The organism is Bradyrhizobium sp. Y36, assembly GCF_002531575.1.
Lineage (GTDB): Bacteria > Pseudomonadota > Alphaproteobacteria > Rhizobiales > Xanthobacteraceae > Bradyrhizobium.
Genome location: NZ_NWTI01000006.1, coordinates 1 through 55688, shown reverse-complemented (window position 1 = coordinate 55688; position 55688 = coordinate 1). Strand labels below are relative to the sequence as shown.

At 65.3% G+C, this 55688-nt stretch carries 55 protein-coding genes (1 of these 55 running past the window's edge); 29 read left to right on the top strand and 26 right to left on the bottom strand.

All coding sequences use genetic code 11. The features are described from left to right. The 5 genes in view from napH to CO669_RS12690 are tightly spaced (at most 26 nt apart) and all read right to left on the bottom strand, a layout consistent with a single transcriptional unit that may run on beyond the window. Positions 1-448, bottom strand: the beginning of a protein-coding gene (gene napH, locus CO669_RS12710) for a quinol dehydrogenase ferredoxin subunit NapH (RefSeq protein ID WP_097660149.1). 497 nt of this gene lie to the left of the window's left edge; only the first 448 of its 945 coding nucleotides appear in the window; its start codon is at positions 446-448; the stop codon falls past the left edge of the window. After that, positions 445-1209 carry a ferredoxin-type protein NapG gene (napG, locus tag CO669_RS12705; protein ID WP_097660148.1) on the bottom strand — a complete coding sequence of 255 codons (765 nt, stop codon included), beginning with the start codon at positions 1207-1209 and terminating at the stop codon, positions 445-447. Before napG ends, napH begins: the two co-directional genes overlap by 4 nt. A gap of 18 nt (positions 1210-1227) precedes the next feature. Next, on the bottom strand, positions 1228-3777 hold the full coding sequence (napA, locus tag CO669_RS12700; RefSeq protein ID WP_097660147.1) for a nitrate reductase catalytic subunit NapA: 2550 nt from the start codon (positions 3775-3777) through the stop codon (positions 1228-1230). A gap of 26 nt (positions 3778-3803) precedes the next feature. Then, positions 3804-4139, bottom strand: coding sequence for a chaperone NapD (locus CO669_RS12695; RefSeq protein ID WP_097660146.1), 336 nt, complete (start codon positions 4137-4139; stop codon positions 3804-3806). After that, complete coding sequence (locus CO669_RS12690) at positions 4132-4479, bottom strand: 4Fe-4S dicluster domain-containing protein (RefSeq protein ID WP_158228764.1); 348 nt, start codon at positions 4477-4479, stop codon at positions 4132-4134. Before CO669_RS12690 ends, CO669_RS12695 begins: the two co-directional genes overlap by 8 nt. Before the next feature lie 460 nt (positions 4480-4939). On the opposite strand from CO669_RS12690, the gene CO669_RS12685 reads away from it, so the two are divergent. Next, positions 4940-6055, top strand: a complete 1116-nt coding sequence (locus CO669_RS12685) for an ATP-dependent DNA helicase (RefSeq protein WP_198963983.1) — start codon at positions 4940-4942, stop codon at positions 6053-6055. Positions 6056-6293: 238 nt separating this feature from the next. Here CO669_RS12685 and CO669_RS12680 read toward each other — a convergent pair whose 3' ends face one another. Next, positions 6294-7976: a caspase family protein gene (locus tag CO669_RS12680; protein ID WP_097660143.1), complete on the bottom strand. Its 1683-nt coding sequence runs from the start codon at positions 7974-7976 to the stop codon at positions 6294-6296. Positions 7977-8234: 258 nt separating this feature from the next. Between CO669_RS12680 and msrA the strand changes: the two genes are divergently transcribed. From msrA to CO669_RS12660, 4 genes are all read left to right on the top strand, one after another. After that, the gene (gene msrA / locus CO669_RS12675) at positions 8235-8939 is read left to right on the top strand and encodes a peptide-methionine (S)-S-oxide reductase MsrA (RefSeq protein WP_097660142.1); all 705 of its coding nucleotides are present in this window, start codon (positions 8235-8237) and stop codon (positions 8937-8939) included. Positions 8940-8978: 39 nt separating this feature from the next. Then, a complete protein-coding gene (msrB, locus tag CO669_RS12670; RefSeq protein ID WP_097660141.1) occupies positions 8979-9398 on the top strand; it encodes a peptide-methionine (R)-S-oxide reductase MsrB in 420 nt (139 codons plus the stop codon). A gap of 108 nt (positions 9399-9506) precedes the next feature. After that, positions 9507-9671, top strand: coding sequence for a DUF3309 family protein (locus CO669_RS12665; RefSeq protein ID WP_100176436.1), 165 nt, complete (start codon positions 9507-9509; stop codon positions 9669-9671). 213 nt (positions 9672-9884) lie between these two features. Continuing rightward, positions 9885-10178 (top strand): hypothetical protein, encoded by a 294-nt coding sequence (locus CO669_RS12660; protein WP_018318374.1) that lies wholly within the window; start codon positions 9885-9887, stop codon positions 10176-10178. 148 nt (positions 10179-10326) lie between these two features. Here the strand turns inward: CO669_RS12660 and CO669_RS12655 are convergent, their stop codons facing one another. Together CO669_RS12655 and CO669_RS12650 are read right to left on the bottom strand one after the other, a co-directional pair. Then, the gene (locus CO669_RS12655; RefSeq protein ID WP_097660139.1) at positions 10327-10875 is read right to left on the bottom strand and encodes a DUF4112 domain-containing protein; all 549 of its coding nucleotides are present in this window, start codon (positions 10873-10875) and stop codon (positions 10327-10329) included. 61 nt (positions 10876-10936) lie between these two features. Further along, entirely contained in the window at positions 10937-11362 is a 426-nt protein-coding gene (locus tag CO669_RS12650; protein ID WP_097660138.1) for a DUF5413 family protein, read from the bottom strand. 140 nt (positions 11363-11502) lie between these two features. Between CO669_RS12650 and CO669_RS12645 the strand changes: the two genes are divergently transcribed. The 3 genes from CO669_RS12645 (at position 11503) to CO669_RS12635 (ending at position 12529) form a co-directional block, all read left to right on the top strand. Further along, the gene (locus CO669_RS12645) at positions 11503-11745 is read left to right on the top strand and encodes a hypothetical protein (RefSeq protein WP_097660137.1); all 243 of its coding nucleotides are present in this window, start codon (positions 11503-11505) and stop codon (positions 11743-11745) included. 33 nt (positions 11746-11778) lie between these two features. Next, a complete protein-coding gene (locus tag CO669_RS12640; protein ID WP_097660136.1) occupies positions 11779-11997 on the top strand; it encodes a hypothetical protein in 219 nt (72 codons plus the stop codon). A gap of 259 nt (positions 11998-12256) precedes the next feature. Further along, positions 12257-12529 (top strand): hypothetical protein, encoded by a 273-nt coding sequence (locus CO669_RS12635; RefSeq protein WP_502694469.1) that lies wholly within the window; start codon positions 12257-12259, stop codon positions 12527-12529. Between the two features lie 131 nt (positions 12530-12660). Here the strand turns inward: CO669_RS12635 and CO669_RS12630 are convergent, their stop codons facing one another. Continuing rightward, complete coding sequence (locus CO669_RS12630; RefSeq protein WP_097660134.1) at positions 12661-14277, bottom strand: hypothetical protein; 1617 nt, start codon at positions 14275-14277, stop codon at positions 12661-12663. A gap of 37 nt (positions 14278-14314) precedes the next feature. Continuing rightward, positions 14315-15607, bottom strand: a complete 1293-nt coding sequence (locus CO669_RS12625) for an adenylosuccinate synthase (RefSeq protein WP_097660133.1) — start codon at positions 15605-15607, stop codon at positions 14315-14317. A 368-nt stretch (positions 15608-15975) separates the two neighbouring features. Between CO669_RS12625 and CO669_RS12620 the strand changes: the two genes are divergently transcribed. Then, a complete protein-coding gene (locus CO669_RS12620) occupies positions 15976-16908 on the top strand; it encodes a DMT family transporter (protein ID WP_097660132.1) in 933 nt (310 codons plus the stop codon). 120 nt (positions 16909-17028) lie between these two features. Here CO669_RS12620 and CO669_RS12615 read toward each other — a convergent pair whose 3' ends face one another. Further along, complete coding sequence (locus tag CO669_RS12615; protein WP_198963982.1) at positions 17029-17433, bottom strand: DUF1330 domain-containing protein; 405 nt, start codon at positions 17431-17433, stop codon at positions 17029-17031. A gap of 105 nt (positions 17434-17538) precedes the next feature. Here CO669_RS12615 and CO669_RS12610 point away from each other — a divergent pair, with 105 nt between their 5' ends. From CO669_RS12610 to CO669_RS12600, 3 genes are all read left to right on the top strand, one after another. Next, entirely contained in the window at positions 17539-18474 is a 936-nt protein-coding gene (locus tag CO669_RS12610; protein WP_198963981.1) for a DMT family transporter, read from the top strand. Positions 18475-18612: 138 nt separating this feature from the next. Further along, positions 18613-19587: a Bug family tripartite tricarboxylate transporter substrate binding protein gene (locus CO669_RS12605; protein WP_097660130.1), complete on the top strand. Its 975-nt coding sequence runs from the start codon at positions 18613-18615 to the stop codon at positions 19585-19587. Positions 19588-19880: 293 nt separating this feature from the next. Further along, the gene (locus tag CO669_RS12600) at positions 19881-22307 is read left to right on the top strand and encodes an autotransporter outer membrane beta-barrel domain-containing protein (protein WP_245444297.1); all 2427 of its coding nucleotides are present in this window, start codon (positions 19881-19883) and stop codon (positions 22305-22307) included. Positions 22308-22405: 98 nt separating this feature from the next. Here CO669_RS12600 and CO669_RS12595 read toward each other — a convergent pair whose 3' ends face one another. Then, a complete protein-coding gene (locus CO669_RS12595) occupies positions 22406-24091 on the bottom strand; it encodes a methyl-accepting chemotaxis protein (RefSeq protein ID WP_097660128.1) in 1686 nt (561 codons plus the stop codon). A gap of 259 nt (positions 24092-24350) precedes the next feature. On the opposite strand from CO669_RS12595, the gene CO669_RS12590 reads away from it, so the two are divergent. From CO669_RS12590 to CO669_RS12565, 6 genes are all read left to right on the top strand, one after another. Further along, positions 24351-25394 (top strand): C-terminal binding protein, encoded by a 1044-nt coding sequence (locus CO669_RS12590; RefSeq protein ID WP_198963980.1) that lies wholly within the window; start codon positions 24351-24353, stop codon positions 25392-25394. A gap of 83 nt (positions 25395-25477) precedes the next feature. Continuing rightward, positions 25478-26827, top strand: a complete 1350-nt coding sequence (locus CO669_RS12585; RefSeq protein WP_097660126.1) for an ABC transporter substrate-binding protein — start codon at positions 25478-25480, stop codon at positions 26825-26827. A 170-nt stretch (positions 26828-26997) separates the two neighbouring features. Further along, positions 26998-27954 carry a carbohydrate ABC transporter permease gene (locus CO669_RS12580; RefSeq protein WP_097660125.1) on the top strand — a complete coding sequence of 319 codons (957 nt, stop codon included), beginning with the start codon at positions 26998-27000 and terminating at the stop codon, positions 27952-27954. Continuing rightward, entirely contained in the window at positions 27947-28846 is a 900-nt protein-coding gene (locus CO669_RS12575) for a carbohydrate ABC transporter permease (RefSeq protein WP_097660124.1), read from the top strand. Before CO669_RS12580 ends, CO669_RS12575 begins: the two co-directional genes overlap by 8 nt. 171 nt (positions 28847-29017) lie before the next feature. Continuing rightward, on the top strand, positions 29018-29965 hold the full coding sequence (locus CO669_RS12570; protein WP_245444295.1) for an MBL fold metallo-hydrolase: 948 nt from the start codon (positions 29018-29020) through the stop codon (positions 29963-29965). Between the two features lie 109 nt (positions 29966-30074). Beyond that, complete coding sequence (locus tag CO669_RS12565; RefSeq protein WP_097660123.1) at positions 30075-31430, top strand: esterase-like activity of phytase family protein; 1356 nt, start codon at positions 30075-30077, stop codon at positions 31428-31430. Between the two features lie 45 nt (positions 31431-31475). On the opposite strand, the gene CO669_RS12560 is transcribed toward CO669_RS12565, so the two are convergent. From CO669_RS12560 to CO669_RS12535, 6 genes are all read right to left on the bottom strand, one after another. After that, on the bottom strand, positions 31476-32303 hold the full coding sequence (locus CO669_RS12560; RefSeq protein ID WP_097660122.1) for a TonB family protein: 828 nt from the start codon (positions 32301-32303) through the stop codon (positions 31476-31478). After that, positions 32303-32743 carry a TonB system transport protein ExbD gene (exbD, locus tag CO669_RS12555; protein ID WP_097660121.1) on the bottom strand — a complete coding sequence of 147 codons (441 nt, stop codon included), beginning with the start codon at positions 32741-32743 and terminating at the stop codon, positions 32303-32305. The genes CO669_RS12560 and exbD overlap by 1 nt, the downstream gene beginning before the upstream one ends. Before the next feature lie 3 nt (positions 32744-32746). Further along, entirely contained in the window at positions 32747-33523 is a 777-nt protein-coding gene (gene exbB / locus CO669_RS12550; RefSeq protein ID WP_097660120.1) for a tonB-system energizer ExbB, read from the bottom strand. A gap of 27 nt (positions 33524-33550) precedes the next feature. Next, on the bottom strand, positions 33551-34060 hold the full coding sequence (hutX, locus tag CO669_RS12545) for a heme utilization cystosolic carrier protein HutX (protein WP_097660119.1): 510 nt from the start codon (positions 34058-34060) through the stop codon (positions 33551-33553). A gap of 27 nt (positions 34061-34087) precedes the next feature. Beyond that, the gene (gene hmuQ, locus CO669_RS12540) at positions 34088-34420 is read right to left on the bottom strand and encodes a heme-degrading protein HmuQ (RefSeq protein WP_097660118.1); all 333 of its coding nucleotides are present in this window, start codon (positions 34418-34420) and stop codon (positions 34088-34090) included. A 93-nt stretch (positions 34421-34513) separates the two neighbouring features. Beyond that, the gene (locus CO669_RS12535; protein ID WP_198963979.1) at positions 34514-36865 is read right to left on the bottom strand and encodes a TonB-dependent hemoglobin/transferrin/lactoferrin family receptor; all 2352 of its coding nucleotides are present in this window, start codon (positions 36863-36865) and stop codon (positions 34514-34516) included. Between the two features lie 261 nt (positions 36866-37126). On the opposite strand from CO669_RS12535, the gene CO669_RS36330 reads away from it, so the two are divergent. From CO669_RS36330 to CO669_RS12515, 4 genes are read left to right on the top strand one after another with little or no spacing between them, the layout of a single operon-like run. Beyond that, on the top strand, positions 37127-37333 hold the full coding sequence (locus CO669_RS36330) for a hemin uptake protein HemP (protein WP_097660116.1): 207 nt from the start codon (positions 37127-37129) through the stop codon (positions 37331-37333). A gap of 6 nt (positions 37334-37339) precedes the next feature. Continuing rightward, the gene (locus CO669_RS12525) at positions 37340-38293 is read left to right on the top strand and encodes a heme/hemin ABC transporter substrate-binding protein (protein WP_097660115.1); all 954 of its coding nucleotides are present in this window, start codon (positions 37340-37342) and stop codon (positions 38291-38293) included. After that, complete coding sequence (locus CO669_RS12520; protein ID WP_097660114.1) at positions 38290-39381, top strand: FecCD family ABC transporter permease; 1092 nt, start codon at positions 38290-38292, stop codon at positions 39379-39381. Before CO669_RS12525 ends, CO669_RS12520 begins: the two co-directional genes overlap by 4 nt. Further along, complete coding sequence (locus CO669_RS12515; protein ID WP_097660113.1) at positions 39378-40181, top strand: heme ABC transporter ATP-binding protein; 804 nt, start codon at positions 39378-39380, stop codon at positions 40179-40181. The genes CO669_RS12520 and CO669_RS12515 overlap by 4 nt, the downstream gene beginning before the upstream one ends. Before the next feature lie 14 nt (positions 40182-40195). On the opposite strand, the gene CO669_RS12510 is transcribed toward CO669_RS12515, so the two are convergent. Then, positions 40196-41875 carry a mucoidy inhibitor MuiA family protein gene (locus CO669_RS12510; RefSeq protein WP_097660112.1) on the bottom strand — a complete coding sequence of 560 codons (1680 nt, stop codon included), beginning with the start codon at positions 41873-41875 and terminating at the stop codon, positions 40196-40198. A 169-nt stretch (positions 41876-42044) separates the two neighbouring features. Then, positions 42045-42665 carry a response regulator transcription factor gene (locus CO669_RS12505; protein WP_097660111.1) on the bottom strand — a complete coding sequence of 207 codons (621 nt, stop codon included), beginning with the start codon at positions 42663-42665 and terminating at the stop codon, positions 42045-42047. A 200-nt stretch (positions 42666-42865) separates the two neighbouring features. Here CO669_RS12505 and CO669_RS12500 point away from each other — a divergent pair, with 200 nt between their 5' ends. After that, positions 42866-43903: an AraC family transcriptional regulator gene (locus tag CO669_RS12500; RefSeq protein ID WP_097660110.1), complete on the top strand. Its 1038-nt coding sequence runs from the start codon at positions 42866-42868 to the stop codon at positions 43901-43903. Between the two features lie 2 nt (positions 43904-43905). Here the strand turns inward: CO669_RS12500 and CO669_RS12495 are convergent, their stop codons facing one another. Continuing rightward, complete coding sequence (locus CO669_RS12495) at positions 43906-45117, bottom strand: NnrS family protein (RefSeq protein ID WP_097660109.1); 1212 nt, start codon at positions 45115-45117, stop codon at positions 43906-43908. 130 nt (positions 45118-45247) lie between these two features. Here CO669_RS12495 and CO669_RS12490 point away from each other — a divergent pair, with 130 nt between their 5' ends. Then, positions 45248-45958, top strand: a complete 711-nt coding sequence (locus CO669_RS12490) for a Crp/Fnr family transcriptional regulator (RefSeq protein ID WP_097660108.1) — start codon at positions 45248-45250, stop codon at positions 45956-45958. A gap of 114 nt (positions 45959-46072) precedes the next feature. Here CO669_RS12490 and CO669_RS12485 read toward each other — a convergent pair whose 3' ends face one another. Together CO669_RS12485 and hemN are read right to left on the bottom strand one after the other, a co-directional pair. Then, complete coding sequence (locus CO669_RS12485; protein WP_028138343.1) at positions 46073-46270, bottom strand: DUF1858 domain-containing protein; 198 nt, start codon at positions 46268-46270, stop codon at positions 46073-46075. A gap of 108 nt (positions 46271-46378) precedes the next feature. Then, positions 46379-47731: an oxygen-independent coproporphyrinogen III oxidase gene (gene hemN, locus CO669_RS12480; RefSeq protein ID WP_097660107.1), complete on the bottom strand. Its 1353-nt coding sequence runs from the start codon at positions 47729-47731 to the stop codon at positions 46379-46381. A gap of 200 nt (positions 47732-47931) precedes the next feature. Here hemN and CO669_RS12475 point away from each other — a divergent pair, with 200 nt between their 5' ends. From CO669_RS12475 to CO669_RS12460, 4 genes are all read left to right on the top strand, one after another. Beyond that, on the top strand, positions 47932-48132 hold the full coding sequence (locus CO669_RS12475; RefSeq protein ID WP_097660106.1) for a hypothetical protein: 201 nt from the start codon (positions 47932-47934) through the stop codon (positions 48130-48132). 37 nt (positions 48133-48169) lie between these two features. Then, on the top strand, positions 48170-49045 hold the full coding sequence (locus CO669_RS36640; RefSeq protein ID WP_097660105.1) for a copper chaperone PCu(A)C: 876 nt from the start codon (positions 48170-48172) through the stop codon (positions 49043-49045). Positions 49046-49169: 124 nt separating this feature from the next. Next, a complete protein-coding gene (gene nirK / locus CO669_RS12465) occupies positions 49170-50267 on the top strand; it encodes a copper-containing nitrite reductase (RefSeq protein ID WP_198963977.1) in 1098 nt (365 codons plus the stop codon). A 52-nt stretch (positions 50268-50319) separates the two neighbouring features. Beyond that, on the top strand, positions 50320-51198 hold the full coding sequence (locus CO669_RS12460) for an SUMF1/EgtB/PvdO family nonheme iron enzyme (protein WP_097660414.1): 879 nt from the start codon (positions 50320-50322) through the stop codon (positions 51196-51198). Between the two features lie 58 nt (positions 51199-51256). Here CO669_RS12460 and CO669_RS12455 read toward each other — a convergent pair whose 3' ends face one another. From CO669_RS12455 to CO669_RS12445, 3 genes are read right to left on the bottom strand one after another with little or no spacing between them, the layout of a single operon-like run. After that, positions 51257-51910: a GNAT family N-acetyltransferase gene (locus tag CO669_RS12455; RefSeq protein ID WP_097660103.1), complete on the bottom strand. Its 654-nt coding sequence runs from the start codon at positions 51908-51910 to the stop codon at positions 51257-51259. Positions 51911-51932: 22 nt separating this feature from the next. Next, positions 51933-52583, bottom strand: coding sequence for a CoA transferase subunit B (locus tag CO669_RS12450; protein WP_097660102.1), 651 nt, complete (start codon positions 52581-52583; stop codon positions 51933-51935). After that, complete coding sequence (locus CO669_RS12445) at positions 52583-53320, bottom strand: CoA transferase subunit A (RefSeq protein ID WP_097660101.1); 738 nt, start codon at positions 53318-53320, stop codon at positions 52583-52585. Before CO669_RS12445 ends, CO669_RS12450 begins: the two co-directional genes overlap by 1 nt. Positions 53321-53595: 275 nt before the next feature. Between CO669_RS12445 and CO669_RS12440 the strand changes: the two genes are divergently transcribed. Beyond that, positions 53596-55524, top strand: a complete 1929-nt coding sequence (locus CO669_RS12440; RefSeq protein WP_198964007.1) for an AsmA family protein — start codon at positions 53596-53598, stop codon at positions 55522-55524. Positions 55525-55688 lie beyond the last annotated feature (164 nt).

The window sequence follows — 55688 nt, the reverse complement described above, 5'->3', positions numbered from 1 at the left end:
GCGCTGATGCCGCGAGCACCGCGCCGACGAAATAGAGCCTGAGGTCGGGGCGGATCTTCGCCGTGAAGGTGATGTTGAGCCGCCGCCTCAACCAGGCCGCCAGATCGGTCGCCGGGTTGATCGGGCAGACCCAGGAGCAATAGGTCCGGCCGCCGAACAGGAGGTAGACCGCGAGCACGATGGCCGCGCCGATCGCCGAGAGGCCCTCGGGCCAATGGCGCGCCGCGAGCGACTGCAGGAAGACGAAGGGATCGGTCAGCGGCAGCGTGCCGAGCGTCATCGACGAGGCCAGCGTGCCCTTGGCGATCCAGACGCCCAGGAGCGGTCCCGACAGGAACAACGCGAGGAAGACCAGCTGGCTGGCCCGGCGCAGCACGAGAAACCGTGAGGCGGCCCAGAGCCCCTTCTGCGCGCGCGCCTCGACATACGGTCGGACATTCGCCGTCATGGCGTGCCTCCCTCGGGTCTGCGCACCGGCAGCTTGAGCGGCGCATCGACGAGGGCTCCGCCCGCCTTGGTCTTCTCTTCCCAACCGCGCCTGTAGTGCTCGTCCTGCTTCAGCGCGGCGACCTCGATCGGCAGCACCTTGATCGCGGAATCGGTCAGCACGCAGGACTTCTCGCACTTGCCGCAGCCGGTGCAATACTCGGCGTGAACGACGGGTTCGAAGATCGCGTGCTTGGTCGTGCGCGCGTTGTGCGAGACCTCGAGCGTGATGGCCTTGTCGATGGCCGGGCACACCCGATAGCACACGTCGCAGCGCAAGCCCTGCAGATTGAGACAGGTCTCGCGGCTGGTGATCACCGCGACGCCCATCTTGGCCTTCGCGATATCGGTCAATGCATGCTGAAGCGCGCCGGTCGGGCAGGCCTTGACGCAAGGAATGGTGTCGCACATCTCGCACGGCACGTTGCGAGCGACGTAGAACGGCGTTCCCACGGCGGGCCCGTCTGCCCAATCCGCAAGCTTCAACGTGTCGTAAGGACAGTCGCGCACGCAAAGGCCGCAACGGACGCAGGCCGCCAGGAAGTCCTTCTCGGGCAATGCGCCCGGAGGCCGCAGCGTCTGCGCGGGCCTGGCCCGCGAGGACACGCCGAATCCCGTCAGCATCGTCGCGGCGACGGCTGCGCCGCCGCCGAAACGCGTCATATCCTGCATCGCCTTGCGGCGGCGCGGATCGCGCGGGATGCCTGAGCTGGAGTCCGACATGGCTCGTCCATCGAGGGTTTAGGCCGACGTCACGCGGCAGGCGCACTTCTTGAAGTCGGTCTCCTTCGAGATCGGACAGGTCGCATCCAGCGTGAGCTGATTGGCGAGCTGGCTTTCGTCGAAGAAGGGGAAGTAGACGAGGCCGCGCGGCGGCTTGTTGCGTCCCTTGGTCTCGACCCGCGTGACCACTTCGCCGCGGCGCGTCTGGATCTTGACCGGCTGTCCGCGCAGCAGCTTGCGCTCGGCCGCGTCATCCGGATGCATGAACAGCGTCGCCGCCGGCACGGCACGGTGCAGCTCGGGGACGCGGCGCGTCATCGAGCCGGAATGCCAATGCTCCAGCACGCGGCCGGTGCACAGCCACAGATCGAACTCCTTGTCGGGCGTTTCGGCCGCCGGCTCGAACGGACAGAAGATGATGCGCGCCTTCTTGTCCGGCTTGCCGTAGAACGACACGCCTTCACCCGGCTTGACGTAGGGATCGTAGCCCTCGCGGAAACGCCAGAGCGTCTCCTTGTTGTTGACGACCGGCCAGCGCAGGCCGCGCGCCTGGTGATATTGCTCGAAGTCCGCCAGATCGTGGCCGTGGCCGCGACCGAACTTCGCATATTCCTCGAACAGGCCCTTCTGCACGTAGAAGCCGAACGCCGCGCTCTCGGAATTGTCAAAACCCTTCTGGCATTCGGTGACCGCGAACTTGTTCACCTCGCCGTTGGCATAGAGCACGTCGAACAGGGTCTTGCCGCGCACCTCGGGCTTCTTGGCGATCAGCTCCTCGGGCCAGACCTCCTCGATCTTGAAGTACTTGGAGAACTCCATCAGTTGCCAGAGATCCGAGCGCGCCTCGCCCGGCGCCTTCACCTGCTGGCGCCAGAACTGGGTGCGCCGCTCGGCATTGCCGTAGGCGCCTTCCTTCTCCATCCACATCGCCGTGGGCAGGATGAGGTCCGCGGCCAGCGTGGTCACGGTCGGATAGGGATCTGAGACGACGACGAAGGCGGCCGGATTGCGATAGCCGGGATAGCCCTCCTCGTTCATGTTCGGGGCCGTCTGCATGTTGTTGTTGCACTGGACCCAATAGACGTTGAGCTTGCCGTCCTTCAGCATCCGGTTCTGCAGCACGGCGTGGTAGCCGATGTTGCCCGGGATGGTGCCTTCGGGAACCTGCCACAGCTTCTCGGTCGCCTCGCGATGCTTCGGGTTGGTGACGACCATGTCGGCCGGCAGGCGATGCGAGAACGTGCCGACCTCGCGGGCGGTGCCGCAGGCCGAGGGCTGGCCGGTCAGCGAGAACGGGCCGTTGCCCGGCTCCGAGATCTTACCCATCAACAGGTGCACGTTGTAGATCATGTTGTTGACCCACGTGCCGCGCGCGTGCTGGTTGAAGCCCATCGTCCAGTAGGAGATGATCTTCTTCTTCGGATCGGCGTAGAGCTTGGCGAGCCGCTCGAGATTTTCCTTCGGCACGCCCGATGCCTTGTGGGCGTAGTCGAGCGTGTAGGGCTCGAGCAGCTTCTTGTATTCCTCGAAGCCGATCTTGTCCTTGAAGCCGGCCGGATCGAGCGCGCCGTCCTTGCCGGCCTTGTGCGAGGCGTTGACTGCCTTCACCTCGAGCGTGTGCGTCGGCCGCAATCCGTAGCCGATGTCGGTCACGGTGGACGCGAACTCGACGTGCTTCTCGACGAAATCCTTGTTCATCGCGCCGGAGTTGACGATGTAGTTCTGGATGTAGTTGAGGATCGCCAGATCGCTCTGCGGCGTGAACACCAGCGGATTGTCGGCGAGCTCGAACGAGCGGTGCTCGAAGGTGGAGAGCACGTGGACCTCGCAGCCTTCATGCGTCAGCCGGCGATCGGTGAGGCGCGACCAGAGGATCGGGTGCATCTCCGCCATGTTCGAGCCCCACAGCACGAACGCATCGGCGTGCTCGAGGTCGTCATAGCAGCCCATCGGCTCGTCGATGCCGAAGGTGCGCATGAAGCCTGCGACCGCCGAGGCCATGCAATGGCGCGCGTTCGGGTCGAGGTTGTTGGTGCGGAAGCCGGCCTTGTAGAGCTTGGCGGCGGCGTAGCCCTCCCAGATGGTCCACTGGCCCGAACCGAACATGCCGACGGTCGACGGACCGCCCGCCTTCAACGCCGCCTTCCATTTCTCGGCCATGAGCTTGAAGGCGTCGTCCCAGGAGATCGGCGTGAAGTCGCCGTTCTTGTCGAACTTGCCGTTCTTCATGCGCAGCATCGGCTGGGTCAGCCGATCCTCGCCGTACATGATCTTGGACAGGAAGTAGCCCTTGATGCAGTTGAGGCCGCGGTTGACCGGCGCGTCGGGGTCGCCCTGCGTCGCCACCACCTTGCCGTTCTTGGTGCCGACGATCACGCCGCAGCCGGTGCCGCAGAAGCGGCACACGCCCTTGTCCCAGCGGATGCCGTCGGTCTTGCCCGGCTGTGCGCTCACGGCTTCCGGCAGCGTCACGCCGATGGTCGAGGCGGCAGCAACCGCTGCGGCCGCCTTCAACGCATCGCGGCGGGTCGCCGCGGCTTCATTCCCGTTCGTCGATTTCGTAACCATCGTCGGTCTCTCCGGCTCAACGGATCTCAAATTGCGGAAGCGCGCGCATGCGCGCCGGAATTCTGGCAGGCGCCGCCGCAGCATGCGGCGGGCTCGGTCTCGACGGCGTCCTCGTCGTCGGACGTATCGAATGCGTGAAAGATCAGCGAGGCGCTGACGACGCCGGGCAGGCGATGCATGGCGGCGATCTGGTCGATCGCGAGCGAGTCCGACGTGTCGATCACGGTCAGCGCGAGCCGGTTGTCGCCGGATGAGGCCTCCAGCTCGACGCCGGGCAGCGCCAGGATCCGGTCGGTCAGATCGCTCGCCGCGTCCGGCGCAAGATAGACGGCAACGCCGCAGATATTGGTGGTATCAGCCATTGTGCACGACCAGGTTTGCAAGTTCGGATACCAGCGCGATCCGGTCCCGCGGCGCGAGCGCGATGGCCTCGACCGGGCAGACGGGAATGCAGTCGCCGCAGCCGGTGCAGGCCGCAGCGTCGATCACCGCGCCCAGCTTCTCGCGCGACAGAATGCGAATGGCGGAATGCTCACAGGCTTCGACGCAGCGGCGGCAGACCACGCCATGCCGTTCGACGCAGGCGCTCGCGCTGGAGACGGTCGCCACCTGTTCGGCGCGCGTCGCGTCCACGTGCGGCGCAAGCGCGTCGCGGCCGGATGCGAAAGGCAGAACGGCAGAAAACAGTGAGCGTCGTGACATTGGTCTCGGCATATCCGAATCCCCACGGGCAGACCCGTGCTGAGGAATTTTCCAGGAGAATGCGCCCCATCGGGCACATCTCGGTCGACGCCATTGTCACCGCTGCGGACCATAGGTTCGTGCTGTCCAGATCGCATTGCGCTAGATCAACCGGCGTCGCAAACGCGCGCAAGCAACGATTAACCTGCGGCTCGTTTGCCGCATGAAATTGCGCAAATCGGGCGAAGCGTTTACTTCGCCTTCACTTGCAACGTGATGAGGCGGATGCGTGCTCGCGAGGCGCGCAAGCGGAAGCCGACGACCGTCCGCAAGCGGAGGGTGCTCCCTGCGGCGACGCCGGGGGTGCGGGGACGGCCGTTGCCGCCTGGATCTCGCCGCCGCATCCGGCTTGAAAGCGGGGGTCGAATGATTAACTTGGGGCGTGGCGAATCGCCTCGTTTCGCCCTTTCTCAAGACAGATATGGCCAGTTTCACCCCGCATCAGGATGCCGCGCTCAAGGCTGTTGGCGACTGGCTCAAGGCCAAGCCGGGCCGCAACGGCACGCCGCCGATTTTCCGCCTGTTTGGCTTTGCCGGCACAGGCAAGACCACGCTGGCGCGCCATATTGCAGAAGGCGTCGACGGCGAGGTGAAGTTCGCCGCTTTCACCGGCAAGGCCGCCCTCGTCATGCGCAACAAGGGCTGCGACGAGGCCTCCACCATCCATTCGCTGATCTACCGCGCCCGCGAATCCGGCGAGGAGCAGCCGAGCTTCGAATTGTGGGACGACGCGCCCGCCTCCAAGGCGAAGCTGATCGTGATCGACGAATGCTCGATGGTCGACGCCGAGCTCGGCCGCGACCTGATGTCGTTCGACTGCCCGCTGCTGGTGCTGGGCGATCCCGCCCAGCTGCCGCCGATCCAGGGCGGCGGCTTCTTCACCAACACCGAGCCCGATGCGATGCTGACCGAGGTGCACCGCCAGGCGCAGGACGATCCGATCGTGCGGATGTCGATGGACGTGCGCGAGGGCCGCGAGCTCGACATCGGCCGCTACGGCGAGAGCGAGGTGGTCTCGCGCAAGGAGCTCGACCCTGACAGGGTCATGGGCGCCGACCAGGTCCTGGTCGGCCGCAACAACACCCGCCGCGCCTACAACATGCGGGTGCGCCAGCGCCAGAACATCGAGGATGTCTTTCCGGTCGCCGGCGACAAGCTGGTGTGCCTGCGCAACAACCGCAAGAAGGGCCTGTTCAACGGCGGCCTGTGGCGCGTGAAGTCGCGCAACACATCGCGCTCGAAATCGCGCATTCTGTCGATGCGGCTGTCGCCAGACGAGGATTTCGGCCACAAGGTGACGAAGGTTTCCGTGCGCGCCGACTGCTTCGAGGGCGGCGTCGAGCAGATCGCCTGGGAGCAGCGCAAGCCCTATGACGAGTTCGACTACGGCTATGTGCTGACCGTGCACAAGTCGCAGGGCTCGCAATGGGACGACGTCGTGCTGTTCGACGAGAGCTTTGCGTTCCAGGAGAGCCGCGCCAGGTGGCTGTACACCGGGATCACACGGGCGGCGAAGCGGCTGAGCATCGTCGTTTAGAGTTCGCTCCCGTAAGGTTGGCAAAGGCGCAACGCGCCGTGCCCACCCGACTTCGTCGCAGCCTCAACCCCGCTGTCGTCCCGGACAAGCGCAGCGCAGATTCGGGACCCATACCCACAGGAAGATGTTTGACAAAGACTGGGAGTGGGAGTTTGCTTCACGCTCCTCCCTGGGGTGATGGCGCCTTCGCGGGGACGACAGCGGTTATGAGGCGGCGCTGTCGCGCTCCATAAAGCCGTCACTTCCCCGCAACGAAGTAAAAATCTTCCCGTCCTGGCGGCGACCCGTAGGTGAACGGCTGCTGCCCATGCCTGGTCGCGGCCCAGACGTCGTCGCGCACGATGTCGAACAGTTTCCTGATCTCGACGCGGGGCTGCTTGATCTCGCGGGCCAGCGCGGTGGCGAACGGGCTGTTGGCGCTGCCGTCGCCGTCCATCGCGGTCTCGCCGTGCTTGGCGGCGTAGACCACCATGAAACCGGCACCGGGCTCGATGTTGGAAAAGCCCTTGTCGACCAGCTTCAACGACAGCGTACGCTGCATGGTCGGCGCGAACGGATTGTCACGGCAGGCATCGAGCACCACGAGACGCATTTTCCGAGCGGCCCCAACCGCGGCGATGACCTGCTCGAGGGCGACCGCCTGCGTTTCGGCGTCCTTGTCGGCGGAGAGCTTGGCGTCGACGGGAACGAGATAGTTCACGCCTCCGATCTCGAAGCCGTGGCCGGCGTAATAGACCACGGCCCAGTCGGCCTTCTCCGCTTCCTCCGCGAAGGTCTTCAAGGCGTCAAAGAACTTGTCACGGGTGAGGTCATTGACGGAGATCACGGTCTGGAAACCGACGTCGCGCAGCACGCCCGCGATCAACCTGGAATCGCGCGGCGGATTGGGCAAAGCATGGACGTTCTTGTAGGCGCCATTGCCGATCACCAGCGCCACGCGGCGCCCGGTTACCCCGGCCGGCGCCTGCTGCGTCAGCGCGGCGAGCCGCTCCTGCGCGATGGCACGGGCGCGGGCGACCTCGGTGTCGTCGAAATTCGTCAGCGAATAGGCCGCGGCACGATAGTCGGCGCGGGCTTGCGCCAGATCCTTCCGGCGCTCGTAGATTTGGCCGCGGCCGGAATGCGCGCGGATGTTGTTCGGGTTGATCTCGATCGCCGTGTTGTAATCCTTCAGCGCCGCATCGATGTCGCCCTTCATCATGCTGACATCGGCGCGGTTGTTGATCGCGTACACGTTCTTCGGCTGCCGCCCGATCAGGCCGTTGCAATCGGCAAAGGCCTGGTCGAATTTGCCCATCATGCCGTAGGTGATGCAGCGGTTGCTCGCGATCTGCGGCGCGGCCGGATCGATCTTCTCGGCCTCGACAAAATCGGCGATCGCGCCGTCGAAATCCTTCATCAGCGTGCGCGCGCGGGCGCGATTGGTCCAGGCGAGCAGGAATTTCGGCGTGTATTTGATCGACTGGGTGAAATCGTCGATGGCGCTCTGCAGCGCACCGCGACGTGCGTAGATGACGCCGCGGTTGTTGTAGGGAACGCCGTAGGCCGGGCGCTTCTGGAGCGCGAGGTTGTAGTCCGCCATGGCGAGATCGTCCTTGCCCTTGCGCTCATAGGCGAGGCCGCGCAGGTTGAGGGCGATGACGTAGTCCGGATCGAGATCGAGCGCGATGGACAGGGTCTCGATCGCCGGGTCGTAATCACGCTTGTTGAGCTGCGTGTTGCCGCGCGCAGTGAGCGCGATCGCCTTGTCCTTGCCGCTGACCTTGTCGGCCTTCAGCAGATTTTCGCAGGCGATCGCGCGGGCCTGGAGGTCCGCCTGGCGATCGCGGCAGATGGCGAGGTCGTCCGCTTGCGGATCGGCCGCCGCGCTGAACAGGCCAGCGGCCAGAATGACGAGGGTCAGGGAAGCGACGCGCAGCATGGGTCAGGCCTGCTCCAGCCAGATTCTTCTCAAGTCGATCATCGATCGCACCGGTTCATCTAGCGCGGAGTTCCCGGTCTCGCCAAGCCGCTGGCGCCCGGCTGTCGCCGGGTGGCCCATTTCACGGACTCGTGTCCGTCCCGTCGTAACAACCGGCAACTGCATCCGTATCTCGGATGACGCGAAAAGGCCGCCGGACAACTGTTCGTTCGGCCCCGACCGTCCTAGACTGTCAGACCTTCCGAAAGAGGATCCGCCATGCGCCGACCTGCCCTCGCTTCCCTGCTCGCCGCAACCACCGTGCTCGGGCTCGCCTTCGCGATGCCGTCCCGGGCTGCGGAGGAGGCGGTGGTGATCCCCGCCCCCGCGACGGATACGGCCCCCGCGAGCGGGATCCAGACCGCCGTGGTCGCCGGCGGCTGCTTCTGGGGCGTGCAGGGCGTCTTCCAGCACACCGCAGGCGTCGTCAACGCGGTCTCCGGCTATGCCGGCGGCACCAAGGCGACCGCGGACTACCAGACCGTCTCGAGCGGCCGGACCGGCCACGCCGAGTCGGTCGAGATCAAGTACGACCCGACGAAGATCTCCTACGGCAAGATCCTCCAGATCTACTTCTCGGTGGTGCACGACCCGACCCAGCTCAACCGCCAGGGCCCGGACACCGGCCCGCAATATCGCTCTGCGATCTTCACCACCTCGGACGAGCAGAAGAAGGTGGCGGAGGCCTATATCGCCCAGCTCAACGGCGCCAAGGTGTTCAGCAAGCCGATCGTGACCAAGGTCGGCGCGCTGGAGGCGTTCTACCCGGCGGAGGCCTACCACCAGGACTATCTGACGCTGCACCCGAACCAGCCCTACATCGCCTACAACGACCTGCCGAAGGTCGAGAACCTGAAAAAGCTGTTCGCGGATAACTACATTGAAAAGCCGACGCTGGTGAGTGCCGGCAAGGCCACCAACTAAGACCACCGAAAACAAGATCACTGAGAAAACGGGAGACCCATGCCCGACACCAAAACGAAGACCACCGACGACAAGGTCATCAAGAGCGAGGAGCAGTGGCGGCGCGAATTGTCGCCGATGCAGTACGCGGTGCTGCGCGAGAAGGCGACCGAGCGTCCCTTCTCGGGCGAATATGAGCACGACCACCGCGCCGGCACCTATGTCTGCGCCGGCTGCGGCAACGTGCTGTTCGAGTCGGACGCCAAATTCGATTCCGGCTGCGGCTGGCCGAGCTTCACCCAGCCCGCCGTCGAGAGCCATATCGACGAGGAGCGGGACGTCAGCCACGGCATGATCCGCACCGAGGTGCTCTGCTCGAAATGCAGCGGCCATCTCGGCCATGTCTTCCCGGACGGCCCCGGGCCGACCGGCCTGCGCTACTGCATCAACTCCGCCGCCTTGAAGCTGGAGCCGAAATAATCGCCCCGCGTGATCGGGTTCCCGCATGGAACCCGATCGCGCGATGTGCTTTTCTACTCTGGCGGTGCGGCCGATCATCGCATGTTGGCGGCCGCCAGGGAGGAAGCCATGTCACTCGGGACCATCCTGATCATCCTGGTGATCATCTACCTGCTCGGGGGCCTGTCCGGCCGCGTGGGCGGTTATGGCTATGGCCTGGGCCATTCCGGCATGGGGATCGGCGGCGTCGTGCTCGTGGTGCTGGTCGTCCTGCTGCTTCTTGGCAAGCTGTAAACCACATAAATAATTGAAATAGCTTATATTTTATCGCTCGCGGACCTGCCATGCGCGGATTCATCATCTCCCATCGCAGGGGTCGCATTTTTGTCAGATAAGCCTATATTAGGGGTCGAAATGGCATGTGCGGCGGGCTCGCTCGATTGCGGCCCCTGCCCTCCCAAACCCCACGCGCTTAAAGCCCCAGAGAAGATCACGAGGTCTTTGACCATGCGTCCACTGCGTCCGTTCAACTTCAACACCTCCGCCGAACTCTTCCCCGCCGCGATCCGCAAGAAGAAGCGCGCAGGCTTCACCTATCGCCGGTTCGGCACCGCGGCCGAAGCCGTACAGTTCGCGATGGAGCAATTGCCGACGGATTCGCTGAACGGCGCCTATCTCCAGGTCGAAGAAGCGCGTTTCGACCAGAACGGCATCCGCTCGCTCTACGAGAGCGAAGCCTTCCCGTTGCCCCGCCGTCCCAAGCCGGCGCCGGCCGAGACCGACGCCGCCGACGCGGCGTAAGTTTCTCGCAAAACCTTCGATGTGCGCAAAGGGCGCGATGGCCGAGAGGTCGTCGCGCTCTTTGTGTTTGAGGGCTGTCCCCTCGCTTGCGGAAATCAGCTGACGACTCTCGTGCCCAGGACGCACGAGGGTGCAGGGAGAAGAGTCGCTAGACCCGCGGCTGCTTGTCGAGCCAGCGCCGCAACAGGCGCACGTTGCGCATATTGGCGCGGAACATGACGTCGAAGGCATCGCCCGCGAACGGGACCATGCCGACCACGCCGTCGAGCGCAACATTGCCGAGCATGCGCGCGGTGACGTACCAGGGCGCGCCCAGCGCGCGGGCCTCGCGCACCAGCCACAGCGAGATCGCGGTGGTGATGATGTCGCCGACGACGGGGATCAGGCCGATCAGCCCGTCGATGCCGTAGCGGATGTTGGTCCCGGGCAGGACGAAGGCGATGTCGAGCAGCTTTGCGATCGCCTCGAGCCGCGCGATGCGCTGCTCGCGCGTCAGATTGCCGAACGGGCTTGCGGCGAACGGATTGTCCTTGCCGAGCTCGAAACGGAACTCGCGAAAGCCCTGCTCCAGCGTTTCTGGGATCTCCCGGCCGTCCTGGTCGATGATCGGCCCGCGTGCCTTCGAAAAGGTCGCGCCCGAACCGCTCCCCGAACGGGACCGGCGTGGAGCGAGAATATCGTCGTCGGACATGGTCATGGCCTCAAGGAAACGCGCCGGCGCGGCGGAAGTTGCTGCGCCGCGCCCGAAGGTCGCGCGCTCAGGTCGGCGCCGCCACCGCTTGCGGCTCCTTGATATATTTATGCACGAGCCAGGACGAAATCACCGCCGGCACGAACCCGACGAGGCCGTACAGGATGATCTGCACGGCGCCCGAATCCGGCCCGCGCGAGCCGTAGGTGAGCGAGGCCAGCACGAAGGCGAACAGGCCGACCAGCAGCATCCGCAAGCCCGGACCGATCCGCCTGATGTGGACCAGGATGTCGTCGATCGCACCGATCATCAGCGAAGGCAGCAAGCCGAACAGATAGCTGTATTGCAGGGTCTTGAAGAACACCGCAAACAGCTTGCCGACCTCGCCGAGACTGGTCTGGGTCCAGTAGCCGGACTGATAGGTCGTGGTCAGCAGCAGCAGGAACCCGCCGACGAACGGGCCGAGCAGCGCAAACACCAGATAGCGTTTCATCGAACACCCTCACACTTCTCCGGCGGTTATAGCAGCGCCGCGGGAACCTTGAACAGCGGGGCAACCCTGCCGTTGGGAACAAGTGCCACGACGACGAGTTCAGACAGGACCTGAATTTCCCTGTCGGATTGGAGCCGTCAATGACCCGCAAATTTCTTCTGGCGACGATGACGCTGGCGGCCCTGAGCGGCCTGTCGAGCGCGCCCGTTTTTGCGCAAGGCCATATGGGCACGCCACAGGAACAGAAGGCCTGCTCGCGGGACGCATCGCGCTTCTGCCGCAAGGACCTCGGCAATGACGGCGCGGTGCAGGGGTGCCTGCAAGCCAACCGGGCCAAGCTGTCGCGCGCTTGCAGCAAGGTCTTTCAGAGCCACGGCATGTGAGGGCCTCAACCCCGGCGAACGGAGAGGGACGCCATGTTGCACGACGAACAACTCTCGATCCTCAGGGACATCAGCCAATCCGTTGCCTTCGCCGACGACAGCCAGGGCAAGATGGGACAACTGATCGCCGACGGCTACGTGATGAAAGACGGCGACCTGTTCGAACTCACGGCCAAGGGCGTCACCGCCGTCGAGGAACACGCCGCCGCGCTCGGCGCGAGCGACGGCATATCCTCCGATCGGCTGATCTGATCACGTCACGCAGGCGTTGTGCGTGACGTCCACGCAACAACTGCAATTTCCTTCATGCCGACCATTGCGGCTGCGCGACAATGGCGCATACTTCGCTCGGGCGGCGCAGCACTTTTCGATTCGAACAATCAAGAAATCGAGCGACCACATGCGGGAGTGAGCTCCCGACGTGAAGGCTGTGACATGCGGCAGATCAAGTCGCGTGCGGCGCCCCAAAACCAAGTGGCTCAAGCCCATGGACATCGGGGATCCATTCTGCATGACACGCACTCAGACCATCGCTTCGCTGCTCGCCGTCGCAACCACCGCCATCGCACTCCAGACCTCACCCGGCCTCGCCTTCTCATCCGAAGCGCAGCAGATGTGCACGGGCGATGCGATGCGGCTGTGCTCCAGTGAGATCCCCGACATCCCCCGGGTCAGGGCCTGCATGGTCCGGAACAAGGCGCAGGTCAGCCCCGGCTGCCGCGCCGTGATGGACCGCGAGGCCGCGACATCGGCATCGCACAAGCGGGAAGCGGCGGCGCAGTAAGCTACTCGGCGTCACTCCGGGGCGTGCGAAGCACGAACCCGGAATCCATTGGGCAGCATGTGACGCGGTGAAATGGATTCCGGGCTCGCGCTACGCGCGCCCCGGAATGACGGAGAACGGATCGGCTCGCCCTAATCGCCCCACTGCGCGAAGGCGTCGTTGAAGGCGCGCTCGCCGGGGGCGCCCTTCTCGATGGCGATGATGGCGCGGCGCTGGTTGGCGTAGACCAGCGGCACGTCGAACCAGGAGCGCTCCTTCAGGAGCTGGACGTTGCGGCTGCGGTCGGCATCGACATTGGACAGGCCGACCAGGAAGAAGCCGTCGGTGACCTTGACCGCGAGCCCTGCGAGCGGCGTGCCGCGCGCCTGCTCGTTCGACTTCATCAGGATGCCCGGTACGTTGGAAACGCTGCCGCCCGGAAAATCCGGCGGCAGGATGAAGGTCAATTCCGCGGTGTGGCTCGCCGGCAGCGAGGAGTCGGTATTGCGGCGGAACGACATCGTCATCTTGAACTTGCGATCGGGGATCTCGATGTCGGCGCGCACGGCAACGTCGGCCTTCTGGGTGCCCGAGGCCTTGATCGGCTCCAGCCGCCACACCACCGAGCCGACATATTGCTTGCCCTTCGGATCGGACGGATCCTCGTCATAGAGCACGACCTTCTGCGCCACCGGCGCGACCGGCTGGTCGCTGGCCGAGGGCTGGCCGACGCGATCGGGGATCTTCGGCTTGCTCTGCGGCTGCGAGGCATCCTTCGGCGCCTCCACCACCTGGGTCGGCGAGGACTTGAACAGGTTGGTCGCGATCTGCACCAGGGGCTTGCCCCAGAGGATGCCGGCACCGACCAGGATCAGCACGATGCCGACGGCGATCGCGCTCTTGAACGGGAACGCGGAGCCGCGGCGCTTGGGCTTCTTGGCGTCGCGGTCGAGCACCGGGATGTGCGGGCGCGCCGAGGCCGGCCGCGGTGCATAGCGCTCGGCCTCCTCGATCGACTCGTCATAGGAATAAGGCGCCTCGCCTTCGCCGACGCGGTTTTCCAGGCTCGGCTCGAGCCGTTCGAATTCCGGCGAGGGCGATGGCACGTTGGCATAGGTCCGGCGTGCGGCGCGGCTCGCCTGCGCGGCGGCGCCGCCGAGATCGTTGGCGTCGGCCGTGATGTCGCGGAAGCCGCGCACGCCCGGAGCGGGAGGCAGCGCCGGCGGCGGTCCGACGTCCGGCGGACGGCGGCCACCCGCACGATCGCGCCCGGCCGGTGGAGGCGCCGGTGGCTCCGGCATCGCCGGGGGTGCGGGCGGACCGGGCTGGCGCGGCGCGTCGAAACGGGGAGCGCGCGGCGGGCGCTGGGCATCGCCCTGGTCGTCGACATTGAAGGATGGACGGTCGGCCCGCGGCGGTGGTGGAGCCGGACGTGTGCGCGGCGGGGCCGGTGCGGCTGCAGCCGCGTTGCCCTCGGCGGCCCGGGCACTGGCGCGGCGAAACGCATCGCCGCCGCTGCGTCCGCCGCCACCGGGGCGCGAGGCCTCGCGGGCGCGCTGGGCCGCCTCGGATTCGACCTTGCGGACGGCCTCCTCCAGCGACAACCTTTCGCGGGTGATCTCGGATTCGGAGAGCGGCGGCTGCACGCTGCGCAGCTGAGCGATCAGCGCCGTGCGCGCCCGCTCATAGAGCGCGCGACGGCTTTCGCCGGGAGCGTTGGGGTCCAGGGCGGCAATAGCGCGGGCGATCAGCGGATAGTAATCAGCCATTTCAACTCAACTATACGCGCGTCCTGGTAAGAGATCGTTAAGCCTCAAACGGGTTTTGCACGAGGATAGTATCTTCGCGTTCGGGGCTGGTGGAAAGCAGTGCGACCGGGCACCCCACCAATTCCTCGATCCGCCGGACATATTTGATGGCCTGGGCGGGCAGGTCGGCCCAGGACCGCGCACTGGCGGTCGGCTCCTTCCAGCCTTCGATGGTCTCGTAGATCGGCTCGACCCGGGCCTGGGCGCCCTCACCGGCCGGGAAATGGTCGATCTCCTTGCCGTCGAGCCTGTAGCCGGTGCAGACCTCGATCGTGTCGAAGCCGTCGAGGATGTCGAGCTTGGTCAGCGCCAGGCCGTTGATGCCGCAAGTGCGGACCGCCTGGCGGACCAGCACGGCGTCGAACCAGCCGCAGCGGCGCGGACGGCCGGTGTTGGTGCCGAACTCACGACCTCGCTCGCCGATCTTGCGGCCGGTCTCGTTGTCCTGCTCGGTCGGGAACGGGCCCTGGCCGACGCGGGTGGTGTAGGCCTTGCACAGGCCGAGCACGTAGCCGACCGCGCCGGGGCCGAGGCCCGAGCCGGTCGCGGCCTGCGCAGCCACCGTGTTGGACGAGGTGACGTAGGGATAGGTGCCGTGGTCGACGTCGAGCAGCGCGCCTTGTGCACCCTCGAACAGCATGCGCTTGCCCTCGCGGCGCTTGATGTCGAGCAGCCGCCACACCGTCTCGGCATAGGGCAGCAGCTGCGGCGCCAGCGCGCTCAGCTCTTTCAAAATCACCTTGCCATCGAACTCCGGCAGGCCGAGGCCGCGGCGCAGTGCATTGTGGTGCGCGAGCAGCCGGTCGATCTTGTGCGGGAGCGTGTCGAGATCGGCAAGGTCCATCAGGCGGATGGCGCGGCGGCCGACCTTGTCCTCATAGGCCGGGCCGATGCCGCGGCGGGTGGTGCCGATCGCGGTCGCGGCGCTGGCGGATTCGCGGTGCGCGTCGAGCTCGCGGTGCAGCGGCAGGATCAGCGTGACGTTCTCGGCGACACGCAGGTTCTCCGGCGAGACCGCAACGCCCTGCGACTTCAGCTTGGTGACCTCGTCGAGGAAGGCGGCGGGATCGAACACCACGCCGTTGCCGATCACCGACAGCTTCTGATCGCGCAGCACGCCCGAGGGCAACAGCGCGAGCTTGTAGGTCTTGCCGTTGATCACCAGCGTATGGCCGGCGTTATGGCCGCCCTGGAAGCGGACGACGATGTCCGCCTGCTCCGATAACCAGTCGACGATCTTGCCCTTCCCCTCGTCGCCCCACTGGGCGCCGACGACGACAACATTGGCCATTCGCGGGTAATCCTTCGAAGATTTTAGATGCGCCAGCCCAGCTGACGGCCGGGAGCCGTTCGCGCGCAAGGCAGCCAACCGGATAAAGGAAGCAGCCGCTCTAGGCAAGCAAGAACGGGGCTTTTTCGCGGCTCTGGACAGACTTTAAGCCTTTGATATCCCCGGAAAATCCAGAAACCTTCCAGAGCGGCTCGACAAGCTTCGACCAAAGCGTGAGATCGATTTCGGCCGCTGCATGGTCGCGATGCGTCCGCCCCCCGTTGATGCAGCCCCGATTTCCGTGTCTTTGGACAGCGCCGGGCGATCAGCCGGCCCGACCTCGGCGGGCCGGGGCCTGGCGCGCATGACGCGGGGCCCAAACAATCACAATGTCCGCCACCGGCCAGAGCACGGGCTCCGAATCATCGGGCCATCACTGGATCGCCAACCAGCCCTATCTGCTGCTCAGCATCACCGCGTTGTGCTGGGCCGGCAACGCCATCGTCGGGCGGCTGGCCGCCGGCCATATCCCGCCGGTCACGCTGTCGTTCCTGCGCTGGTTCTTCGCCTTCCTGCTGGTGCTGCCGTTCGCCTGGAAACATCTCGCCCAGGACTGGCCCGCAATCCGCGGCAAGCTCGGCCTGATGGTCACGCTCTCGGTCACCGGCATCGGCGCCTTCAACACGCTGCAATATTGGGCGCTGGAGCATACCCAGGCCCTCAACACGCTGCTGCTGCAGTCGGCCGCGCCCCTGGTCGTCGCGCTGTGGTCGCTGGCCATCCTCGGCATCCGCCTCACCGCGGCGCAGGCGTTCGGCGTGCTGCTGTCGATGTGCGGCGTGCTTACGATCCTGCTGCACGGCGATTTCACCACGCTGTCGAACATCGAGTTCAACAAGGGCGACCTCATCTTCATCGTCGCGCTGATCATCTTCGCGCTCTATTCGGTGCTGACCTTGAAGCGGCCGCCGATGCACGGCCTGTCGTTCCTCGCCTTCACCTTCGGGGTCGGCGCCGCCTGCCTCATTCCGCTGGAGATCTGGGAATTGTCCGCGCGCCCCGTGATGAAGCTCGACGGGCCGAACCTGCTGACGCTGTTCTACGTCGCGGTGTTCCCCTCGACCCTGGCCTATCTCTGCTTCAATCGCGGCGTCCGCCTGATCGGCGCCAACCGCGCCGCGCCGTTCTTCCACGTCGTGCCGGTGTTCGGCTCGATCATGGCGATGGTGTTTCTCGGCGAGCACCCGCAGGCATTCCATTTCATCGGATTTGCGCTGGTGCTGTCGGGCGTGTTCGTGGCCTCTCGGAAGCAGGCGACGTAGATCGCTCGCGCGGGGTAGGCAAAGCGACTTGTCCGCCGTAGCGCGAAGGCGGAAGCGTGCCCGCCAATCTTGCTTACGGAGACAGATGGTGGGCGCGGCGCAAGCGCGCCTTTGCCCACCCTAGGAACCTTGGTGTGAACTCGCCCTGAACTTGCTGTAGGCCTCGCTGGTCGCGATGATCACATGCTCGGCGCAGCCGTTGAGCCGGTGTGGGTCGGCCTCGCGCTCGTAGGCTTCCGACGTCATCATGTCCAGGAAAGCCGCGACCGTCGGATAATGGACCAGCGCGACAAAGTCCCAGTCATTGCCGGCGTGCGGTCCGAGTGCGATGGCCTTGGCATCGCCGGTCCACAGCAAGGTGCCGCCGCGCGCCTTGATCATCGGCACGGTGACGGCGCTGTAGCGCAAATAGGCATCCCAGCCGGATCCGTCGCCGTCGCGCGAGCGCGCGTGGAAACGCATCAGGTTCAGCATCACCACCGGCGACTGCGGATCGAGCCGCTCCAGGCCCGCGACGTTCAACATATTAACCGCCAAAGGCACCTCCTCGGGGCTTGCCTGCATTGTAGCATTGCGACCGCGTGACTTGTGCCACGACGCCGATCCGGCGCAAGCTCCGATCCGACGCCAATGACGATTGCTTCGCCCGCGCCACCGGCCTCCAATCCGGCCAGTTGGCTCAACAACCAGCCCTATCTTCTGCTCAGCCTGAGCTCGCTGTTCTGGGCCGGCAACATCGTGCTCGCGCGCCATGTCGGCGCCCATGTGCCGCCGCTGACGGTGACCACGATCCGCTGGTTCGGCGTATTCCTGATCCTGCTGCCGTTCGCCTGGCCGCATCTGAAGCGCGACTGGCCCGCCTTGCGGAGCAGCCTGCCCTTGATGCTGTTCCTGTCGCTGGTGGGCTTCGCCTTCAACAACGCGATCTCGTATTGGGCGATGCAATACACGGAGGCGCTGAACGCGTTGCTGATCCAGTCGGCAGGTCCACTGTTCGTGGCGCTGTGGTCGCTGGTGCTGTTCGGCGTGCGGCTGACGGGGGCGCAGTTCGCCGGCATCGCGATCTCGCTTCTTGGCGTGCTGATCATCATCCTGCGCGGCGATCTCGCGGCGCTTGCGAGCATCAGCTTCAACAGGGGCGACATCATGTTCGCCTCCTCGCTGGTGGCGTTCGGGATCTACTCCGCCTTCATCCCGCGCCGACCCAAGATCCATCAGCTGTCCTTCCTGTCCTTCACCACTTGCTGCGGCGCGACGATGCTGATCCCCGCGGCGATCTGGGAGGCGGCAAGCGGCCGCGTCCTGCAATTCGACGCGATCACGCTGGCGACGCTGGGCTACATCCTGATCTTCCCCTCGACGCTGGCCTATTTGTTCTTCAACCGCGGCGTGGCGCTGATCGGACCGAACCGGGCCGCGCCGTTCTTCCATCTGGTGCCGGTGTTCGGCTCGGCGATGGCGATCCTGCTGCTCGGCGAGAAGCTGCAGCCGTTTCACCTGATCGGCTACGCCCTGGTGCTGGCCGGCGTCGTGTTCGCCTCTCGCCAGGGGTCTGCGGCGAAGTAATTCCGCGGCGCGGACGTTGCGCTCTCGTGTCCCGGACAAGAAGCGCTGCGCTGCATCCGGGGCACGAAACTCCCGGCTTCCGATTTCATTGAGGAGACGCTAGGTTCCCCGCCAACCAAAAAGAGGGAACGTCTCAAGATGATTTCAGGGCTGCTTCGAAACCTGCGTGCCGTGGCTGCGGCCGCACTGAGCCTTGCCGCGGCGTCCGCCGCCCAGGCCGACAATTATCCGAGCCGCAACGTCACGCTGGTGCTGCCGTTCGCGGCCGGCAGCGGCACGGACACGACGACACGCATCATCTCCAAGGAGCTCGGCACCGCACTCGGCACCAGCATGGTGATCGAGAACAAGGCCGGCGCCAACGGCTCGATCGCCGCGAGCTTCGTCGCCCGCTCCGCGCCCGACGGCTACACGCTGCTGGTCACCACCAACACCACGCATTCGGCCAATCCCTATCTGCTCAAGAGCCTGACCTACGACCCGGTCAAGGATTTCACGCCGATCGCGCGTACCGGCGACCTGCCGTTCATGCTGGTGATCAATCCTGAGATCCCGGCCAATTCGGTCGCAGAGCTGATCGCCCTCGCCAAGAAGGAGCCGGGCAAATACTCCTATGCCTCGGGCTCGTCGTCCGCGATCGTCTCCGGCGCCACCTTCGCGCGGCTTGCCGGCATCGATCTGCTGCACGTGCCCTACAAGAGCTCGCCGCCGGCACTGACCGACGTCATTGCCGGCCGCGTCTCCATGATGTTCGTCGACGTCCTCACCGGCCTGCCGCACGTCAAGGGCAAGGCGCTGAAGATGCTGGCCGTCACCACCAAGCAGAAGTCGGCGCTGCTGCCGGAGTTGCCGACCATGGACGAGACCGTCAAGGGATTCGATATCAGCTCCTGGCAGGGCTATTTCGGCCCGGCGGGAATGCCGAAGGAGACTGTGACGAAGCTGAACGCGGAGATCCGCAAGATCGTCGAGCGGCCGGAGGTCAAGGCACAACTTGCCGAGCGAGGCATGGAGGCGTTCGCCCAGACGCCGGAGGAGTTCGAGCAGTTTCTGAAGGATCAGCTCGTGCTGTGGGAGAAGCTGATCACGGATGCGGGAATCGAGAAGCAGTAGCTCTCGCCTGCAATACCAAGGGGGACCGCGGCTCAGCTCCGGTTCCCTTTACGTTTGAGAATGGAACCAGAAAATAAAATTCGGCCAATCGGCCGGCGTGTGCACTAGGAGACTGAACTCATCCTCCGCGCGTGCTAGACCACTCCATCTATTGACTGGAGAAAGCTCGATTTAACGGGCGATAGTGGGCGTGGGCGTTGTTTGATTTAGTGAAGGCTCGTTTTTCGAGTTCGTCTTTTGCTTTCCGTTTGTTTCGAGGTTCGTTGCTCTCGGCGTTGGCTGCATTTTCAGCAGTGACTACGCTGGCAAGCGGCGCGCAGGCCCAGACCTGCGTCGGAACGGCAGATATCGTCTGTACCTATACCGGCGCTTCCGGGATCATCGGCGACCCGCCGTCGGGTCCGGTGAGCGGATCAACCAGCCTCACCAATATCCTGAAAGACACCGGCACCGCGACCAGCATTCGAACCGTCAGCGGTGAGTTCGGCGATGCAACTTCGACCAATTTCGGCGTCGTCGGCGGGTCCGTTAGTGCGAGTGCCGGCATCTTTTTCGGCAACAGCTTCACGGGAACGGCGACCGTCACCAATTACGGCACGGTAGGCGGAAACCTGGTGGCCCACACCGACTTTGCGGCCGACGCCATCGTCTACAATTACGGGGATGCGCGTAACATAACGGCGTCAGTCAACGCTACGCCGTACGGCTCCGCCCGGATATATAACTACGGTCGCACCAACAACATCTCCATACAAGTAGCCAACTCGTCCTTTGGTGAGGCGCTGATCGTCAATGCCGGAACAGCGAATTTTATCTACGCCCACATGTTCGGCAGCAAGTCGACCGTGATCAATTCCGGTTATGCCGACTCAATCGTGACTGACGCGCTCCAGGGAGGGTACGCGAAAACCGTCAACAGCGGCACAGTAAAGACGAACATCCTTACGACGAGCTCGAATTCCTTTTTTCAAGGTTCCGCCGAGACCATCAATTCCGGATCCGTGCGCGATATCACGACGACGGCCTCGACACCGACGGGATCCGCCACGACCACCAACGAAGCAACCGGCGTAGCGCGCAACATCCAGACAACGACCGACGGCACCGGCACGGCGATCACGATCAATTACGGCAACGCCGCCAGCCTTTCGAGCAGCACGAACGCGGGCAGCGCCGCCGTGTGGAATGCCGGCACCGTCAACGGACCGGTCGCCGCGAATGCGGATACGGGGCCGGCGTCCGTCACCAATTCGGGGACGATCCGCGGCGTTGCGACCGTAGTGTCAGCCTACAACGGCAGCACCGGTCCCGGCTCGTTCCTCACCAACTCCGGATTGATCGACGGCACCGGGTACTACGCGGCCATCGATGTGACGTCGAACGCGTCGACCAATGACCGGATGACGATCAATCTGCTGCAGGGATCACACGTGATCGGACAGATATGGCTGGCCGGTGACGCAAGCGATCCCAACCGTGTTGGGACCACGATCAACATCCAGGGCGGCCGCGGAAATTCGTCGATTCTCACATTCGGCGACAGCAACGGCTCGTCCGGCCTCATCGACACGGCCTCGCACGTCAATGTCAGCGGCGTTCCCTATGTCGTCAGCGGCAACTCGGTCGCCACGGTCGATCCATCGTCGTTCGGCGTCGCCAGCCGCAACGTCGTGGACGTCACGCATGCGATCGCAGGCCTCGCATCGGGCCGCCTCGCCAACGACGCCCCGGCCAGCAGCGAAGGGCCGGCGATCGGCTTTGCACCGTCGGGCAACGTCGCGCGCGACATGTTCAACGAGGCCTTCGCCGCGATGCCGGGCATGGCCTATGCCGGGCAGGACCGCGTGCTGTCGGGCAATCCCAACTTCACCGCGACCGACGGCACCAGCGTCTGGGCGCAGGGTTTTGGCGGCCGCCGCATCGCACCGGAAGACGGAATGATGCTGCGATCGATCAACAGCTTCTATGGCGGCGCGATCGGCGCCGACAAGATCGTGCAGCCGCGGTTGCGGCTCGGCGTTCTCGTCGGCGGCGGCAATCTGCAATCGAGCCTCGCCGCCGATGCCGGCCGCACCACCAGCGATCTCGGCTTTGCCGGCATCTACGGCCGCTATGCGCTGAGCGGCGGCTTCCTCGATTTCTCGCTGCTGGGCGGCGGCAGCGGCAACACCGCCACCCGCCGGGTCGACAACAATCTCGTGGCCGGCGGCGTCGAATATGCGCGGGCCGGTTACGCGGGATGGTTTGTCAGTCCCGAACTGGCCTATGGCTTCGATCTGGCGATTGCCGCCAACCTGACGCTGACGCCTTCGATGCGGGTGCGGTATCTCGCTGCCGGCTTCGGCGGCTACCAGGAGAGCGGCTCGGCCGCCAATCTCGACGTGGGCAGCCGCCTCAGCCACTATTTCGAGGAACGCGGCGGGGTGACGCTGACGCGCAGCTTTGCCGGCGTCGGGCAAGGCACGCTGAAAGTTTCCGGATCGGCCGGCGTGGTCGGACTGCAGCGGGCTGGCGATGCCGACGTCAATGCCGTGCTGCTCGGGCAGAACCTCGCATTCGCCGCACCGGGCGGCGGCAACGTCGTCGGCTACTTCGCCGGCGCCGGCCTCGACTGGCGTCACGCCTCGGGCGTGTCGCTGTTTGCGGCGACGGAGTACAACGAGATGTCCGATGCGAGCCGCACCGTCACCGGGCGCGGCGGGATCAAGATCGGGTTCTGATCGTCCCGGCAGTCGATGACGTGCTTCCTTCGTCGAAGGGACGACAGGTACAAAAAAGCCCGGCACAAGCCGGGCCTTTCCGTATTGCGTGAAGAACTTTACGCCGCGCGGACCTTGGCGAGGAAGCTGTCGACGGCGCTGCGCAGCGCGCCGGACTGGCTGTCCAGCTCGCGGGCGTTGGTGAGCACGTCGGTGGCCGCAGTCCCGGTCGCTTCCGCGGCCGAGGTGACACTGCCGATATTGGCGTTGATCTCGTTCGAGCCCGCCGCGACCGACTGGATGTTGCGGGCGATCTCACGGGTCGCTTCGCCCTGCTGCTCGATCGACGCGGAAATGCCCGCGGTGATCTCGCTCATCTCGGCGATGGTCTGGGTGATGCCGGAGATCGCCGTGACGGCGTCGCTGGTCGAGGTCTGCATCGCCGCGACCTGCGCGGAGATCTCCTCGGTCGCCTTCGCGGTCTGGTTCGCCAGCGCCTTCACTTCGGAGGCAACGACCGCGAAACCGCGGCCGGATTCACCGGCGCGTGCCGCCTCGATGGTGGCGTTGAGCGCGAGCAGGTTGGTCTGCGCTGCGATCGAGTGGATCAGCTTGACGACTTCGCCGATCTTCTCAGCGCCGGTCGAAAGCACCTGCACCGTGGCGTTGGTGCGCTCGGCGTCGCTGACGGCGCGGCTGGCGACCTCGGTCGAGCGCGTCACCTGGCGGGAGATTTCCGCAACCGAGCTCGACAGCTCTTCGGCGGCCGCCGCGACGGTGCCGACATTGCCGGAGGCCTTTTGCGAGGCCGCGCCGACCGTTGCGGCTCGCGAGGAGGCATCGCTCGCGGTCGCGGTCATCGACTGCGCCGTGGTCTGCATGCCGGCCGCGGCCGAAGAGACCGAGCGGACGATGCCGTTGACGCTGCGCTCGAAGTCGTTGGCGATGCCCTCCATCGCGCTGCGACGTTCTGCCGCGACGCGCTCCTTGGCATCGGCTTCGGTCTTCTCGAGGTCGCGGATGCGGACCGCGTTGTCCTTGAAGATCTGGACGGTGGCGGCCATCGCGCCGACCTCGTCGCCGCGGCCGACGCCGGGAATGTCGCCCTCGAGCTTGCCGTCGGCGAGGTCCTTCATGCGGGCGCCGAGCAGGGCCAGCGGGCGGCTGATGCTGCGGCCGATCAACCAGGCGACGCTGCCGGCGGCGATGACGATGCCGAGCATGGCCAAGCCAAGCAGCCAATAGACCGGGCCCATCTTGGCGTCGATGTCGTCGAGATAGGCGCCGGTGCCGAGATACATGTCGAAGCCGGGGACCGCCACGGCGTAGCCGATCTTGCGGATCGGCTTCTCCTGGCCGGGCTTCACGTATTCATAATAGAGCAGGATCGAGCCGTTGGCCTTGACGCCGTCCATCAGCTCGACGGACAGCTTGCGGCCATTGGTCACGACATCCATGCGGTTGGCGCCGATCTGCTTCGGATCGGGCGCGAGCTGGGTGATGCCGTCATACGACGTGCCGAACAGATAGCCAGAGCCGTTGTCGTAGGTCATCGAATTGCCGTAGCGGCGAAGCTCGGCCATGGCCGCGTCCTTCGTCATCTCGCCGGCATCGACGCGCTTCTTCAGCGCGCCCGCGTAGTTGCGTCCCATGTCGACGATCGACTTGGTCTGGTCGATGCGCGCATTCACCATCTCGCGCTTCATCAGATAACCGGCGAGAACGCCGGAGACGCACAGGCCGAACAGGGTGACGCCGACAAGAATGCCCAGCTTCGGGGCGATCTTCAGATTGCTCAACTTCACGATGTGGCTCCGGCAAATGGGGGTACGGGCACGCGAACAGATCGATCAAAATCGAAACAAGTTTTAGAGGGCGAGGCCTTAGCAAGTTACTTACGGGCCTCCGTAGAAGCCCTGACCGTGGGCGGAAAACCGGCAATATACCTCGCCACCACCAACCGGGGATTGTACGCATGCGACCCGAATTCGCGTAAAAGACGCAAAGACCCGTCCGCGGAGGCGGGTCGCAACAAGAACCGACAAACCAAATCGGGAGCAGGAAATGCCGAAATACAGGGTGGTGACGCCGAAGGGCGCGAGCTTCACGGTCGCGGGCAGCGACTATTCCTTTGAGCGCGAGGCGCTCGATCCGATCGACGCCGAGATCGTCGAGGCGCCCGCCGACGAGGCCGGGTTCATTGCCGCCGCGAAAGAAGCCGACGCGATCTACGCCAAGGGCATCCCCATCACCAAGACCATCATCGACAGCCTGGAAAGCTGCAAGGTCATCACGCTGGGCTCGGTCGGCGTCGACAGCGTCGACGTCAAGGCCGCCACCGCCCGTGGAATTCCGGTGACCAACATTCCCGATACTTTCATCGAGGAAGTCGCCGACCATGCCATGATGCTGCTGCTCGCCGGCTTCCGCCGCCTGGTCGAGCAGGACCGCATGGTGCGCGAGGGCCGCTGGGCCGAGGGCCGGCCGGCCCTGCTCAAGGTTCCCAGGCTGATGGGCCAGACGCTCGGCTTCATCTCGTTCGGGCGCGTCGCGCGAGCCGTTGCGAAGCGCGCCGCGCCCTTCGGCCTGCGCATGATGGCCTACGACCCCTTCATCCAGGAAACGCTGATGTACGACCACGGCGTGATCCCGTCGACGCTGAACGAGGTGCTGTCGCAATCCGACTTCGTCTCGATGCACGCCCCGGCAAGGCCAGAGGTGCATCACATGCTGACCGAGAAGCACTTCCGGCAGATGAAGAAGGGCTCGATCTTCATCAACACCGGCCGCGGCGCCACCGTGGACGAAGAAAGCCTGATCAAGGCGCTGCAGGAGGGCTGGATCGCGCATGCCGCCCTCGACGTCCTCGAGAAGGAACCGCCCTCCCACAACAATCCCCTGCTCGGCATGGAGAACGTGACCCTGACCGCCCATGTCGCCTCGGCCTCGGCACGGTTCGACGAAGCGCGCAAGCGCCGGGTGGGCTACGAATTGTCACTGGTGCTGCAGGGCATGTGGCCGGTAAGCTGCGTCAATCCGTCGGTGCTGCAGAACACCACGCTTCGTCGCTGGCAACCCGTCAGCATGGATCGCGGGCCGAACAGCTAGACGGCCGGCGCCAAGGCGCCAACGGCCGAAACGACCCTTCACCGGCGATCAACGCCGGGAAGGGAACATATAGGGAGGTACTGATGAGGAACGACATCACACGTCGTGATGCCTTGGCGCTGGGCCTGTCCGCTGCAACGCTCGCCGCCACCGGTGCTGCGGCGCAAACAACACCATCGACGATCAAGGCCGCCGACGTGGCGGCGCCCAAGCGCGAGATCGAGAAGGGCGCATCCTTGCGCATGCTGCGCCCGGTACGCTTCGTCCAGGCCGACGAAGACGTATTCCGCGCCAATGCGGCAAAGTTCACGAAGGAGACGGGGGTCGAGGTCAAGGTCGACTTCGTCGGCTGGGAGGACATCAACCAGCAGACCGCGGTGACCGCCAATTCCGGTGCCGGCCCCGACATCATCATCGGCTTCTCCGACGCACCGCACATCTACATCGACAAGCTGATGGAGCTGACCGACGTCGCCGATTACATCGGCAAGCGCTATGGCGGCTGGCTGCCGCTGGCGCAGCGCTACGGCAAGAGGAACAAGAGCGACGCCTGGATCGGACTTCCGTTCGGCGCCACTGCGGGACCGCTGATCTACCGCAAGTCGATCCTGCAATCGGTCGGCTTCGACAAGGTGCCCGAAGACCATGCCGGAATCCTCGACCTCTGCCAGAAGCTGCACAAGGCCGGAAAGCCGGCCGGCTTCGCGCTCGGCAACGCCAAGGGCGACGGCAACGGCTTCGCCAACTGGGCGCTGTGGTCGCACAACGCGTCCCTGCTCGACGAGGAAGGCAACGTCGTCATCAACAGCAAGGAGACGATCGCTGCGCTGAACTGGGTCAAGCAGATCTACCCGACCTTCATCGCCGGCACGCCGTCGTGGAATGACGTCAGCAACAACCGCGCCTACTCCTCGCAGGAGATCTCGCTGACCGCCAACGGCGTCTCGCTGTATTTCTCGCTCAAGAACGATCCGGCGACCAAGGCGATCGCCGAGGACAGCGAGCATCAGCTGCTGCCGAAGGGCCTCGCCAAAGTCTCGCCGATGGCGGGCCTGACGCTGAACGCCATGGTGTTCAAGCACAGCCAGTACCCCAACGCGGCGAAGGCCTTCCTGCAATTCATGCTGGAGAACGATCAGTACGAGCCCTGGCTCAACGCCAATTCCGGCTATTGGTCGCAGCCGCTGGCCGCCTATGCCGAGGCAGCCGTCTGGAAAGGCGATCCCAAGGTCTCGATCTTCAAGGACACGATGAACAGCACCTACTATGACGGCTACAAAGGCCCGATCTCGACGGCGACCGGAGCCGTCAGCGCCGATTACGTGCTGATTCAGATGTGCGCCTCCGTTGCGACCGGCGCCGCAACCCCGGAGGCCGCGGCCGCGGAAGCCGAGCAGCGCTGCAAGCGGTACTTCCGGCGGCAGGGCCGATAGGCATCGACAAAGCCGCCGTCATCGCGAGGAGCTCTTGCGACGAAGCAATCCAGGCTGCCACCGCAGAACCAGACTGGATTGCTTCCGCCTTCGCCAAGGGTTCGGCGGACAAGTCGCTTCGCGCGCAACGACGAATGTAGTGACCGTCTAGAACAGGACACCGCCCCCGAATGTCCGTGACCACCCTCTCTTCCTCCGCACTGGCGCAGCGGCAGCCATCCTGGCTGGTGCGACTGTTCGACTACAAGCCGTTCCTGATCGTGATGTGCCTGGCGCCCGCGATCGGGCTGCTCGCGGTGTTCCTGACCTATCCGCTCGGCCTCGGCATCTGGCTTGCCTTCACCGACACGACGATCGGCCGCAAGGGCATCTTCGTCGGCCTCGAGAATTTCCAGTATCTGCTCACCGACCCGCTGTGGTGGAACGCCGTGTTCTACAGCGTGGTCTACACGGCGATCGCGACCTTCGGGAAGTTCGCGCTCGGCTTCTGGCTCGCGCTGCTGCTCAACAACCATTTTCCATTCAAGAGCCTGTTGCGTGCGATCATCCTGCTGCCCTGGATCGTGCCGACCGTGCTCTCCGCGCTGGCGTTCTGGTGGATCTACGATCCGCAATTCTCGATCATCTCCTATCTTTTGGTCGACGTGCTGCATTGGCGTTCGAGCAATATCGACTTTCTCGGCTCGGCCTGGCCGGCGCGCTTCTCGCTGATCGCCGCCAACATCTGGCGCGGCATTCCGTTCGTCGCGATCTCGCTGCTCGCGGGCCTGCAGACCATCTCGCCCTCGCTCTACGAGGCCGCGATGCTCGACGGCGCTAGCGCCTGGCAGCGCTTCCGCTACATCACCTTCCCGATGATGATGCCGATCCTCGCCATCGTCATGACCTTCTCGATCATCTTCACCTTCACCGACTTCCAGCTGGTCTACGCCATTACCCGCGGCGGACCTGTGAACTCGACCCATCTGCTGGCCACCCTCGCCTTCCAGCGCGGCATCGCCGGCGGCGAGCTCGGCGAAGGCGCAGCGATCGCGGTGTCGATGATCCCGTTCCTGGTGTTCGCGACGCTGTTCTCCTATTTCGGCCTGGCGCGCCGCAAATGGCAGCAGGGAGAGGCCAATGACTGATACCGTCGCTCAACCGGCCGTCGCCGACGCCAAGGCCGCACCCGACACCATGGCGTGGGATTCCGGGCTGCGGCGGCTGATGATGATCTACCTGCCGCTCGGCTGCTTCGTGCTGATCCTGCTGTTTCCGTTCTACTGGATGGCGATCACCTCGTTCAAGCCGAACGCGGAGCTGCTGAACTACAAGGAGCATAACCCGTTCTGGATCTCTTCGCCGACGCTCGCGCACATCAAGCACCTGCTGTTCGACACCGCCTATCCGCGCTGGCTGTGGACGACGATGACGGTGGCGATCGGCTCGACCACGCTGTCCTTGATCGCGAGCACGCTCGCCGCCTACGCCATCGAGCGCCTGCGCTTCCGCGGCAGTCCTTACGTGGGTCTCGGCATTTATCTCGCCTATCTCGTGCCGCCGTCGATCCTGTTCATTCCGCTGGCCACCGTCATCGTGCAGTTCGGCCTGTTCGACTCACCTCTAGCCCTGATCCTGGTCTATCCGACGTTCCTGGTGCCGTTCTGCACCTGGCTCCTGATCGGCTACTTCAAGTCGATCCCCTACGAGCTCGAGGAATGCGCGCTGGTGGACGGCGCAACGCGCCTGCAGATCCTGCGGCGGATCACGCTGCCGCTCGCGGTGCCCGGGCTGATCTCGGCCGGTATCTTCTCCTTCACGCTGTCCTGGAACGAGTTCATCTACGCGCTCGCCTTCATCCAGAGCGGCGCCAACAAGACCGTCCCGGTCGCGATCCTGACCGAGCTCGTCACCGGCGACGTCTACCAGTGGGGCGCATTGATGGCGGGCTCGCTGCTCGGCTCGCTGCCGGTTGCGGTCTTCTACTCGCTGTTCGTGGACTATTACGTGTCCTCGCTGACCGGCGCGGTGAAGGAGTAGGTGGCGGCTGCGCGATCGCGAAGGTTCGTGCAATCGTGATAGATCGCTGACGCGTTTCGTTCGATGTTTCGCTCGATCTTGGGAATCGCAGACGGCGGGGATCGCCCCTTGACGCCGTCGCTGAACGCCCTGGGTCGGGAGAATCGCATGGCAGCGCCACGACCTCATCAAATGTCCAGACGCGGCTTTTGCCTGTGTTGCGTCGGCGGCGCGGCATTCGCCGCCACAGGGGGATGGCTCACCCCGAGCCAGGCCTACGCGGAAGCGCGCGGCATCGTCAGCCTGATCAAGGACAGCGCGGCGACGTCGCCGATCAAAACCTACAAGCTGCGCAACAACATCAGCGTCCTCGAAGGATCGGGCGGCAACATCGCCGTGCTTACGGGACCTGACGGCAAGCTTCTGGTCGACGGCGGCATCAGCGTCTCGCGCCCGCAGCTCAGCAAGGCGCTGGCCGAACTTGGCAACGAGCCGATTGCACATCTCATCAACACGCACTGGCACTTCGACCATGCCGACGGCAACGAATGGCTGCATGCGGCCGGCGCAAGAATCATCGCCCACGAGAACACCCGCAAGCACCTCTCAAGCATTCAGCGGGTCGAAGACTGGGATTACAATTTTCTGCCTCTGGCGACGAAGGCAGTCCCGACGGAGGTCTTCGCCAAGGAGCATCATCTCAAGCTCAACGGCGCATCCATCGCGCTGAAATATAGCGGTCCGGCTCATACCGATGGCGACATCTCGGTGATGTTTGCCGAGGCGAACATTCTTCACGCCGGCGACACCTACTGGAACGACATCTACCCCTTCATCGACCACTCCACCGGCGGCAGCATCGGCGGCATGATCGCGGCCTGCGACGCCAATCTGGCGGTCGCCAACAACGACACCATCGTGATCGCCGGTCACGGCAAACCCGTCAGCAACAAGGCCGAGATGCAGGAATTCCGCGACATGCTGGTCACCATCAGGGACAATGTCGGCAATCTCAAGAAGCAGGGAAAGACGCGCGACGAAGCCGTTGCCGCCAAGCCCACCGCCAAGTTCGACGCGAGGTGGGGACAGTTTCTCATCGACCCCGGTTTCTTCACGAGACTGGTCTACGAAACCGCATGAGAGGCTCAGACAGTAGAGGAATAGCCCGAGCCTGCGGCCTTTCGCCCAGCTTCACAAAACTGCAATAAGCCATCCGCATAACGCGTGCGTCCGCCAACAGGAGACGCACATGCGCGCGACTTTTCTCACGACCGTCGCAACGATCATTCTCGCCACCAGCTCGGCGCTCGCGCAGAGCGAAGGTGAATTCCCCGCCAGGCTCGCCGGCCACGTGGTGATGCCGGCCGCCACATTCATCGATGCTCCGGCCGACGCCCCCGCCGATCTCAAGACCTCGGGCAAGTACACCACCGGCAAGCGCGTCGATGCGCTCGGCACGGTGATGGGCAAGTCCTATGAGCGGGCGACCGGCGTGTCGCTGCCGTTCAAGGGACAGCCGCTGCAGGGCCATTCCGGCATCAAGACCATGCCTGACGGCAGCTTCTGGGTCATCACCGACAACGGCATGGGCGCGCGCGCCAACTCGCCGGACTCGATGCTGTACCTCAACCGCTACAAGATGGATTGGGCCAGCGGCAAGATCGAGCGGCTGGAGACCATCTTCCTTCACGATCCCGACAAGAAGGTCCCCTTCCGCATCGTTCACGAGGACACCCAGAAGCGCTACCTCACCGGATCCGACTTCGACACCGAGGGCTTTCAGATCATCGGCGACGTCTTCTGGATCGGCGACGAGTTCGGGCCCTACATCCTGAAGGCCGACAAGTCTGGCAAGATCCTTGGGGTTTTCGAAACCGTGGCCGACGGCAAGCCGGTGCGCTCGCCGGACAATTGGGCTGTGGCGACGCCGGGCGCCCCGGGTGCAACCTACACCAACGTCAACCTCCGCCGCTCCAAGGGCTATGAGGGCTTTGCATCGTCCAAGGACGGCAAGTTCCTCTACGGCCTGCTCGAAGGACCGCTGTGGGACGCCGAGAAGAAGGATTGGGAGAAGGTCGACGGCAAGGAAGCCTCCCGCATCCTCGAGTTCGACGTCGCTGCGGAAAAATTCACCGGCCGCTATTGGCAGTATGTGTTCGAGCAGAACGGCAACGCCATCGGTGACTTCAACATGATCGACCAGGCCTCCGGCCTCATCATCGAGCGCGACAACGGCGAAGGCACCGCCGACAAGGCCTGCCCGCAAGGGACCCGCGGCGAGAACTGCTTCCCTGATCTCGCCAAGTTCAAGCGCATCTACAAGATCGAGCTCACCGACGCCAATGTCGGCAAGCCCGTGCGCAAGATCGGCTATATCGACCTGATGAAGATCCAGGATCCCGACAAGAAGGCGCGGAAGCCGCTCAATGACGGCGTCTACACCTTCCCGTTCTTCACCATCGAGAACGTCGATCGCGTCGACGAGACCCACATCATCGTCGGCAACGACAACAATCTGCCGTTCTCGTCCAGCCGCGATCCCAACAAGGCCGACGACGACGAGTTCATGCTGCTCGAAGTGGCGGATTTCCTGAAGGCGAAGTAGCCAGCCGCTCTCTCCTCTCCCGCTTCGCGCGGGGGAGGAGCCCGGTTACCGCCCGAAGATCACCGGGATGTTGATGGGCACCGTTGAATACGTGATCTCGGGCGGCATTGCCGGAAATGGTTGAGCCTGCCGCATCATCGCCGCGGCCTGGGCGTCGAGCGCCGCAACGCCCGAGGATCCGCTGACGCGGCTGGACAGGACCTGGCCGCCGCGGCCGAGCGTGAAGCTCAACCTGACAACGCCTTTCTGACCATTGGCGCCTGCCGGATACTGGTGAAAGCGCATCAGATGTGCGCGGACGCGCCGGTAGTAGGTCGCCATCGCAGAAGCGACCGCGCCGGCGCTCACGGCAGATGCCAGCGGAGCCTGTCGCTCCGCACGCGGCGGCGCGCTGGTGCGGGGAGCCGGCGGCGCCTCCGACGGCTTCCTTGCATCAGGGCGCACCACCTTGGGCTTCGCAGGCGGCGGTTTCTCCACGGGCTCCATTTTGGCAAACTCGGGCTTCGGCGGACTTGGCTCGCGCTTCTGCTCCGGCGGTGCCACAACGTCCGGCTGCTCTTGCGGTGGCGTTGACGGAATCATCTCTTCGGCGGTCTGTTGCTGCACCGGCTCGGGCGGCGACGCATCCGCCTGCTGCATCACCGGTCCCGGCGCGATATCCAGCGGCGTCGCCTGGGGCGCGGCCGTCTCCGGCGTCATGTCGATGAGGATTGCCGGCATGTTGACGCCCTGCTCCGGCACCTGCTTCAGCCAGTTCACCGCGAGCAGCGCGGCGCCAAGATGCAGCGCCGCGATGACCACTGCCGAAAAGGCCCAGCGCGCTGTCTCGCGCTCGCCGGGCGGCTCGTGCAGGGCAAACACGTTGGCGGCCATCAGCTGCGTCCGTCGAGGCCGACCAGGGCGACCTTGAGATAACCGGCATTGCGCAGGGTGTTCATCACCTCCATCAGATCGCCGTAGGAGACCGCCTTGTCGGCGCGCAGGTAGATGCGCTCGTCCTTGCGGCCTTTGGTGGCCGCATCGAGCGCCGCGACGAGGCCGTCGCGGGCCATCGTGTCCTCGCCGACGGCGACGGCGAGATCCGCCTTCACGGTCACGAAGGTCGGCTTGTCCGGCCGCCGCTGCGGCTCGGCCGCGGTCGCGGGCAGCTCTACCCCGATGTCGACGGTCGCGAGGGGGGCTGCCACCATGAAGATGATGAGGAGCACCAGCATCACGTCGATGAACGGCGTGACGTTGATCTCGTGGGTGACGTCGAGATCGTCGGGGCCGCCGCGCGACCCAAGCTTCGATCCACCGAGCTTGGCGGCCATCGGCTACTCCGCCGCTCGCGCCAGGCGGAATTCCCTGTGGTCGCGCTGCCGGCTCACCAGCAGCATCAGCTGTGCCGAGGCGTCACCGAGCAGTGCGCGGTAATTGGCAATGCCGCGGACGAGGTGATTGTAGATCACGACCGCCGGGATCGCGGCGACGAGCCCGAGCGCGGTGGCGAGCAGCGCTTCTGCGATGCCGGGTGCGACCACCGCAAGGCTGGTGGTGTGGCTCTCGGAGATGCCGATGAAGGAATTCATGATGCCCCAGACGGTACCGAACAAGCCGACGAAGGGCGCGGTTGCGCCGATGGTCGCGAGCACACCGGTGCCGCGCGCGATCCGCCTCGACATCGCCGCCTCGACCCGCTCCAGCCGTAGCGCGACACGTTCCTGAAGACCGTCGTCGAGCACGCCGCCGGAGAGCTCGGCCTCCCTCGCGCAGGACTGGATGAGCTGGGCGACGGCGTCGTGGGCATCACCGGCCCACGCGGCTGCCTCGGCCAGCCTGATGTTGCCTTCGAGCGCCTGCATCCGCCGCGAGGCAAGCGCGCCCTTGCGACGCAGCTCGATGGATTTGGCAAGCCACACCGTCCACGTCACCAGCGAGGCAACGACGAGCCCGGTCATCACCGTCTTCACGACGATATCGGCGCCAAGGAACATGCCCCAAGGGGACAAATTGCGCGGCAACAGCGCCTCGTCGATCGCAAAAGCCGGCGCCGGCGCGAGCACCAGTGCGATTGTTAGGATCACATGCCGAAGCCCAACATTGCCCTGCATCCCGATCTCCCGACAGGTTGAAGCGAACTACGCCGCGGCCGCGGTCCGGTCCGCAAGCCGGCGAAACCGCACCAGCTGATCCGCCCGCAGTGCCCTTGTCTCGTCGCGACCGACGAACACCTTGAACATGATGCCACCGTCGGCGTTCACGAACGCGACGAAGGCGGAAGTCTTGCCCATGAAGGGGCGCTCGACGAAGGCGACGCCCGCGCAGCGTTCGTGGCGAAGATGGCCGTGCAGTCCCTTCGGCTGCATCAAGTTGAAGTAGCCGCGGCCGACCTCGCCCGCAGGCACGGCGCCGGTGAATTCGAAGATCGCGTCGTCCGTGTGCACGATCAGCGTGACCTCGCCCCACGCCGCAATGTCCTGCATGACAGCGGCGAAGTGCTCGCCGCCACCGATGCGCACCATCGATGACGGAAGCGCCTCGATCACCGCGCGCGGTGTGACGTTGCGCTCGCGCGCGACGTCCTCGATCACCGCACCCGGATTGTCGGCCATGTACGCCTTGAGATCTGCGAGATCGGTGTTCAGCATGTCCGGCTCCTCTCGAACATCATCGACTTAGGCGGCCGCGGCCTTGCGCTCGCTCTGGATCACCTCGAAGCCCTCGAACTTGGGATGGCCGAGATAGAGGCTCTCGCCGGTCCTGTTGTCGGCACGGGCGTGGGCGCGGCGGAATTCCTCCGAACGCGTCCAGGCTTCGAACGCCGCCTTGTCGACCCAACTGGTGTGCGACGAATAGAGCGTGTGGTCCTCGGCCTCCGGCCCCTTCAGCAGGTGAAACTCGACGAAGCCCGGCATGCTGCCGAGATAGGACTCGCGGGTGGCCCAGACGGTTTCGAACGCGCTCTCCGCGCCCTTCTTCACCTGGAATCGATTCATGGCGATGAACATCAAAGTCTCTCCTTCTGATCAAAACGAAACGCGCCGAAGCCGCGCTGGAGCATCAGCGCGGCCCGGCGGAGGCTTGTGGTGCTGCGATGCGCGTTACGCACCTCCAAAGTGGATCTTCATGCCGGCCTTGTAGACCCTGCCGGGTCCCGGGCTCGACCACAGCACGTCGTTCTGCGTGGTGCCGTCGGTCGAGGCGCCGGGAATGGCGTAGGGCCGGTAATACTGGTTCAGGAGATTGTCGATCGAGGCCGTGAACACGATGTCCTTGGTCGCGTTGTAGGTCATGTACAGATTGACCAGCTCGTACCCGGTCGCCGGCAGATAGCCCGCCGGCACGTCGTTGTTGGCGCCGTACGAGGCCCATTGTGCCGAGAGGATCAGGGTGCGATCGAGCAGTCGGACACCACCTGTCGTCACGACCTTGCGCGGGGTGATGGTCGCAAGCCCGACATTGGTGACGGCGTTCTTGCCCTGGATGTAATGACCGGCGACGCCGATGAACCAGTTGCCGGCATCGTACATCGTCTCCGCCTCGAAGCCCTGGATGCGGGCCTGCGCGATGTTCTGGTACTGGTAGTACTGGGCGAACGATCCGACGCCCGGGAACGTCACGAAGCCGAACGACACGAGATCGATGTAATCACTGACGTCGTTGCGGAAAAGGTTGATCTTGCCGCGGAACGAGTCGTTGGCGCTGAAGATGTTGTCGTATTTCAGGTTGAAGCCGACTTCCTTGTTCTTGCCGACTTCAGGACGAAGGTTCGGGTTGGGCAGGAAGCAGAACAGGCCGACGGTGCCGTCCGGACAGGGGAAGAGAGCCGGTCCGCCACCGGTCGCGTGCGCGCCCGAGATCACGGTTTCGGTGATCGACGGGGCGCGATAGCCTTCGGCATAGCTCACATAGGGCTGGAAGCCTGGAACGGGCGTGACGCCGAGAGTGATCTTCGGCGAGAAGCGGTCGCCGCTGCCGTTCGTCTTGCCCGATTCGAGATCGTAGCGGTCGTAGCGGATCGCGCTCACCGCCTCGAACCAGGTGCTGTAGTTCTGCTTCAGCTGCAGGAATCCGCCCGATACGGTGCGGATTCCGCTCGGCGTGGTGATGTTGGAGTTGCCGCGGCTATCGGTCGTGATCACGTCGTCCTGGAACGCGTCGAAACCGACGGTCAGGGCGTTGCGCCAGTCGCCGACGTTGAAGCGCGTGGTGTTGTTGGCGTCGATGCCGTAGGTATTGAGGACATAGCCGCGCTTGTCGCCGACGCAGCCCGAGATGTTGTTGCCGAAATTGCCGGTGCCGCACAGGGCCGCGCCCGACGTCGAATAGTGATAAGTCTTGGTCTGGTCGTTATCGACACGGTTGCCGTAGACCGACATGTGCCAATCGAACAGATTGTCGCTCGGCAACGAATAATTCCAGGTGATGGTGCCGGTGTAGTTCTTGGCGTCGGAGGCGTAGACCGACGAGCCCTGATAGAGCGCGCGCTGTGCCGCGGTCGCGACCGGCCCCCTGTTGAACTGGCCGATGTCGTATTGATAGTCCTGGAAGATGGCGCCGAACTTGACCTCGTGACCGAGGGCAGGACGCACCGTGAGCTTCATCAGGCCGCTCTCGACCTGGTTGCCGGTGTTGCCGATCTCGGTGCCGTTGCCGTCCTTGTAATTGCCTTGCGTGCGGTAGACCGCACCGCCGAAGATATCGACGTCCGGCGTCGCGCGAACGCCGCCGAATACCGAGCCGAGGCCACGGTTGTTGTTGGAGCCGTAGGACCCCGAGAGATCGACGCCCCAGCGCTCGCCGGGGCGCAGCACGTCCTCGACGTCCTTGGTGCGGAACGAGACGAGGCCACCGATCGCACCGGAGCCGTAGATGTTGGCGGCCGGGCCGCGCACGACATCGACACCGCCGACCAGCTCGGGATCAAGGAAGAAGGAGCCGCTCGCATTGTGGCCGGTGCGCTGGTAGTTCTGCCGGGCACCATCTACGACGACGGCGACGCGTCCGAATTCCTGCAAGCCGCGAATGTTGATGACCGTGGCAGGATCGTCGCCGCGCTCCTGGAACGACACGCCGGGAATGGCATAGAAGATATCCGACAGCCGGTTCGGCTGCAGCCCCTGGATCTTGTCGAGCGTCACCGTGCTGACCGGGGCGAGCGAGTCGATTGCACGCTCCTCGATCTTCGTCGCCGCAACCGTAATCGCGTCGAGCGTCTGAACGGGCGCAACGCCGCCGGCCTGTGCGCGCGCGTTCAGGACTTCAGTCGTCGCCTGCTGCGCCGCCATCGGCTTGGCCTGCTTGCGCCCGGCCTGCTTCGACCGTTCCGAGGACGCGCTTTCGGCTTGCGGCGATGCAGTCTGCGCAAGACTGCTCTCCGTCGTCATTGCCGCGATTGAAACCACCGACGCGCCCAAAATTAGGGCGCGCGAATACCTAGCCCCGTCAGCCATATCAGCCCCAGCCTGCACTTCACTTCAAATTCGGAGTCTTTGGCTGGCGTGCGCTCGCAACGCGAACGACTGGCTGGCTGATCGTCTCGACAAGCGGGCAAGTCGCCCGCCGCCATGATTGGTTACGTGGCAACACTCTGACGGTCAATGTCACAAGGTTGCAGTTTATATCGATTGTAAATCGCAGCCGTTGGAATGCGCCTCGTGCCGCTAGTACAAACAGGCGGCACTCCAGGATTTCGAAAGCGCATCACACCTCACATGTCAGCAACGTCCGCAGACAACGACGGCGACGCGACAGGGTCGGCAGGAAGCCCTTCTGCGACAACGAGAACCCTCACCATGCGTGGCGGCCGGATCGACAGCCGCGAACTGTTTGCGGTCGAACGCGAGATCATCATCGCGCATGGCGAGGACAACTACCGGCTTCGCCTGACCTCGCAGAACAAGCTGATCCTGACGAAGTAATCCGCAATGGCATTTTGTCGCACCCTCGCCCGTCTCCTGCTCTCCAGCGCAATCGCGCTCGCATCCGCCGCGCACGCCGCCGGCATCACCGTGCACGACGCGCGCAATCGCGAGATCATCGTTGCCGATGCCGCGCGCACGGTCTCGATCGGCGGCGCCATCACCGAGATTCTCTATGCGCTCGGGCTCGAGAGCCGGCTGGTCGGTGTCGACACCACAAGCCTTTATCCCGCGACGGCGCTCCGGGACAAACCCAATGTCGGCTACATGCGCCAGATCTCCGCCGAAGGCGTGCTGGGCCTCAATCCCACCCTGATCCTCGCGATCCAGGGCTCGGGTCCGCGCGAGACCATGGACATCCTGGAAACGGCGAAAGTGCCGCTGGTGCTGGTGCCCGACACCTTCACCGAGGCCGGCCTGATCGAGAAGATAAAACTGGTCGGCCACGCCATGGGTGTCGATGCGCGCGCCGCGTGCCTGAGCGCCGCGGTCGGCGCCGATCTTGCGCAGCTCGGCGCCCTGCGTGCCAGGGTGACCAAGCCGGTGCGGGTCATGTTCGTGATGTCGCTGCAGAACGGGCGAGCACTGGTGGCCGGCCGCAGGACGGCGGCCGAGGAGATCATTCGGCTCGCAGGCGCCACCAACGCCATCGACGATTTCGACGGCTACAAGATCATCGGTGACGAAGCGATCGCCACGGCAAGACCCGACGTCGCACTCTCGATCGAACGCGGCAAGGACTCGCTTCCGGCCGATGCGATCTATGCGCATCCGGGCTTTGCGCTGACGCCTGTCGCGACCAATAAGAGCTTCATCACCATGGACGGGCTCTATCTGCTCGGCTTTGGGCCGCGGACGGCGTCGGCCGCGCACGATCTCTCGGCGCGGCTCTATCCGGCACTGGCCGAGCGGGGCGACGGATTCACGTCGGCGCTGTCGGCTGTGAATTGCCGGCAATGAGCGTGGTGATCGGGACCGAAGCGCGCAGCTTGGGACGACGCGCCGGCATCGGACGACCGTCCGCACCCTCGACGATCCTTCTCCTGATGTCGGTGCTCGCGGTCATCGCCATCATCGCGCTGACGTTCGGCGCCGCCGGCATCCCCCTCTCCCGCCTGCCTGCCGCGCTCGGGCTGACAGGCGAAAGCACGGTCACGACGGCCCGCGACCAGCTCGTGCTGTGGTCGATCCGCGTCCCCCGGATCGCGGCGGCGGCGATGGTCGGCGGCCTGCTCGCGGCAGCCGGCGCGATCATGCAGGGCCTGTTTCGCAACCCGCTCGCCGATCCCGCGCTGGTCGGCGTCTCCAGCGGCGGCGCGCTGGCAGCCGCCAGCGCGATCGTGTTCACCGATTCGCGCTTCGGCGAGGCGCTTCGCTTCCTGCAGACCGAGCTCCTGCCGCTCGCGGCCTTCGCGGGGTCGTTGGCCACGACCGCGATCCTCTACGGCATATCGAGCCGCTCGGGACGCACCTCGATCGCGATCTTCCTGCTCGCCGGCGTCGCCATCACCGCCATCGCCAATGCCGGCATCGGCCTTCTGGTGTTCGTTGCCGACGACCGCCAACTCCGCGACATCACGTTCTGGATGCTGGGCTCGATGAGCGGCGTGACCTGGACCAAGGCCGCCGTGCTTGCGCCCATCCTCCTCCTCGCGCTGATCGCCTGCAGCTTCATCGCACGCGGTCTCGATCTGCTGGTGCTCGGCGAGGCGGACGCCTTTCACGGCGGCGTCGATGTCGAGCGACTCAAGCGGATCTCGATCGTCATGGTCTCCGCCATGACCGGCGTCGCGGTGTCGATCAGCGGCGTCATCGGCTTCGTCGGCATCGTCGTGCCGCATCTGCTCCGCCTCGTCATTGGACCTGCGCATCGGCTGCTGTTGCCGGCCTCGGTGCTATCAGGCGCGATCCTGATGGTCGTCGCCGACACGCTGGCGCGCACGATCGTGGCGCCGGCGGAGATGCCGATCGGCATCCTCACCGCGGCAGTCGGTGCACCGGTCTTCCTCGTCATCCTGCTGCGACAGCGCGGGCTCGCCTCGCTATGAATGCCGTGATCGAGGCGCGCTCTCTAAGCAAACGCGCGGGACGCGCGACGCTGCTCGATGGCGTCGGCCTGACGGTTGCAGCGGGCGAGATGGTTGCCATCATCGGACCGAACGGGGCCGGCAAATCGACGCTGCTGCGGTTACTCTCCGGCGATCTCCGCCCGAACGCAGGCGAAGTGCGTCTGAAGCGGCGCAACATCGCCAGCTTCACGCCGCGTGAGCTCGCCGCGCGGCGGGCGATGCTGTCCCAGCACGTCAACGTCACCTTCCCCTTCACGGTCGAGGAGATCGTGCTGATGGGCGCGGGCGAGCGCAGCGCGCGTGAAGCAGGCCTGCTCGTCGACGCGGCCCTGGAGGAAGTCGGCCTTGCCGATTTCCGCGAACGGCAATTGCCGACTTTGTCAGGCGGCGAGCAGCAGCGCGCCCATTTCGCCCGCGTGCTGGTGCAGCTCGCCTGCGGCGAGGCCGAGCATGGCCCGGGGCTGCTGCTGCTGGACGAGCCGACCTCGAGCCTCGATCTGCGCCACCAGATCGACCTGGTCGAGGCCGCGCGCCGCCGCGCAGGCGGCGGCACCGCGGTCATCGCGATCCTGCACGACCTCAATCTCGCGATCCGCTTCGCCGACCGGCTGGTCGTCCTGAACGGCGGCAGGCTCACCGCCGACGGCCCGCGCACGGAGATCGTTACGCGCGAGATCATCCGCGACATTTTTGAGATCGACGCCGTGGTGCATCAAGCCGACGGCGTGCCGTACGTGCTGCCCCAATCGATGCGCGCGGCGCCGACGCCGACGCGGTGAAGGTGGTCGGCAACCTAACCCGCCGGCACGATCACCATGCTCTTGTCCTTCGGCCAGCGGATGCGCCAGGCGAAGTTGATGTCCTTGACCTCGCCGGGCTTGGCCTCGAACGACCATTCCAGCACGCCGCGCTTGTCGCGGATGTTGCTGGCAGTCGGCGGCGTGGTCGCAGGCAGCATCTCGACGACGATGTCCTCGTTCTCGCTGACCGGCAGCTGATCCTCGATCGCGACCTTGATCGGAAAGTCGTGACCGTTGCGGATCGTGGTCTTGAAGGAACGCTCGTCGGTCTTCGACGTCGTGACGAGCAGACCGGCCGAGCCTTCGTTGCGCTTGAGCACGGCGCGCTCGATCTTGATCTTGTCGTCGGCGCCGAAGCCGAGCCGCACGGTGTCGTCCTTGGCCGACGCCGAGATCTTGCCGCGGCCGACGAAGACGCCATCGCGATAGATCGCGACCTTGCCCGGCAGCAGCGTCGTGTCGTCGGTCTGCTTGAAGCTGGCTTCGAGGAAGGCGGTCGGGTCCAGCACCGGCGCCGCACGCACCGCGAGATCGGCGGGCACGGTCATGGCCGCAATGCGCATGCTCTTGGCGCCCTCCTGGGCGCCGAGGCTGACGCGGCCGGGGATTTTGAACGTGGCCTGGAAGCCGCCGATCTCGGCAACGGCCTGCTGCTCGTCGGCGCGTTCGCGCGGCTCGGTCGCCTCCGCCATCTTGGCCATGGCCGGCGATTGCGCCTGCCGTGTCATGGGTGCGGGCCGCGCCAGGTCGGAGACCGAACCTGCTGCCAGCGGCCTCGGAACTTGCGGATATTGCGCAATCAGTGAATGCAGCTCCGGAGCGCTGCCGCCGCGGCCGATCCGCACGGTGGAGACGCCGAGCGCGACATTCGACCAGTCCTCGCCGGTCGATTGGGTGATCTCGGCGCGGCGGACCAGCTCCAGCTGAGGCTTGCGGTCCTTGGCGCCGGTATCGAGCCTGGCGTCGTAGAGCGGGACCCAGCGGGCGTTGCGCACGGCGTAGGTCACGCGCAGCGTCGCCTTGGTCGCGGCCGCCGAGGCGACGTCGATCCGCACTTCCAGCTTGCTCGGCGGCTTGGCCGAACGCTCGGCCTCGAGCTGCGCGATCTGGCGGTCGAGTTCGCGCTGCTTTCGCGTGGCGTCCCGGATCGCCGTGTCGGCGGTCGCGATCTCCTCGGCGACCGCCGAAAAGGCCGCGCGCCACTCGGTGATCGGCCGCGCCTCGCCCTTGTCGCCGAGGCCGGCGGGAGAGGCTTCGGCAAAGCGCTGCGCGAAGTTGCGCCGGGCGCCCGCCGCGTCGATCGCACCTTGCAGATCGGCGCGCTGATCTCTCAGCGCTTCGATGCGCTTGTCGAGCTCGGGCAGGTTGACGGGCGCCGCCGCCCGCGGCGGCCGGGCATCGATGGTGCCGATGGTGAGCTTGGCGCCCGCCTCGCCTTCGACGCGGAGGGAGGACGGATCGAGCACGAGCGGAAAATCCTTGGCGACCAGTGTCGAGTCACCCGCGGCAAGGTCCAGCGCGATGACGCGGGTCACGGTGGCGCCGTCGGGATAGACGGTGACGGTGTCGATCGCCGAATGGGCGTCCAATTCGGCCGCCCATGACGGCACCGCGAATGCCGTGGTCACCAGGACCAGGCTCGTGGTTGCCAAACATTTTGCGGTGATGCGCATGAAAGTCCCTCCTGCCGGTATCGCCGCGCCGCCAACCGGACGCGCGATCAAATGCCTCGCCAACATGGTTGGACGCAGCAGGGAAGGAACCGGTTCGATTGGGGTTTCCGTGGGGCGTCGCTGCGGCGGCACCAAGGCCGAGGAACGCGTGGCGGTCCCGCGGCAGGCCTCACGCCTGGGTCGGCGAGCCCTGGTCGAAGATGCGGCGAAGCAGATCGGTCACGTTGCGGGCGCCGGCCTTCTTCAGGACGCTGGCGCGGTAGCCCTCGACCGTCCGTGCGCTCAGATGCATGCGCCGGGCGATCTCCTTGTTGGTGAGGCCGGCGGCGAGATGCTCGAGCACGTCGCCCTCGCGTGCTGTCAGCGGCTCACAACCGGGCAGCCAGCCCTGCCGGCTCGCGCCGGGCTGCGCGGATTCATCGATGGCGGCATCGATCCGGCCGACGATGTCGTGGGTACGGAACGGCTTTTCGATGAAGTCGGCCGCACCGCTCTTGATGGCGTCGACCGCCATGGCGATGCTGCCATTCGCCGCGGTCACCAATACCGGCGCCATGCAGTTTTCCTCGCGCAGCCGCTTGAGCACGTCGAGGGCGGAGCGATCCGGTGGCATCTCCAGCAGCACGCAGGCCGGCATCCGCGCCTTGGCTTCCGAAAGGAGCGAGGCACCGTCGGCGAAGCAGATCACATCATAGGCGCTCTGTTGGAGCGCGGCGGAAAGTTGTTCGCGGGCGGCCGCGTCAGTCTCAATGACGAATACCTCACCCTTGGAAAGCGTGTTTCCCGGCATAATCCCGATCCAGCAATGTCTTGGTCAAAGGTCTGAGACGGCCGGGGGCCCCATCGCGCCCCGCCGTCGGCAAGCACGGCATTCGCGCCGGTGCTTCGGTTTTCCTTATGTAGGTTCCGCCCTGTTCCCCGATTTGACGGATCGGGACAGAAACTTTACATTTCGGGACATCTGCGGAATGGCTGGCAGGAACGGTTCGCATGACCGACCTCATTCGCAGCGCAGGCTTGAGCTATTACCCGGAGGTCGCCCGGTCGGTCGGGCTCGACCCCAAGCAGATGATGCGCAAGGTCAGGCTGCCGCTGGCTTGCCTCGACAAACCGGACATCCCCATCGCCGTCACGGGCCTGCGCCGCCTGCTCGAATTGTCGGCAGAGGCTTCCGGTGCCGATGATTTCGGCCTGCGTCTTGCCGAGCGCGGCGGCCTGACCAATTTCGGCGCGGTTGGCCTGATCGTGCGCGAACAGGCGACCATCGGCGAAGCGATCGACGCGTTCTCGCGCTTCATCCATATCCATCACGACGGCATGCGGCTGGACGTCACCCGCGGCAAGCAGATCGTGACCGTCACGCTGCATCTGCGCGGCCGGCATCCGAGCGCGCCGCGGCAGTCGATCGACATGGCGCTCGGCAGCGTCCACCGCATCATCAAGTCGCTGTTCGCCAGCGATTGGCGCCCGCAGGAAGTCCATCTGCATTATCCGCCGCCGCGCGATCGCAAGCGCTACCGTGACTTCTTCGGTTGCCGTGTGACCTTCAACGCGGATGACGATTCGATCCTGCTGTCGACACACGACATGGAGCGCCGGATCCCGAGCGCGCATCCCCTCATCGCAAATTATCTGCGCAAGCGCATCGAGGCGATCGAGACCCGGCCGGCGAGTTGGGAAGAGAAGGTAGACGAGGTCGTGCGGAGCCTGCTCGCCAGTGGCGACTGCACGGTCGATCGCGTCGCCGAGCATCTCGCCTGCACCCGCCGCACCATCCACCGCCACCTCGCCGCATCAGGCACCAGCTTCTCGGCCATCCTGGATGCGCAACGTGCCGATCTCGTGATCCAGTTGATCGACGACCCCGACCGGCCGCTGGCCGATATCGCGGTGCAGCTCGGCTTTTCCGCGCAGAGCGCCATGGCGCGCTGGTTCCGCGGCCATTTCGGCTGCACCATCACCGACTGGCGCAAGGGCGTGCGGCCAGAGGTGCCGCCCGCCGATACGCAGTCGGCGACCGCAGCCTGAGTTCAGCGCGCCGGCGCGGGCACGCCCATCGTCGCAAGCGCACGCCGCCGGCTGCCGGCGAGCAGCGGGCCGAACGCGACGGCAAATCCGAGGAACGCGACGAGCCAGCCGCAGGCGGCGACGTGCAGCAACACGTCGCTCTGCGCGGGAAACACCACGGCAGCGACCCGCGTCAGAGCCGCGATGATGACCGCAGCATAGATGACCTGGATCGCCGGCGCAGCTGTCAACGCCTGTCCGGTATGGCCGAGACTGGCGCGGGTCATCACCGCGAGCGTCATGGTTCCCGCCGCACCCGTCATCCAGGCGTGGATGCCGGCGCTCGGCGGCAGCGCTCCGAAGACCGCAAGCGCGTGCAGGATGAAGCCGAGCGGCACGAAGACGTAGCCGACATGCAGGATCACCAGCAGCCGCTCGCGAAAGGTGCGGTCGCCGGCCCAGCGCGCAAGCCGCACCAGATGCAGCCCGCCGACCAGCGCCATCAGGACGCCGGTGACGACATTCAGCGGCGCCACGACCCAGGCAATGAGCGCGAGCGCGCTGCATCCGATCACGGCACCGTCGAAGCGTGCGAACGGCACCGGCAGACGGCCGGGATTGAACTTGACCAGCCAGTTGCGGGTGAAGCTCGGGATGATGCGGCCGCCGATCAGCGCGATCAGCAGCATGACCACGCCGATGCCGACGCGGATGCTGACATCGGCCGCGCCGTGATAGTGCGCCTCGAGATGAAACGCGACATTACCGGCGAGCAGAACGGACACCAGCCCGACCACGGGCAGGTTGCGCCAGTTGCCGCCCGCGATGATCTCGCGCGCCGCGGCGGCAACGACCAGCGCCAGGAAGGCGGCATCGACGAGAAGCGCGAACGCCCAGCCGGTATCGGCCGACAACGTCACCACGACACGCCCGGCAAGCCAGACCATCACCAGCGCCATCAGCGAGGTGCCCTGGATCGGCAGCCGGCCGGTCCAGTTCGGGATGGCCGTGAACAGGAACCCGGTGATGACAGCCGGCAGGAAGCCGTAGAGCATCTCGTGGACGTGCCAGTCGCGCGGCGCGAATGCGGAACTCACCGACAATTCGCCATAGAACATCGGCAGCCAGGCCAGGATCGACAGCCCCGCCTGGATCGCGGCGAGCAGGAAAAAGGGCCGAAAACTGTTCGCAAACAGTGGCCAGCCCTCATAATTGCGGGATCGGATGCCAGCCATGGGTTAACTCCAATAAATTCAGACCGTCGTTTGTGGAAAAATACTGCCGCCCGGCCGTCCCGTTTTGCGCTATCGCAAACTGCGAGACGATTGCAGGTGCCATCACACTCCCGAGCGCCAAGGAGACAGAATGGCCAAGGTCGACACATCGCTGGTTGCGCATCTGCCGCTGTTTGCCGGGGTCACGCCGGAAGCCCTGGACGAGATCCTGCGCGAGGCCCGTTCGGCGCGCTATCCCAAGAACAGCGCCATCTTCGAGCAGGGCGCGGACGCGCAATCCTTCTTCCTGCTGCTGCACGGCCATGTCCGCGCGGCGAAGACCACACCGACCGGCGAGCAGATCGTGGTGCGCTATGTCGCGCCCGGCGAAACGTTCGGGCTCGCCATGGCGATCGGCGCCGCGCGATATCCGGCGACGGCGATCGCAGTCGACGACAGCGTGGTACTGATCTGGCCGACCTCGGCCTGGCCGCGGCTGGTCGAGCGATTTCCCTCGCTGGCCGCGAATACGCTCCAGGCCGTCGGCACGCGCCTGCAGGAGAGCCACACCCGCATCCTGGAAATGTCGACCCAGCAGGTCGAGCAACGCGTCGCGCATGCGCTGCTGCGTCTCGCCAAGCAGTCCGGCAAGAAGCTCGACCAGGGCATCGAGATCGACTTCCCGATCAGCCGCCAGGACATCGCACAGATGACCGGCACCACGCTGCACACCGTCAGCCGCATCCTGAGCGGCTGGGAGAGCCAAGGCCTCGTCGAAAGCGGTCGTCAACGCATCATCCTGCGCGATCCGCACGGGATCGTCGTGTTGGCGGAGCGGAGCGCCGACAGCGGGGCAGTGTAACGGCCGCACCAAGGCGTCTCTGCCGAAGAATAGGAGTGAGGGCGCCTTCGCTTACGGCGAAAGCCGTCCCCTCACCCGAGAATCCGCGCGCACCCGCGCGAATTCCAGACCGTTTCACGCCGGTACGCAATCGACCAGCGCGGCAAGGAATTTTTCGCGGTCGATGCCGTGCTCGCGGCAGGCATCATCCACCGTGTGGAAGGTTGCGATCGGGCAACCGACACAAGCCAGCTTGAAGGCCAGAAACACGCGGATCGTGTGCGGCGCCGTACGCATGATGTCATCGACCAGATCGTCGGATCCAAAAGACATGGACAACTCCGTTCCCCCTGCGAAATTAGCAGAACGGACTGGAGTCTCCTTGTCGAAGCGCAAGCTGGCGGTTGCTTCTCCCTCGCCCCGCAAGGCGCGAGGAGAGACCTACACGGCCCGGCTGTGCAGCTGCTTTGCCGGATTGAGATGCGCGTCGAACGCGGCGGCGACGCTGCGAACCAGGAAGCGCGAGTCCTTTGCGACTGCGAGGCGATTGCCCTCCAGCCTCACGACGCCGTCGGTAATCAGCGGCTTCAGACGCGCCGCCGAGCTCAGCACCGGCTCGGCCTCCGCGCCATGGCGCGCGCAGATGTCGCCGATGTCGGCGCTGAACTCGCACATGATGCGTTCGATGATGTCGGCGCGCAGCCGGTCGTCGTCGGTGAGCCCGTAGCCCTTCGCAGTGGCGAGCCGGCCGGCGGCAATGCTCTGCGCATAGGCGCCGATCTGCACCTCGTTCTGGACGTAGCCCTGCGGCAGATGCCCAATCGCGCTCGCACCGAAGCCGAGCAGGACCTCCCCCTTGTCGGTGGTGTAGCCCTGAAAGTTGCGCCGCAGCGTCCGCTCCTCGAAGGCCACCGCCATGGAATCGTCGGGCCGGGCAAAATGATCGAGCCCGATCTGCACGTAACCGGCTTCCTTCAGCGCATTGGCGATCGCGCAGGCCTGGTCGTGGCGCGCCAGGCCGTCGGGCAGCACGCCCTCGTTGATCATGCGCTGGTGCTTCTTGAAATCGGGCACATGGGCATAGCCGAACACGGAGAAGCGGTCGGGCGCGAGGGTGAGGCTGCGCCGAACCGTATCCAGGCACGATGCGACGGTCTGGTGCGGCAGCCCGTAGATCAGGTCGAAATTGATCCCCGTGATGCCGGCGCGCCTCAGCATATCGACCACGGAAGCGGTCTGCTCGAAGCTCTGCACGCGATTGATCGCGCGCTGCACCACGGGATCGAAGCTCTGCACGCCGAGGCTGGCGCGGTTGACGCCGGAGAGCCGCATCGCCTCGACCATGTCGGTGGTCAATGTGCGGGGATCGATCTCGACCGCAATCTCGGCCGAAGGCAGCACGAAGAATTTCTGGCGCATCGTTGCCATCAACTCGGCGAAAGCCTCCGGCTGCATGATCGTCGGCGTGCCGCCGCCGAAATGGATGTGCTCCACCTTGATGCGGCGGCCGATGGTCTCGGCGACCTGAACGATCTCGTTGCGCAGCGTCCGCTGATAACCGGCGATGAGCTCGTCGCGACGGACGATCTGAGTGTGACAGCCGCAGTACCAGCACATCTCGCGGCAGAACGGGACGTGGAGATAGAGCGAGGCGCTGGCGCCGGCCGGCAGCTCCGCCAGCCACCTGGCGTAGGCGTCCGGTCCGACAGCCGTCGAGAAATGGGGCGCGGTCGGGTAGCTCGTGTAGCGTGGCAATCGCTCTTCGCCGTAGCTCGCCGCAAGATCAGCTCTCATGTCTTACCCATTCGTAAATTTCAGCCGTGTGCAGACGCCACGGCAAATCACGGAATGCACTCCATTACCCCGGATCCGAGGGGGCGACCTTGCGCTCGCGCAAAGTCGGCCGGGGCCTGGAGATTGCGCTTGCGCAAAGCACAGCGGGCGTCTCCGGGCCATGATGACGGAAATTGGAACGGCATCCGGAGCGTTTGCCCATGAGGCTTTTTGCACTCGAACTCATTCTGTCCTTGCTCGACGTCCGCGGCCATATCCCGCGCTTCGACGACTTCCGGCCGGCCCCGGTCGCACCGGCCCCGTCCGGCATCGCGGGCGCCCTCGCCGCCGTCATCGCTGTCATCGCCGTGCCGTCGCTCGCGATCTGGGCGGTGGTCTGGCTCGCCAAGCATCTGTTCTAGTCGCCTCTTCTCCAAGGCTGCTCCAAAGGCTCCGATCATGATCTCATCCAAGCGCGCGTTCGCCGGCGCGATCATCCTGACATGCCTTGTCGGGTCGCCCGCCATCGCGGCCGACACCACCAGCGGCGATCTCGTCATCACCAGGGCCTGGAGCCGGGCGACACCCGGCGGAGCCAAGGTCGCCGGCGGCTATTTGACGATCGAGAACAGGGGCCATTCGACGGAGCGTTTGCAGGCCGCGTCGGCGGCCCATGCGCTTCGAACCGAGATCCACGAAATGGCCGTCAACGACGGCGTCATGACCATGCGTCCGCTTGAAAAGGGGCTCGCCATCGCACCCGGACAAGTCGTTACGCTCGCGCCCGGCGGCGGGCATCTGATGTTCATCGGCCTCGATGCGCCACTTCATGCCGGCGACCAGATGCCCGTGACTCTCTCATTCGAGCGCGCCGGCGATGTGAGAGTGACGCTGGACGTGCAGGCGATCGGCGCGCAGGCGCCCGCAAGCACGGAGAGCACCGCGGCAGCCGCGCCCGCGCATCGCGCCGAGCCGGCCGCAGCGGCTTCAGTTGCGGCGACGTCCGACGCGGACGAGAGCTTCTTCACGCATCTCCATGCTGAGAAGGCCATGGCCAACGTCACGGTCTCGCCGGGCCGCGCCGGTCCGGTCGAGATCGCCATCCAGCTCGAAGATGCGAACGAGCTGCCCCTGAGTGCAGATGCAGTTGCCGTCACGCTCGGAAATCCCGAGCGCGGCGTGGCGCCGATCACCGCAAACGCCGAACGCGTCGGCAACGATCAATGGCGAGTCAGAATGTCGGCACCGCTGTCCGGCCGCTGGTCGCTCGGTCTCGACATCCGCATCACGCCGTCGGACGCGGTTAACGTCGTGTCACCGATCCTGCTCCGTTGAGACACCTAAGTACTGTCGCGGAGGCGAATCCGGCAAAACCTTGTCGCAGCGCAAACACTCTTGCCGCGATCGGCGCACAGTGCATCCGTCATCAAAAAACCTTTCCAGATGAAGGATGCCTACGATGTTCACCCGCAGAGTCGCATTGATCGGCGCCGCAGCGACCGCTCTGATGCTGGCGACCCCCGCACTGGCTGTCGACGATCTCAAATTGCCGCGTCAGAAGGTAGAGCTGGTCGCTCCGCCCTTCGTCCATGCGCACGAGCAGGCCACCAAGCAAGGTCCCAAGATCATCGAGTTCAAGCTCACGATCGAAGAGAAGAAGGTCGTCATCGACGAGAAGGGCACCACCTTCCAGGCGATGACGTTCAACGGCTCGATGCCGGGTCCGCTGATGGTCGTGCATGAGGGCGACTACGTCGAAACGACGCTGGTCAATCCCGCGACCAACACCATGCCGCACAACATCGACTTCCATTCCGCGACCGGTGCGCTCGGTGGCGGCGCGCTGACGCTGATCAATCCCGGCGAGCAGGTCGTGCTGCGCTGGAAGGCAACCAAGACCGGCGTGTTCGTCTATCACTGCGCCCCGGGCGGCCCGATGATTCCCTGGCACGTCGTCTCCGGCATGAACGGCGCCGTGATGGTGCTGCCGCGCGACGGACTGAACGACGGCAAGGGCCACGCCCTGAAGTACGACAAGGTGTACTATATCGGCGAGCAGGACATGTACGTGCCGCGCGACGAGAAGGGCAACTTCAAGTCCTACGACTCGCCGGGTGAAGCCTTCACCGACACCGAAGAGGTGATGAAGAAGCTGATCCCCACCCACGTCGTGTTCAACGGCAAGGCCGGCGCGCTCACCGGCAAGAATGCGCTCACCGCCAATGTCGGCGAGAACGTGCTGATCGTGCATTCGCAGGCCAATCGCGACAGCCGCCCGCACCTGATCGGCGGCCATGGCGACTATGTCTGGGAAACCGGCAAGTTCGGCAACGCACCCGAAGTCGGACTCGAGACCTGGTTCATCCGCGGCGGCTCGGCGGGAGCCGCGCTGTACAAGTTCCAGCAGCCCGGCATCTACGCCTACGTCACGCATAATCTGATCGAGGCCGCCGACCTCGGCGCCACCGCGCACTTCAAGGTCGAAGGCAAGTGGAACGACGATCTGATGATGCAGGTGAAGGCCCCGGCGGAAATCCCGCCTGCCAAGACCAACTAAACGCGACAAGGGGCCGGTCATCACCGGCCCCTTCTTTCTTCGGGGAATGACCATGCTGATCGCATTCAAGCTCAAACTGGCTCTCGCCTGCGTCGCGGGGCTCGCAGGGCCGCTCGCGGTCGCGCCGCTGGTCTCGACCATGGCGGTGCGCGGCACGGCCGGGGAGCCTGCGATCGTCAGGGTCGCGCCGGGCAGCGTGTCCTATCGCGAGGCCGGCGATTTCACGCGCGGCGGGCAGCAGGCGGAAGCGCCGCTGCGCGCGATGCGCGTCGACCGGCCGCTGCACATCATGCGCAATCAGGTCTCGTCATCCGACTATCAGCTTTGCGTGCAGGACGGCGCCTGCCGCGCGCTCGACCGCGACGTGGCGGTCGCCGCCGATCGACCCGCCGTGCAGGTGAACTGGCACGACGCCGTAGCCTATGCGGGCTGGCTGTCGCGCAAGACGGGCCATCATTACCGCCTGCCGAGCGACGCCGAATGGGCCTTCGCGGCCGGCTCCAAATTCAAGGACGACGGCGTCGCGGTCGATGCCAACGATCCGTCGAGGCGCTGGATCAGCCGCTATGAGCGCGAATCCGAACGCGACCTCTCCGACACCACGGCCTATCCGTTCGGCAAGTTCGGCCCCAACGAGCACGGCGTCGAAGATCTCGCCGGCAACGTCTGGGAATGGACCTCGACCTGCTTCGTGCGCTCGCGCGTCGACGAGGCCGGCAATGCCGGCCGCCCGACCGTGAATTGCGGCGTGCGTGTCGCCGAGGGCGCGCATCGCGCCTATGTCACGGATTTCATCCGCGATGCCCGCGCCGGCGGCTGCGCCCAGGGCGTGCCGCCCGCCAATCTCGGCTTCCGCCTGGTGCGCGAGGAGACGTCGTGGGTGGCGAGCGTGTCGACGCGATGGAGCAAGGTGTGGGCGGCAAGGTCGTAAACGTCGGTCTTCCGTCATTGCAGCGACGCGCGCTGCGGCATGCCGCAGCTCAAGCACTTCAGAATGACTGGGCTGGCGGAATCGTCCGCGCAAACATGCGAAAGCCGGGCGCGCCGATGATCGCCTCGAACGCGGGATCGCGCTTTTCCTCGGCCAAGACAAAACCCGCCTTCGCGTAGGCGCGCTCGGCGGGCTCGTTGCCGATCAGGAACGATATCGTCGTCCGTCCGAATCCGGCCGCCCGCCCCTTCTCCAGCGCGTGCGCGATCAGCGCCTGGACCAGGCCACGGCCGCGATGAACGGGATCGGTCGCAACATGCTCGATCATCCAGTCGCCCTCGCCGCCCTGAACCCAGCAGGCGCGCGTATAGGCGCCGCGTTGGCGGATGGCCTCCAGCTCGGTCGCGGCAAGTCCGGTCGCAATCGCGACTTCCTCGATTGCGCGCCAGGCCGCAGGTCCCGTACCGGCTGCGGGCAGCGCGCACAGCGCCGCGGCCGGCTCGCCCTCGACCTCGGCGACCAGGAATTGCGAGACGTGCCACATCGACACGGCCTGCGCGACCGCGATGCGCGCGATGAAATCGCGGCATTGCGCATCGGGCCAGCCGAGCGCGACATCGAACCAGCCACGCGACCGGTAGCCGCGCTGCGATGACTGGATGGTTTGTGCGATGAATTCAGCGTCTTCGGGACGCGCGGACCTTATCGTCATGCGCGCCCCGTTTGCGAAGATCTTACGTGTTCTTCAGCGCCACGCGGAATTCGGCTTCGGTCTTGGCCTTGACCTCGTCGAGCGTGACGCCGTCGGCGAGCTCGATCAGGGCCATGCCGCCGTCGCCGTGCTTGTCGATGGTGAAGACCGCCAGATCGGTGACGACCATGTCGACCACGCGCTCGCCGGTCAGCGGCAGGTTGCACTTCTTCAGGAGCTTCGAGCCGTCCTTGGCCGAATGCTCCATCACCACGACGACGCGCTTGACGCCGGCGACGAGATCCATCGCGCCGCCCATGCCCTTGACCATCTTGCCGGGGATCATCCAGTTGGCGAGATCGCCGTTCTGGGCCACCTGCATGGCGCCGAGGATCGACAGGTCCATGTGGCCGCCGCGGATCATGCCGAAGGAATCCGCGCTCGAGAAATAGGAGGTCGAGGGCAGTTCGCTCACGGTCTGCTTGCCGGCATTGATGAGGTCGGCGTCTTCCTCGCCCTCATAGGGGAACGGGCCCATGCCGAGCATGCCGTTCTCGCTCTGCAAGCTGACGTCGACGCCGTCGGGGATGAAGTTCGAGACCAGCGTCGGAATGCCGATGCCGAGATTGACGTAATAGCCGTCGCGCAATTCCTTTGCGGCGCGCGCGGCCATCTGTTCACGGGTCCAGGCCATCAGATTTCAACTCCTGTTCCGGCCGCAGGTGCGCTGGTGGGGCGCGGGCGGGTGTTGCGGAATTCGATGCGCTTCTTGGCCGTGCCAACCTCGACGATGCGCTTCACGAAAATGCCGGGCGTGTGGATGTGATCGGGATTGAGTTCACCGGCCGGAACCAGATGCTCGACCTCGGCCACCGTGATCTTGGCGGCGGTCGCCATCATCGGGTTAAAGTTGCGCGCGGTCTTGCGGTAGATGAGGTTGCCGGCGGTGTCGCCCTTCCAGGCATGCACGATGGCGAGGTCCGCGAACAGACCGCGCTCCATCAGATACTTCTCGCCGTCGAATTCCTTCACTTCCTTGCCTTCGGCGATCAGCGTGCCGACGCCGGTCTTGGTGTAGAAGGCCGGGATGCCGGCGCCGCCGGCGCGGATGCGCTCGGCCAGCGTGCCTTGCGGGTTGAATTCGAGTTCCAGCTCGCCCGCGAGGAATTGCTGGGCGAACAGCTTGTTCTCGCCGACATAGGACGAGATCATCTTCTTGATCTGGCGGGTTTCGAGCAGGCGGCTGAGCCCGATGCCATCGACGCCGGCATTGTTGGAGACAACCGTCAGCCCCTTGACGCCGGACTCGCGGATCGCATCCGAAAGCTCCTCGGCGATGCCGCAGAGGCCGAAGCCTCCCGACATGATCATCATGTTGTCTTTCAAGATGCCTGACAGAGCCGACTTGGCGTCGGGATAGACCTTGTTCATACAGGAAACCTTCGGCTTGGAGGCGTCGCGCCCTATTGGCGGCGATTATTAGGCGAAATCCTCCAAAGCCGTCAATGATACGGGGTTCTCCGCGCGACGTTCGGGTGATAGAAGCTGCCCACGCGGTGGGCAGAACCGTCCGCGGCCTTGAAAGCGACAAGAAAACCCATCAAGTTGCGGCACTTAACATAACTGGGCTCGGGCGTGGGCACGCAGGTTTCCCGGCCCGCCCTTCCGGCTCCAACGACCAACCCGATCAGGACACGCCATTGACCATGGCCCAAGGAATGAAGCGCCTCGGGACGCCGATCGCGGCGCTGCTCGGCGTTGCGCTGATCGCCCTGATCGCGACCTCCTGGCTCATCAACCGCGACGCGCTGCGCAAGGCGGTCGAGGCGCAGATCCGCGACGTCACCGGGCTCGAGCTGAGTGTCGCCGGCAGCATCGATATCTCGGTGCTGCCGGCGAGCTACATCTCGTTCCACGACGTCGGCCTCAAGGGCGGCGGCACCAGCGATTCCGCGCTCCATGTCGACGTGCTCACCGCCAATCTGCGGCTGCTGCCGCTCTTGCTGCAACGGTTCGAGATCGCCGACCTGGCGCTGCTGCGGCCGCGCATCCATGTCAGCCTGCAGCCGGACGGCGAGAGCAACTGGACCCCCTTCATCCAGACCATCGCGCGCACCATGAAGCCTGGGGCCGAGAACCAGGTCTCGTTCTCCGAAATCCGGATCCAGGACGGCGTGCTCGATTACGAGGACACCGCCACCCACGCCACCGAGAAGCTCGAGGACATCGACCTGTCGCTGGCCTGGCCCTCGATCTCGCGCTCCTTCGCCGCGACCGGACAGTTCGACTGGCGCGGCGAGCGCGTCGACGGCACGATCAGCTTTTCCGATTTCGTCGCGGCCCTCTCCGGCGAGCGCTCGGGGCTGAAGGCACGGATCGCCAGCGCGCCGCTCAAGCTCGCCTTCGACGGCAGCGTCGCCAACCGCACCAGCCCGATGATGGAGGGGACGCTGACGATCGACAGTCCGTCCTTGCGCAACGCGCTGCGCTGGACCGGGCAGCCGCAGCCCGCCAGCGGCGGCTTCGGCCGCTTCGCGCTGAAGGCACGCGCCAACGTCGTCGGCGCCTCGATCGCGCTCACCAACGTCAATGTCGAGCTCGACGGCAACGCCGCCGAGGGCGTCATGACCTACGCCAATAACGGCCGGCAGACGCTGCAGGCGACGCTCGCCGCCGACGCGCTCGATTTCACGCCTTATATCTCCACTTTCCGCCTGCTCGCGAGCGGGGCACGCGACTGGAACAGGCAGCTGTTCGACCTCAACGGACTGTCGACCACCGACCTCGACATGCGCCTGTCGGCGGCCAAGCTGACGGTCGGGCCGACCAAGCTCGGCCGCACCGCGATCGGCGCCAATTTGCGCAACGGCACGCTGGCGCTGTCGGTCGGCGAGGCGCAGGTCTATGGCGGAATCGCCAAGGGCTCGTTCGGCATCGCGCGCTCCGACACGATCGCCGACATCAAGGCGCAATTCCAGTTCACCGACGTCGACCTCCAGGCCTGCGCCACCGAGCTGTTCGGCCTCAACAAGCTGTCCGGCCGCGGCAACATCAACGTCTCGCTGTTCGCCTCGGGCTCGAGCCCGTTCGGCCTCGTGCAGTCGCTGGACGGCAGCGCCACCGTCACCGGGCACGACGGCGCGATCGCGGGCTTCAACGCCGAGCAGCTCCTGAAGCGCCTGGAGCGGCGGCCGCTATCGGGCGGCGGCAATTTCCGCAACGGTTCGACGCCCTACAACAATCTCACCATCGCGGTGAAATTCGCCGACGGGGTCGCCACCGCCGAGGACATCCGGGTCGAAGGACCTGCCGCCAAGATCACGATGACCGGCACGGCCTCGGTGCCGACGCGCGAATACGACATGAAAGGCGTCGCAAGCCTCAACAGCGCCTCGGGCTTCGAATTGCCGTTCGTGGTGCAGGGGCCCTGGGACGATCCACTGATCTTCCCCGATCCGGAGAGCCTGATCCGCCGGTCGCCGGCCTCCGCCCCCCTGCTCGACATGCTGAAGGACCGCAAGGCAGGCGACGCCGTGCGCTCCGCGATCGAGCGCATCACCGGCACGGGCAAGCGCCCCGCACCGCCAGACTCGCCGACGGCGGAGAACGCCAAAGAGAACGCCAAGTCCAACTAGAGCGTTTTCGAGCGAAGTGGACACCGGTTCGCGTGAAGAAAACGCGTCAAACAAGAATCTAGAGCTTCGGTTCTGATTCAATCAGAACCGAAAATGCTCTAGGTTCTGTACTCAAACCCCCTTGTCGCCGCTGAGCCGGAGTGATTCAAGGCTTCCAAATGGAG

Bases quoted from the DNA above. Each gene is read 5' to 3' on its own strand.
- napG (WP_097660148.1), bottom strand. From the start codon at position 1,209: ATGTCGGACTCCAGCTCAGGCATCCCGCGCGATCCGCGCCGCCGCAAG.
- napA (WP_097660147.1), bottom strand. From the start codon at position 3,777: ATGGTTACGAAATCGACGAACGGGAATGAAGCCGCGGCGACCCGCCGC.
- CO669_RS12695 (WP_097660146.1), bottom strand. From the start codon at position 4,139: ATGGCTGATACCACCAATATCTGCGGCGTTGCCGTCTATCTTGCGCCG.
- CO669_RS12690 (WP_158228764.1), bottom strand. From the start codon at position 4,479: ATGTCACGACGCTCACTGTTTTCTGCCGTTCTGCCTTTCGCATCCGGC.
- CO669_RS12685 (WP_198963983.1), top strand. From the start codon at position 4,940: ATGGCCAGTTTCACCCCGCATCAGGATGCCGCGCTCAAGGCTGTTGGC.
- CO669_RS12680 (WP_097660143.1), bottom strand. From the start codon at position 7,976: ATGCTGCGCGTCGCTTCCCTGACCCTCGTCATTCTGGCCGCTGGCCTG.
- msrA (WP_097660142.1), top strand. From the start codon at position 8,235: ATGCGCCGACCTGCCCTCGCTTCCCTGCTCGCCGCAACCACCGTGCTC.
- msrB (WP_097660141.1), top strand. From the start codon at position 8,979: ATGCCCGACACCAAAACGAAGACCACCGACGACAAGGTCATCAAGAGC.
- CO669_RS12665 (WP_100176436.1), top strand. From the start codon at position 9,507: ATGTCACTCGGGACCATCCTGATCATCCTGGTGATCATCTACCTGCTC.
- CO669_RS12660 (WP_018318374.1), top strand. From the start codon at position 9,885: ATGCGTCCACTGCGTCCGTTCAACTTCAACACCTCCGCCGAACTCTTC.
- CO669_RS12655 (WP_097660139.1), bottom strand. From the start codon at position 10,875: ATGACCATGTCCGACGACGATATTCTCGCTCCACGCCGGTCCCGTTCG.
- CO669_RS12650 (WP_097660138.1), bottom strand. From the start codon at position 11,362: ATGAAACGCTATCTGGTGTTTGCGCTGCTCGGCCCGTTCGTCGGCGGG.
- CO669_RS12645 (WP_097660137.1), top strand. From the start codon at position 11,503: ATGACCCGCAAATTTCTTCTGGCGACGATGACGCTGGCGGCCCTGAGC.
- CO669_RS12640 (WP_097660136.1), top strand. From the start codon at position 11,779: ATGTTGCACGACGAACAACTCTCGATCCTCAGGGACATCAGCCAATCC.
- CO669_RS12635 (WP_502694469.1), top strand. From the start codon at position 12,257: ATGACACGCACTCAGACCATCGCTTCGCTGCTCGCCGTCGCAACCACC.
- CO669_RS12630 (WP_097660134.1), bottom strand. From the start codon at position 14,277: ATGGCTGATTACTATCCGCTGATCGCCCGCGCTATTGCCGCCCTGGAC.
- CO669_RS12625 (WP_097660133.1), bottom strand. From the start codon at position 15,607: ATGGCCAATGTTGTCGTCGTCGGCGCCCAGTGGGGCGACGAGGGGAAG.
- CO669_RS12620 (WP_097660132.1), top strand. From the start codon at position 15,976: ATGTCCGCCACCGGCCAGAGCACGGGCTCCGAATCATCGGGCCATCAC.
- CO669_RS12615 (WP_198963982.1), bottom strand. From the start codon at position 17,433: ATGTTGAACGTCGCGGGCCTGGAGCGGCTCGATCCGCAGTCGCCGGTG.
- CO669_RS12610 (WP_198963981.1), top strand. From the start codon at position 17,539: ATGACGATTGCTTCGCCCGCGCCACCGGCCTCCAATCCGGCCAGTTGG.
- CO669_RS12605 (WP_097660130.1), top strand. From the start codon at position 18,613: ATGATTTCAGGGCTGCTTCGAAACCTGCGTGCCGTGGCTGCGGCCGCA.
- CO669_RS12590 (WP_198963980.1), top strand. From the start codon at position 24,351: ATGCCGAAATACAGGGTGGTGACGCCGAAGGGCGCGAGCTTCACGGTC.
- CO669_RS12585 (WP_097660126.1), top strand. From the start codon at position 25,478: ATGAGGAACGACATCACACGTCGTGATGCCTTGGCGCTGGGCCTGTCC.
- CO669_RS12580 (WP_097660125.1), top strand. From the start codon at position 26,998: ATGTCCGTGACCACCCTCTCTTCCTCCGCACTGGCGCAGCGGCAGCCA.
- CO669_RS12575 (WP_097660124.1), top strand. From the start codon at position 27,947: ATGACTGATACCGTCGCTCAACCGGCCGTCGCCGACGCCAAGGCCGCA.
- CO669_RS12570 (WP_245444295.1), top strand. From the start codon at position 29,018: ATGTCCAGACGCGGCTTTTGCCTGTGTTGCGTCGGCGGCGCGGCATTC.
- CO669_RS12565 (WP_097660123.1), top strand. From the start codon at position 30,075: ATGCGCGCGACTTTTCTCACGACCGTCGCAACGATCATTCTCGCCACC.
- CO669_RS12560 (WP_097660122.1), bottom strand. From the start codon at position 32,303: ATGGCCGCCAACGTGTTTGCCCTGCACGAGCCGCCCGGCGAGCGCGAG.
- exbD (WP_097660121.1), bottom strand. From the start codon at position 32,743: ATGGCCGCCAAGCTCGGTGGATCGAAGCTTGGGTCGCGCGGCGGCCCC.
- exbB (WP_097660120.1), bottom strand. From the start codon at position 33,523: ATGCAGGGCAATGTTGGGCTTCGGCATGTGATCCTAACAATCGCACTG.
- hutX (WP_097660119.1), bottom strand. From the start codon at position 34,060: ATGCTGAACACCGATCTCGCAGATCTCAAGGCGTACATGGCCGACAAT.
- hmuQ (WP_097660118.1), bottom strand. From the start codon at position 34,420: ATGTTCATCGCCATGAATCGATTCCAGGTGAAGAAGGGCGCGGAGAGC.
- CO669_RS12535 (WP_198963979.1), bottom strand. From the start codon at position 36,865: ATGGCTGACGGGGCTAGGTATTCGCGCGCCCTAATTTTGGGCGCGTCG.
- CO669_RS36330 (WP_097660116.1), top strand. From the start codon at position 37,127: ATGTCAGCAACGTCCGCAGACAACGACGGCGACGCGACAGGGTCGGCA.
- CO669_RS12525 (WP_097660115.1), top strand. From the start codon at position 37,340: ATGGCATTTTGTCGCACCCTCGCCCGTCTCCTGCTCTCCAGCGCAATC.
- CO669_RS12520 (WP_097660114.1), top strand. From the start codon at position 38,290: ATGAGCGTGGTGATCGGGACCGAAGCGCGCAGCTTGGGACGACGCGCC.
- CO669_RS12515 (WP_097660113.1), top strand. From the start codon at position 39,378: ATGAATGCCGTGATCGAGGCGCGCTCTCTAAGCAAACGCGCGGGACGC.
- CO669_RS12510 (WP_097660112.1), bottom strand. From the start codon at position 41,875: ATGCGCATCACCGCAAAATGTTTGGCAACCACGAGCCTGGTCCTGGTG.
- CO669_RS12505 (WP_097660111.1), bottom strand. From the start codon at position 42,665: ATGCCGGGAAACACGCTTTCCAAGGGTGAGGTATTCGTCATTGAGACT.
- CO669_RS12500 (WP_097660110.1), top strand. From the start codon at position 42,866: ATGACCGACCTCATTCGCAGCGCAGGCTTGAGCTATTACCCGGAGGTC.
- CO669_RS12495 (WP_097660109.1), bottom strand. From the start codon at position 45,117: ATGGCTGGCATCCGATCCCGCAATTATGAGGGCTGGCCACTGTTTGCG.
- CO669_RS12490 (WP_097660108.1), top strand. From the start codon at position 45,248: ATGGCCAAGGTCGACACATCGCTGGTTGCGCATCTGCCGCTGTTTGCC.
- CO669_RS12485 (WP_028138343.1), bottom strand. From the start codon at position 46,270: ATGTCTTTTGGATCCGACGATCTGGTCGATGACATCATGCGTACGGCG.
- hemN (WP_097660107.1), bottom strand. From the start codon at position 47,731: ATGAGAGCTGATCTTGCGGCGAGCTACGGCGAAGAGCGATTGCCACGC.
- CO669_RS12475 (WP_097660106.1), top strand. From the start codon at position 47,932: ATGAGGCTTTTTGCACTCGAACTCATTCTGTCCTTGCTCGACGTCCGC.
- CO669_RS36640 (WP_097660105.1), top strand. From the start codon at position 48,170: ATGATCTCATCCAAGCGCGCGTTCGCCGGCGCGATCATCCTGACATGC.
- nirK (WP_198963977.1), top strand. From the start codon at position 49,170: ATGTTCACCCGCAGAGTCGCATTGATCGGCGCCGCAGCGACCGCTCTG.
- CO669_RS12460 (WP_097660414.1), top strand. From the start codon at position 50,320: ATGCTGATCGCATTCAAGCTCAAACTGGCTCTCGCCTGCGTCGCGGGG.
- CO669_RS12455 (WP_097660103.1), bottom strand. From the start codon at position 51,910: ATGACGATAAGGTCCGCGCGTCCCGAAGACGCTGAATTCATCGCACAA.
- CO669_RS12450 (WP_097660102.1), bottom strand. From the start codon at position 52,583: ATGGCCTGGACCCGTGAACAGATGGCCGCGCGCGCCGCAAAGGAATTG.
- CO669_RS12445 (WP_097660101.1), bottom strand. From the start codon at position 53,320: ATGAACAAGGTCTATCCCGACGCCAAGTCGGCTCTGTCAGGCATCTTG.
- CO669_RS12440 (WP_198964007.1), top strand. From the start codon at position 53,596: ATGGCCCAAGGAATGAAGCGCCTCGGGACGCCGATCGCGGCGCTGCTC.